Source organism: Enterobacter cloacae complex sp. SHL021 (genome assembly GCF_049237765.1).
Taxonomy (GTDB): domain Bacteria; phylum Pseudomonadota; class Gammaproteobacteria; order Enterobacterales; family Enterobacteriaceae; genus Enterobacter; species Enterobacter cloacae.
In genome coordinates this window covers 170,474-224,731 of record NZ_JBMKJG010000008.1, presented here as the reverse complement: position 1 = coordinate 224,731, position 54,258 = coordinate 170,474, and the positions used below count along the sequence as shown (strand labels likewise).

General features: G+C 54.8%; 54 protein-coding genes and 2 pseudogenes (1 of these 56 running past the window's edge). 21 read left to right on the top strand and 35 right to left on the bottom strand.

Annotated elements, in window-relative coordinates; all coding sequences use genetic code 11:
* Positions 1 to 78 (top strand): IS1 family transposase (locus tag ACOTZF_RS10675; RefSeq protein WP_001401901.1); only part of this gene is annotated, 78 nt, incomplete at its 5' end.
* Between the two features lie 16 nt (positions 79 to 94).
* Here the strand turns inward: ACOTZF_RS10675 and ACOTZF_RS10670 are convergent.
* The 9 genes and pseudogenes from ACOTZF_RS10670 to sad all read right to left on the bottom strand — a co-directional run.
* Positions 95 to 814: pseudogene (locus tag ACOTZF_RS10670) on the bottom strand (tagaturonate reductase); the annotation flags it as partial.
* A gap of 117 nt (positions 815 to 931) precedes the next feature.
* A complete protein-coding gene (locus ACOTZF_RS10665) occupies positions 932 to 1,459 on the bottom strand; it encodes a GNAT family N-acetyltransferase (protein ID WP_129251686.1) in 528 nt (175 codons plus the stop codon).
* An 82-nt stretch (positions 1,460 to 1,541) separates the two neighbouring features.
* The gene (locus ACOTZF_RS10660; protein ID WP_348563156.1) at positions 1,542 to 2,507 is read right to left on the bottom strand and encodes a sensor domain-containing diguanylate cyclase; all 966 of its coding nucleotides are present in this window, start codon (positions 2,505 to 2,507) and stop codon (positions 1,542 to 1,544) included.
* Between the two features lie 53 nt (positions 2,508 to 2,560).
* Positions 2,561 to 3,553: a sensor domain-containing diguanylate cyclase gene (locus ACOTZF_RS10655; protein ID WP_061772235.1), complete on the bottom strand. Its 993-nt coding sequence runs from the start codon at positions 3,551 to 3,553 to the stop codon at positions 2,561 to 2,563.
* Between the two features lie 176 nt (positions 3,554 to 3,729).
* The gene (locus ACOTZF_RS10650) at positions 3,730 to 5,169 is read right to left on the bottom strand and encodes a GGDEF domain-containing protein (protein ID WP_129251684.1); all 1,440 of its coding nucleotides are present in this window, start codon (positions 5,167 to 5,169) and stop codon (positions 3,730 to 3,732) included.
* A gap of 112 nt (positions 5,170 to 5,281) precedes the next feature.
* On the bottom strand, positions 5,282 to 5,638 hold the full coding sequence (locus tag ACOTZF_RS10645; RefSeq protein ID WP_013096609.1) for a DUF4186 domain-containing protein: 357 nt from the start codon (positions 5,636 to 5,638) through the stop codon (positions 5,282 to 5,284).
* Positions 5,638 to 6,564: a glutaminase B gene (gene glsB / locus ACOTZF_RS10640; RefSeq protein WP_129317615.1), complete on the bottom strand. Its 927-nt coding sequence runs from the start codon at positions 6,562 to 6,564 to the stop codon at positions 5,638 to 5,640. Before glsB ends, ACOTZF_RS10645 begins: the two co-directional genes overlap by 1 nt.
* Before the next feature lie 64 nt (positions 6,565 to 6,628).
* Positions 6,629 to 8,218 carry a methyl-accepting chemotaxis protein gene (locus ACOTZF_RS10635; protein ID WP_129251683.1) on the bottom strand — a complete coding sequence of 530 codons (1,590 nt, stop codon included), beginning with the start codon at positions 8,216 to 8,218 and terminating at the stop codon, positions 6,629 to 6,631.
* Between the two features lie 117 nt (positions 8,219 to 8,335).
* The gene (gene sad, locus ACOTZF_RS10630) at positions 8,336 to 9,724 is read right to left on the bottom strand and encodes a succinate-semialdehyde dehydrogenase (protein ID WP_129317614.1); all 1,389 of its coding nucleotides are present in this window, start codon (positions 9,722 to 9,724) and stop codon (positions 8,336 to 8,338) included.
* Between the two features lie 99 nt (positions 9,725 to 9,823).
* Between sad and ptrR the strand changes: the two genes are divergently transcribed.
* Complete coding sequence (gene ptrR / locus ACOTZF_RS10625) at positions 9,824 to 10,702, top strand: putrescine utilization regulator PtrR (RefSeq protein WP_013096613.1); 879 nt, start codon at positions 9,824 to 9,826, stop codon at positions 10,700 to 10,702.
* Here the strand turns inward: ptrR and ACOTZF_RS10620 are convergent.
* The 4 genes from ACOTZF_RS10620 to dtnK all read right to left on the bottom strand — a co-directional run bounded on the left by ACOTZF_RS10620 (position 10,656) and on the right by dtnK (position 14,180).
* Positions 10,656 to 11,138 carry a GNAT family N-acetyltransferase gene (locus tag ACOTZF_RS10620; protein ID WP_013096614.1) on the bottom strand — a complete coding sequence of 161 codons (483 nt, stop codon included), beginning with the start codon at positions 11,136 to 11,138 and terminating at the stop codon, positions 10,656 to 10,658. The two genes, ptrR and ACOTZF_RS10620, sit on opposite strands and share 47 nt — an antisense overlap.
* Before the next feature lie 82 nt (positions 11,139 to 11,220).
* Positions 11,221 to 11,982, bottom strand: coding sequence for a DeoR/GlpR family DNA-binding transcription regulator (locus tag ACOTZF_RS10615; protein WP_013096615.1), 762 nt, complete (start codon positions 11,980 to 11,982; stop codon positions 11,221 to 11,223).
* 1 nt (position 11,983) lies between these two features.
* Positions 11,984 to 12,970, bottom strand: a complete 987-nt coding sequence (locus ACOTZF_RS10610; RefSeq protein ID WP_129251680.1) for a D-threonate 4-phosphate dehydrogenase — start codon at positions 12,968 to 12,970, stop codon at positions 11,984 to 11,986.
* Positions 12,963 to 14,180 carry a D-threonate kinase gene (gene dtnK, locus ACOTZF_RS10605; RefSeq protein WP_129251679.1) on the bottom strand — a complete coding sequence of 406 codons (1,218 nt, stop codon included), beginning with the start codon at positions 14,178 to 14,180 and terminating at the stop codon, positions 12,963 to 12,965. The genes ACOTZF_RS10610 and dtnK overlap by 8 nt, the downstream gene beginning before the upstream one ends.
* A 151-nt stretch (positions 14,181 to 14,331) precedes the next feature.
* On the opposite strand from dtnK, the pseudogene ACOTZF_RS10600 reads away from it, so the two are divergent.
* The 6 genes and pseudogenes from ACOTZF_RS10600 to ACOTZF_RS10575 form a co-directional block, all read left to right on the top strand.
* Positions 14,332 to 14,892, top strand: a pseudogene (locus tag ACOTZF_RS10600) (iron-containing alcohol dehydrogenase); the annotation flags it as partial.
* Positions 14,893 to 14,906: 14 nt separating this feature from the next.
* Positions 14,907 to 15,791 (top strand): dihydrodipicolinate synthase family protein, encoded by an 885-nt coding sequence (locus ACOTZF_RS10595; RefSeq protein WP_048972138.1) that lies wholly within the window; start codon positions 14,907 to 14,909, stop codon positions 15,789 to 15,791.
* Positions 15,792 to 15,867: 76 nt separating this feature from the next.
* A complete protein-coding gene (locus tag ACOTZF_RS10590; protein WP_013096620.1) occupies positions 15,868 to 17,280 on the top strand; it encodes a sodium:solute symporter family protein in 1,413 nt (470 codons plus the stop codon).
* 1 nt (position 17,281) lies between these two features.
* Entirely contained in the window at positions 17,282 to 18,445 is a 1,164-nt protein-coding gene (locus ACOTZF_RS10585) for a sialidase family protein (protein ID WP_129251677.1), read from the top strand.
* Complete coding sequence (locus ACOTZF_RS10580; protein ID WP_045902952.1) at positions 18,442 to 18,912, top strand: YhcH/YjgK/YiaL family protein; 471 nt, start codon at positions 18,442 to 18,444, stop codon at positions 18,910 to 18,912. Before ACOTZF_RS10585 ends, ACOTZF_RS10580 begins: the two co-directional genes overlap by 4 nt.
* 1 nt (position 18,913) lies before the next feature.
* On the top strand, positions 18,914 to 19,591 hold the full coding sequence (locus tag ACOTZF_RS10575) for an SDR family NAD(P)-dependent oxidoreductase (RefSeq protein WP_095427392.1): 678 nt from the start codon (positions 18,914 to 18,916) through the stop codon (positions 19,589 to 19,591).
* On the opposite strand, the gene ACOTZF_RS10570 is transcribed toward ACOTZF_RS10575, so the two are convergent.
* Positions 19,588 to 20,379 (bottom strand): PhzF family phenazine biosynthesis protein, encoded by a 792-nt coding sequence (locus tag ACOTZF_RS10570; protein ID WP_020688618.1) that lies wholly within the window; start codon positions 20,377 to 20,379, stop codon positions 19,588 to 19,590. The genes ACOTZF_RS10575 and ACOTZF_RS10570 overlap by 4 nt on opposite strands.
* Before the next feature lie 27 nt (positions 20,380 to 20,406).
* Positions 20,407 to 21,195, bottom strand: coding sequence for a PhzF family phenazine biosynthesis protein (locus ACOTZF_RS10565; protein ID WP_047024804.1), 789 nt, complete (start codon positions 21,193 to 21,195; stop codon positions 20,407 to 20,409).
* A gap of 175 nt (positions 21,196 to 21,370) precedes the next feature.
* Here ACOTZF_RS10565 and ACOTZF_RS10560 point away from each other — a divergent pair, with 175 nt between their 5' ends.
* Entirely contained in the window at positions 21,371 to 22,567 is a 1,197-nt protein-coding gene (locus tag ACOTZF_RS10560; RefSeq protein ID WP_029883786.1) for a sugar transporter, read from the top strand.
* 81 nt (positions 22,568 to 22,648) lie between these two features.
* Here ACOTZF_RS10560 and ACOTZF_RS10555 read toward each other — a convergent pair whose 3' ends face one another.
* The 4 genes from ACOTZF_RS10555 to ACOTZF_RS10540 form a co-directional block, all read right to left on the bottom strand.
* Positions 22,649 to 23,491 carry a lysozyme inhibitor LprI family protein gene (locus ACOTZF_RS10555; protein WP_100168766.1) on the bottom strand — a complete coding sequence of 281 codons (843 nt, stop codon included), beginning with the start codon at positions 23,489 to 23,491 and terminating at the stop codon, positions 22,649 to 22,651.
* Positions 23,492 to 23,676: 185 nt separating this feature from the next.
* Positions 23,677 to 24,342, bottom strand: coding sequence for a MarC family NAAT transporter (locus ACOTZF_RS10550; RefSeq protein WP_013096626.1), 666 nt, complete (start codon positions 24,340 to 24,342; stop codon positions 23,677 to 23,679).
* Between the two features lie 83 nt (positions 24,343 to 24,425).
* A complete protein-coding gene (locus ACOTZF_RS10545) occupies positions 24,426 to 25,508 on the bottom strand; it encodes an anaerobic sulfatase maturase (RefSeq protein WP_129317612.1) in 1,083 nt (360 codons plus the stop codon).
* 93 nt (positions 25,509 to 25,601) lie between these two features.
* A complete protein-coding gene (locus tag ACOTZF_RS10540; protein WP_129251675.1) occupies positions 25,602 to 27,011 on the bottom strand; it encodes an aryl-sulfate sulfotransferase in 1,410 nt (469 codons plus the stop codon).
* A 447-nt stretch (positions 27,012 to 27,458) separates the two neighbouring features.
* On the opposite strand from ACOTZF_RS10540, the gene ACOTZF_RS10535 reads away from it, so the two are divergent.
* The 6 genes from ACOTZF_RS10535 (at position 27,459) to marB (ending at position 31,902) form a co-directional block, all read left to right on the top strand.
* Positions 27,459 to 28,802, top strand: a complete 1,344-nt coding sequence (locus ACOTZF_RS10535) for a PTS sugar transporter subunit IIC (RefSeq protein WP_129251674.1) — start codon at positions 27,459 to 27,461, stop codon at positions 28,800 to 28,802.
* 23 nt (positions 28,803 to 28,825) lie between these two features.
* Entirely contained in the window at positions 28,826 to 29,149 is a 324-nt protein-coding gene (locus tag ACOTZF_RS10530) for a PTS sugar transporter subunit IIB (RefSeq protein WP_038980660.1), read from the top strand.
* Positions 29,150 to 29,158: 9 nt separating this feature from the next.
* A complete protein-coding gene (locus tag ACOTZF_RS10525; RefSeq protein ID WP_129251673.1) occupies positions 29,159 to 30,655 on the top strand; it encodes a sulfatase in 1,497 nt (498 codons plus the stop codon).
* A 160-nt stretch (positions 30,656 to 30,815) separates the two neighbouring features.
* Positions 30,816 to 31,250, top strand: coding sequence for a multiple antibiotic resistance transcriptional regulator MarR (gene marR / locus ACOTZF_RS10520; protein WP_129317611.1), 435 nt, complete (start codon positions 30,816 to 30,818; stop codon positions 31,248 to 31,250).
* 20 nt (positions 31,251 to 31,270) lie between these two features.
* The gene (marA, locus tag ACOTZF_RS10515; protein WP_008502237.1) at positions 31,271 to 31,651 is read left to right on the top strand and encodes an MDR efflux pump AcrAB transcriptional activator MarA; all 381 of its coding nucleotides are present in this window, start codon (positions 31,271 to 31,273) and stop codon (positions 31,649 to 31,651) included.
* Positions 31,652 to 31,683: 32 nt separating this feature from the next.
* Positions 31,684 to 31,902: a multiple antibiotic resistance protein MarB gene (gene marB, locus ACOTZF_RS10510; protein ID WP_013096628.1), complete on the top strand. Its 219-nt coding sequence runs from the start codon at positions 31,684 to 31,686 to the stop codon at positions 31,900 to 31,902.
* Between the two features lie 37 nt (positions 31,903 to 31,939).
* Here the strand turns inward: marB and eamA are convergent, their stop codons facing one another.
* Positions 31,940 to 32,839 (bottom strand): O-acetylserine/cysteine exporter, encoded by a 900-nt coding sequence (gene eamA / locus ACOTZF_RS10505; protein WP_013096629.1) that lies wholly within the window; start codon positions 32,837 to 32,839, stop codon positions 31,940 to 31,942.
* A gap of 194 nt (positions 32,840 to 33,033) precedes the next feature.
* Between eamA and ydeE the strand changes: the two genes are divergently transcribed.
* Positions 33,034 to 34,251, top strand: coding sequence for an efflux MFS transporter YdeE (ydeE, locus tag ACOTZF_RS10500; RefSeq protein ID WP_048972147.1), 1,218 nt, complete (start codon positions 33,034 to 33,036; stop codon positions 34,249 to 34,251).
* 46 nt (positions 34,252 to 34,297) lie between these two features.
* On the opposite strand, the gene zinT is transcribed toward ydeE, so the two are convergent.
* The 8 genes from zinT to ACOTZF_RS10460 form a co-directional block, all read right to left on the bottom strand.
* Positions 34,298 to 34,936 (bottom strand): metal-binding protein ZinT, encoded by a 639-nt coding sequence (gene zinT / locus ACOTZF_RS10495; RefSeq protein WP_129251671.1) that lies wholly within the window; start codon positions 34,934 to 34,936, stop codon positions 34,298 to 34,300.
* A gap of 53 nt (positions 34,937 to 34,989) precedes the next feature.
* Positions 34,990 to 35,688, bottom strand: a complete 699-nt coding sequence (urtE, locus tag ACOTZF_RS10490) for an urea ABC transporter ATP-binding subunit UrtE (protein ID WP_129251670.1) — start codon at positions 35,686 to 35,688, stop codon at positions 34,990 to 34,992.
* Positions 35,689 to 35,697: 9 nt separating this feature from the next.
* On the bottom strand, positions 35,698 to 36,495 hold the full coding sequence (urtD, locus tag ACOTZF_RS10485) for an urea ABC transporter ATP-binding protein UrtD (RefSeq protein ID WP_013096633.1): 798 nt from the start codon (positions 36,493 to 36,495) through the stop codon (positions 35,698 to 35,700).
* Positions 36,495 to 37,568 carry an urea ABC transporter permease subunit UrtC gene (urtC, locus tag ACOTZF_RS10480; protein WP_040020854.1) on the bottom strand — a complete coding sequence of 358 codons (1,074 nt, stop codon included), beginning with the start codon at positions 37,566 to 37,568 and terminating at the stop codon, positions 36,495 to 36,497. Before urtC ends, urtD begins: the two co-directional genes overlap by 1 nt.
* The gene (gene urtB / locus ACOTZF_RS10475; protein WP_129317610.1) at positions 37,568 to 39,142 is read right to left on the bottom strand and encodes an urea ABC transporter permease subunit UrtB; all 1,575 of its coding nucleotides are present in this window, start codon (positions 39,140 to 39,142) and stop codon (positions 37,568 to 37,570) included. Before urtB ends, urtC begins: the two co-directional genes overlap by 1 nt.
* A 24-nt stretch (positions 39,143 to 39,166) precedes the next feature.
* Positions 39,167 to 40,438 carry an urea ABC transporter substrate-binding protein gene (gene urtA, locus ACOTZF_RS10470; protein WP_040020850.1) on the bottom strand — a complete coding sequence of 424 codons (1,272 nt, stop codon included), beginning with the start codon at positions 40,436 to 40,438 and terminating at the stop codon, positions 39,167 to 39,169.
* Between the two features lie 200 nt (positions 40,439 to 40,638).
* A complete protein-coding gene (locus ACOTZF_RS10465) occupies positions 40,639 to 41,742 on the bottom strand; it encodes a cobalamin-independent methionine synthase II family protein (RefSeq protein ID WP_013096637.1) in 1,104 nt (367 codons plus the stop codon).
* Positions 41,743 to 41,898: 156 nt separating this feature from the next.
* Positions 41,899 to 42,312, bottom strand: a complete 414-nt coding sequence (locus ACOTZF_RS10460) for a rhodanese-like domain-containing protein (RefSeq protein ID WP_129251668.1) — start codon at positions 42,310 to 42,312, stop codon at positions 41,899 to 41,901.
* Between the two features lie 73 nt (positions 42,313 to 42,385).
* Here ACOTZF_RS10460 and ftrA point away from each other — a divergent pair, with 73 nt between their 5' ends.
* Positions 42,386 to 43,387, top strand: coding sequence for a transcriptional regulator FtrA (gene ftrA / locus ACOTZF_RS10455; protein WP_108453254.1), 1,002 nt, complete (start codon positions 42,386 to 42,388; stop codon positions 43,385 to 43,387).
* Between the two features lie 158 nt (positions 43,388 to 43,545).
* Here ftrA and ACOTZF_RS10450 read toward each other — a convergent pair whose 3' ends face one another.
* Positions 43,546 to 43,908: a hypothetical protein gene (locus ACOTZF_RS10450; RefSeq protein WP_023619540.1), complete on the bottom strand. Its 363-nt coding sequence runs from the start codon at positions 43,906 to 43,908 to the stop codon at positions 43,546 to 43,548.
* Positions 43,909 to 44,158: 250 nt separating this feature from the next.
* Here ACOTZF_RS10450 and ACOTZF_RS10445 point away from each other — a divergent pair, with 250 nt between their 5' ends.
* A complete protein-coding gene (locus tag ACOTZF_RS10445; RefSeq protein ID WP_129251667.1) occupies positions 44,159 to 44,389 on the top strand; it encodes a DUF2554 family protein in 231 nt (76 codons plus the stop codon).
* Here the strand turns inward: ACOTZF_RS10445 and ACOTZF_RS10440 are convergent, their stop codons facing one another.
* The gene (locus tag ACOTZF_RS10440) at positions 44,390 to 46,354 is read right to left on the bottom strand and encodes a peptidase U32 family protein (RefSeq protein ID WP_129317609.1); all 1,965 of its coding nucleotides are present in this window, start codon (positions 46,352 to 46,354) and stop codon (positions 44,390 to 44,392) included.
* Between the two features lie 80 nt (positions 46,355 to 46,434).
* Positions 46,435 to 46,962 carry a helix-turn-helix domain-containing protein gene (locus ACOTZF_RS10435; RefSeq protein ID WP_038419400.1) on the bottom strand — a complete coding sequence of 176 codons (528 nt, stop codon included), beginning with the start codon at positions 46,960 to 46,962 and terminating at the stop codon, positions 46,435 to 46,437.
* On the opposite strand from ACOTZF_RS10435, the gene ACOTZF_RS10430 reads away from it, so the two are divergent.
* A complete protein-coding gene (locus tag ACOTZF_RS10430) occupies positions 46,859 to 48,220 on the top strand; it encodes a benzoate/H(+) symporter BenE family transporter (RefSeq protein ID WP_306768560.1) in 1,362 nt (453 codons plus the stop codon). The genes ACOTZF_RS10435 and ACOTZF_RS10430 overlap by 104 nt on opposite strands.
* Here the strand turns inward: ACOTZF_RS10430 and ACOTZF_RS10425 are convergent.
* The gene (locus ACOTZF_RS10425) at positions 48,200 to 49,072 is read right to left on the bottom strand and encodes a helix-turn-helix transcriptional regulator (RefSeq protein ID WP_047351779.1); all 873 of its coding nucleotides are present in this window, start codon (positions 49,070 to 49,072) and stop codon (positions 48,200 to 48,202) included. The two genes, ACOTZF_RS10430 and ACOTZF_RS10425, sit on opposite strands and share 21 nt — an antisense overlap.
* Before the next feature lie 175 nt (positions 49,073 to 49,247).
* On the opposite strand from ACOTZF_RS10425, the gene ACOTZF_RS10420 reads away from it, so the two are divergent.
* A complete protein-coding gene (locus ACOTZF_RS10420) occupies positions 49,248 to 50,144 on the top strand; it encodes a DMT family transporter (RefSeq protein ID WP_129317607.1) in 897 nt (298 codons plus the stop codon).
* Between the two features lie 32 nt (positions 50,145 to 50,176).
* Here the strand turns inward: ACOTZF_RS10420 and ACOTZF_RS10415 are convergent, their stop codons facing one another.
* Positions 50,177 to 50,851 carry a DUF3313 domain-containing protein gene (locus ACOTZF_RS10415; RefSeq protein ID WP_129251665.1) on the bottom strand — a complete coding sequence of 225 codons (675 nt, stop codon included), beginning with the start codon at positions 50,849 to 50,851 and terminating at the stop codon, positions 50,177 to 50,179.
* A 134-nt stretch (positions 50,852 to 50,985) separates the two neighbouring features.
* Positions 50,986 to 52,581 carry an ABC transporter substrate-binding protein gene (locus tag ACOTZF_RS10410; RefSeq protein WP_129251874.1) on the bottom strand — a complete coding sequence of 532 codons (1,596 nt, stop codon included), beginning with the start codon at positions 52,579 to 52,581 and terminating at the stop codon, positions 50,986 to 50,988.
* A 110-nt stretch (positions 52,582 to 52,691) separates the two neighbouring features.
* Between ACOTZF_RS10410 and pepT the strand changes: the two genes are divergently transcribed.
* Positions 52,692 to 53,921 (top strand): peptidase T, encoded by a 1,230-nt coding sequence (gene pepT / locus ACOTZF_RS10405; protein WP_040020834.1) that lies wholly within the window; start codon positions 52,692 to 52,694, stop codon positions 53,919 to 53,921.
* Here pepT and tehB read toward each other — a convergent pair.
* Positions 53,918 to 54,258, bottom strand: the 3' portion of a protein-coding gene (gene tehB, locus ACOTZF_RS10400; RefSeq protein WP_013096650.1) for a tellurite resistance methyltransferase TehB. 253 nt of this gene lie beyond the right edge of the window; only the last 341 of its 594 coding nucleotides appear in the window; its start codon lies beyond the right edge, outside the window; it ends in the stop codon at positions 53,918 to 53,920. The two genes, pepT and tehB, sit on opposite strands and share 4 nt — an antisense overlap.

Below are 54,258 nucleotides of genomic sequence, written 5' to 3'. Positions count from 1 at the left end.
TCGCTGTCGTTCTCAAAATCGGTGGAGCTGCATGACAAAGTCATCGGGCATTATCTGAACATAAAACACTATCAATAAGTTGGAGTCATTACCCGGTATCCAGGAACGCATCGTGATAGCTAAGCCCGACTTCCAGCGTCGCCGCTTCGTCGCGCGGATACCCCGTTACAATGCGGTCAACTAACGTGGAGCAGAAGCTGTTATGCGCATTCAGCCACTGAATAAATTCCGCTGGCAGTGCCCATGCCTGTGCATAGCGCAACACCAGTTCGCGCAGCGCTTCGCCGTTATAGTCTATTAGCTCGCACGGAATGATGATCCAGCCTTTGTCCGCTGCGCCGTTAAAATGGCTGAAGCGCTCAAACAGCAGCCGCGTCAGCTTCGCTGGATAGCTCACCGCTGGCGCATCTTCGAAACGATCGCCCGCGTGCCAGCTAATCCCCGCCTCGGTGGTGTTGGAGAAGACAAAACGCATCTCCGGATTGTGCGCCAGTTTCAGAAATTCATCGTACTGGCTGTAGACGCTGATCTCCCGATTCACCGAGCGGATAAGACGCGCTTCGCTGACCGCCTCGCCCTGCTCATTCAGACCACGAATGATCGTGGTATACAGGCCATCCTGAGTGCTTAATGACGGCGGGAAGTCGCTTTGAATTGGGCGTACGACCACGACACCGGCATTGAGATCGGTATGTTCGTTTAACAGGTCGATTTGCCAGTCGACAAACGCACGCAGGAAATTGCCCTCGCCAAACTGAATGATTCGTTCGGGGTAGAGAGCACCGGGGAAATCACGACGGTTAAGTGTGTTCACAATGGGGTCCTTTTATGATTAGTCGTACAACCTGATTAAATTGGTATGATAACTTACCAAAGGTTTTCGACCAGAACCCCGCTTTTGATCAATTCATCACGTCATTGAGGGAAATAATCACAAGAACTTATAGAAGACCGATGTGGCGGTCATCGCGCCATCCGGCATTAGCGCATAACGCGGGATCTCCCCCACTTTTTGCCAGCCAGCGCGCTGGTAGAAGGTCTCCGCTCCGCTGCCGGTTGAGGTATCCAGCAGCAGCACCGAGATGTCTCTTGCTCTGGCCTGCACTTCCAGCTCCTCCATTAGCGCCATCGCGACACCTTTACGACGCGCTTTTTCATGCACCAGCAGCTTTGCCACATCGGCACGATGCGGCTGGTTTTCCGGCTGATCGGTAATGAGCTGCACGGTGCCAATCACGCCATCCTGAGAATCGATGCAGGCCAGCACAACGCGTTCGTCACGCCCTACGCTCCCGGCAATATCCTGCCAGTAAGCACGAGCTTTATCGGTACTGAATGGCAACATAAAACTGACGGAAGCGCCGCCCCTGACACAGTTTTCAAGGATATCGGCCAGCGCATCGAGGTGGGTGAGAATATCGTCCCGGGTGAGGGTTTTGATCTGCAGTGAGGTATTCATGGGTTTTCCTTACGTTGAATACGCTCACTGTGCATTTAACATTTATGTAACGCAATCACATCAGACATAGGCTTTTGTTATGTCATGTTGCGCGCTTGCGCTGCTGCTTCATGGCATACATTTTTTCATCCGCGTCTTTCATCCACTGCTGCAGATCGTTGCCGTTATGATCGAACTCGCTCAGCCCCCAGGAAAAACGGAGTGACCAGGGATGCAGCCTGCGCGCATTGTACTGTTCGACCTGCTCGGCCAGATACTGCATGGCAATCCAGGCCCCCTGCTCGTCGGTATCGGCAAACAGCACGGCAAACTCATCGCCGCCAAAGCGAACCAGCAAATCCGCTTCACGGAAAGAGGTGCGCATCAGTTCCGCCATCACTTTCAGCGCGTTGTCGCCCTCTTCATGTCCGTAGCGATCGTTAATCTCTTTGAAGCGATCCAGATCCAGCCAGCCCAGAGTTAACGGCTCCGCCCGACGTCTGGCTACGGAGAGCGTGAACCGGAGCAGCTGGTTAAAGCCCCGACGGTTAAACAGACCGGTTAATTCATCGGTTGTCGCCGCGCTGACGGCAGCAAACTCGTCTTCCGCCAGCGCGCTCAGGTCGCCCAGCACGGCAAGATCGGCTGCGGAAAATTCACGAGGAGAATAATCAATCAGGCACAGCGATCCCACGCTCGCCCCGTCACGTAAACGCAGTGGAAAACCGGCATAGAACCTTACGCCAGGCTCACCGGCCACCAGCGGGTTATCGGCAAATCGATCGTCCTGACGCATATCGGCAACCACCAGCGGCGCTTCGCTGAGGATCGTATGGCCGCAAAACGAGATATTACGCGGAACGGTGTCAGGCGCCTGACCATCGGCCGACTTCACAATCAGCGAGTGTTCATCAATAAGATTGACCATCGCCAGGGGAACCTGGAAGAAGCGTTTTGCCAGACGTGTCAGTCGGTCAAACGCCGGGGAACTGTCGATCTCAAGCAGGCCTGACTCGCGCAGCGAGTTCAGACGTTCCATTTCATTTTCTGGGGTTGCAGGTGTTTTCATAACGTCTCCTGACGCAAAGCGTTACTCAAAGCGTAGCCTAAACAGAGACATTGTCAGTGCGCGAATATTCTGTTCTTACCGTCCCGCTTGGCGCGGTACAGGGCGTTGTCCGCGGCCTGTAGCCAGTCGGTTACGCTTATCATTTCTCGCGTGGCACAGGCGATACCGATGCTGAGCGTGCAATGCACCGTCTCCTGAGCCACCTCCTTTTTCATTGCAGCCGCATCCATAATGCGTCTGGCGACAACTTGCGCCTCTTCAAGGGTGGTATCCGGCAGCAACACCACAAATTCATCGCCGCCAAGGCGTGCGGGGGTATCGTTCGGGCGTGTCGACAAATGCAGTATTTGCGAGACGGCCGCCAGCAATGCATCCCCAACCTTATGACCAAAACGATCGTTAACGTCTTTAAAATTGTCGATATCGATGAACATCAGGGCCGATTCCCGGCACGTCTGGCGCAGTTTATTCAGTTCGTGGTCAATCCGCTTTTCGAGCAGCCGTCGGTTCGCGATATCCAGTAGCGGATCCATCATCGCGATCCGCTCAAGCTCCCGGCTCTTGATCCGCAGGCGCAGCGCAATGCTGTCCGTTAATATGCTCAGTGCCAGCAGATAAATTGCAATCAGCGGCAGCGTGGCAAACATGGTGCGCTGCGAAACGTACATATCCACCGCCATTCCCTGCGTCAGCCAGGTCACCAGAAAAACGCCCAGCATGGTGATGGCCGCCTTTCTCATCAGCGTAACGCCCCCTGCCGAGAGCCGGTCGGTCAGCATGATGGTGGCAATGACCACCGACGGCAGCGGATTAACTGCCATCATGGCGATCCAGAATCCCCCCGCCCCGGCGTCCAGCACCAGATTCTGATGCTCAGTCACCAGCGGCATGGCCGAATTTCGCGCCCGATACCAGGCAAGCGTAGGCCAGATAAACGCGTTCAACGCCAGCAAACACATCAGCCAGATTGAACGATTCTGTTCAATCAGCACGGAGAGGATGGGAACAAAACAGAGAAACGTGCCGAGAATACGCATCAGATACATACGTTTGACAAACCGGCTTCCTGGTACACGAGGGGTTCTACTGAGTTTGTCAGCTGCATTCATTCTGCGAATTTTCCGATAGCTTTCTTACGGTATCTTATTGACGTTAAAAATACCTAGCAAGCAATTTATCTGCTATTCGTTATGATTCATCCCCGGCAGAATGCAGGCTGCGCTCAGGTTTCACTCTCCGGGGTCGGGGTAATGGGATCGTCTGACACACGCGCACTGGTGCGATTTCTCCCCGCTTTTTTGGAACGATAGAGATGATCGTCTGCTTCGGCCATCAGCCTGTTGAATACTTCGGTCAACTGCCACGACGCCGCCTTCCCGCTCCCGAGACCAATACTCACGGTCAGATAGAGCGTTTGCTGGCGCCAGGTAAACGGATGAGCGGCAATGGTGAGTCTGATACGTTCCGCCAGCGCAAAGCCGTGCTGCGCGTCACCGGTGTTCACCACAACCGCGAACTCTTCTCCGCCCATACGCGCCACCATACCGTCGTCTCCGACAACCTGCTGAACCTCGCGGGCAAACGCGGCCAGCACGCGGTCGCCACACTCATGCCCATAGTTATCATTGATGCTTTTGAAGTAATCGATATCCAGCAGCATCACGGACAGAAAACGTGTCTGCCGCTGCGCCTCTTCCCGCTTTAACGCCTCATAGAGCCCGGAGCGTGAATAAACGTGGGTCAGAAAATCATAATCCGCGCGCAATGACACCTGACGGATGAGCGAATTAATGGCCGCCATACTGACGGAGACCATAACCGGACAGATCGCCATGGTGGCAATCCCCAGCCGTGCGGAGAACATCATCGGGGTAGAGAGCGGCGTGCCCACGGCGATATTGATAATGGAGTTAGCGACCAGAACGATCTCCAGACCGCCGGTCAGAAACGTCAGCAGACAGGTCGCGGGCAAGGAGTAGCGGACCGCACACCAGATCAGCGCCGGCAGCGGAAAGGCAAGGCTTCCCGCCCCGCCAATCACCACCGATGCCATCACCGAGACAATCAGCGCAATGACCGGTAAAAGTTGCTCCAGACGCAGCTTGAATGCCCGCGTCGGCATACTGACCGTGAGCATGCAGGGTAAAATGAGCACGCCGGTTGAGAACTGCTCGCTGAACCAGTCGGCAAACAGCGGCCAGAAGGTATGGCTGTCGATCCCCACCGACCCGGTCGCGCCGAGCAGCGCACATAATAAGGCGGCGATCAGACAATAATTGAACAGCCGCAGCGCATTAATGGGATCGGGGGTTTTCTTCATCAACCGTTTATCACGCACCACCAGCAATGCGACAACGACGATAAAGACCATATTCGACAGGTTGATGACCACCGAGGCCATTCCCCAGTTGGTGGTGACCGCGTCGTACATCAGCATGGCGACATACGACACCGCGTAGTTATGCAGGCGATTGAGATAGGTATAACGGGCAAAGACGCCCGCCATCACGCCATTCAGCGGCCAGAACAGCGACAAGGCTTCGACCAGACGTAATTCCGCACCGATAAAGTAGAATAAGGTGGTGAGAATAAAGATACCCGCCGCATTACGCAGCGGCGATTCAGGGCGAAAAAGCGTGAAGGCAGCGGGGTCTGAACGCATTAAATATCATTCCATATAATAACTTATGGCAACTAACTGTCCCGTCACCACGCGGGGGATCTCATAGCGTGCATCTATAACACAATTACAACAGGATCAGCACCCATCAACATCAGGCGTTCATCTGCAACACCAGCCAGTGGTGGATCACGCCGACGATATAGTGCTGTTGCTGCGCGGTGAGCTGAACACCTTGCGGAATGTTGTGCCATTTCGCCAGACAGCCGCGACAGCAGGTGGCGGTCGCGTGCTGGGCAATAAACACCGGATGGCCGCGCATGGGGGTCTGTTTACCGTCGTTAACGGGGTGCGCGGGGGCAAGACGCTTCGCAATAAAGTCGGCAGCATGCTGGTCAATGGTATCGGCACCTTTGTCCCAGCAGTACTGTCGTTCTTTTGTGCCTAAGCGAAAGCGCGACCGAAAGGTCGATCGCGCCAGACGAGAAAAAAGAGGATCCAGGTCAGACATCAGTAAACGGAACGTCCCAGGCGTTGGGTCAGTTTCTCCAGAACCGCCACACCGGCCAGTGAATTACCCGTCTCATCCAGCTCCGGGCTCCAGACAGCAATAGCCATCTCATGCGGTACAATGGCAACCACCCCACCCCCGACGCCCGACTTGGCCGGAAGACCGACGCGCCAGGCAAATTCGCCCGCGTTCTGATACATCCCGCTTGTCGCCATCAGGGCATTGACCTGACGCGCCTGCATAGGTGAAACCACCTCCTGATCGAGATGCGGTGCGTGCCCCTGGTGAGCAAGGAACAGGAAGGTCTGCGCCAGCTCCACGCAGCTCATTTTCAGCGCGCAGTAGTGGAAATAGTTTTGCAGTACGGTCGCCACATCATTATGGAAATTGCCGAACGATTTCATCAACCAGGCAATGGCGGCGTTACGCGCAGAGTGCTCGAACTCCGAACGGGCGACCACTGAATCATAAGCAATATCGTCAACGCCTGAGAGCTGGCGAACAATTTCAAGCATGCGCTGGCGTGGCGCGCTAAGACGGCTTTGCAGCATATCGCAGACCACCAGCGCCCCCGCGTTGATAAAGGGGTTACGCGGTTTACCCTGTTCAATCTCAAGCTGTAGCAGAGAGTTAAACGGCTGCCCGGAGGGATCTTTACCCACCCGTTGCCAGATCTCCTCTTCCTCGTACTGTCGCATGGCCGCAACCAGACTTAGCACTTTCGAAATAGACTGGATGGAATAACGTTCCGTGGCGTCACCGGCCTGGTAACGCTGACCGTCTATCGTACAAATTGCAATTCCCAGCTTATTCCCGCTGACCGAGGCAAGGGCCGGAATATAGTCGGCAACCTTTCCTTTTCCAAGTAACGGACGAACCTGCGCCAGAATCTCGTCCAGCATCTCATTATGGATGACCGCAGCCACTCTCTTTGCTCCTTGCCCTCAGGCTAAAACGGGCTGCGAGTATAACAGACGCTTATGTGTTGCGTCAGGCACTGAGACGAAAACGCGAAACCGCCTGCAATAAAAGATCCGACTGTTTGTGCAGGCGCTCAGAGGCATCGGACGCGTCAGATACAAGGCTGTCGGTCTGTCGCGACACCTGATTCAGCGCCTGAAGCTGGCGCGTCATCTGATGAATACTCTCCCCCTGACTCAGCGTGGCCGCGGAGATCTCATTCAGCAAACTGCTTAATGTTCCCACCAGGCCCGTGACCTGCTGCAGGTTATCTTCCAGACGGTTAACGGCCCGTGACCCGTCTTCGATCCCCTGAAGGGAACGGTTGATAAGCTCCTGAATGGTCTGCGTAGAATGGCTGCTCTTCCTCGCCAGCAGCCCCACTTCACGAGCGACAACGGCAAACCCGCGCCCCTGGTTTCCCGCGTGAGCCGCTTCAATTGCCGCATTCAGTGCCAGAATGTTGGTCTGAAACGCGACGCTGTCGATCATGGCCACGATCCCCCGCATCTCTGAGGATCGGTCGACGATCGCCTGCATCGACGCATTGACGGTCGACATCATCTGATCCCCTCCCGCCGCGGCCTGGCGCGCCTCATCCGCCCGCGAGCTGGCAAGCTTCGCATAGCCCGTGTTGCCTTCTACGTGGGTTTCCAGGGTCGCGATATGCGCCGTCACGTCTTCCAGCTCTTTGGCCTGACGTGCCGACTGGTGATACAGCTTTTGATTGCCCTGCGCCAGTGCGCCAATGTTTTCCACCATGGCGGTGGTCGCATCGCTGACCTGGGTCACCAGCTGCTGTAGCCCGTTCTGCATGGTGGCAATACTGTCGCTGAGCTGGGCAATTTCACGGTTAAAACGCGTCACGTCAGGAGGGGTACCGGAGAGATCGCCCGCGGCCAGCCGGTTGATATGCGCAATCAAGCGCCGCAACGGGGTAATCACCCACCGGGACATCCCGAACCAGACGGCAACCGCAATAGCGAGCAACAGAACAGGCGCAAGCAGAAACAGCGTTTGCAAACCGGAGAGCTGCGCAATCAACGACTGACGCCCTTTGAGCGCCTGCTTCTCGCTTGCTTGCTGATAGCGGGCATAGTTGTCATTAAAGTCGGTCTGAAACGCCTGCGCTGGCACGGCAAAAAACGCATCGATGGTGTTGGTTTTCACCAGCCCTTCCGCCTGCTCTTTTATCGCGCCGTAAAAAAGCTGATAGCTGTTAACCAGGGCGTCATCTTTTGGCGGATTAAGCGCCAGCCAGGCATTCCACGCCTGCTGCGAAACGGCCAGCGCCTTTTGCGCGTCGTCCATCAGGCTGTGCCAGCTGCCCTCGGAGCCGGTCTCTTTATCCTGCATAAACCAGACGCCGGAGCGGTTAAGCAGATCGCTTGCGGCCAGCAGGGAAACGCGAGCCAGATCCAGCTTGCTCTGCTGCTGGTACGCCAGCAGGTTTTGCTGCTCGTTGCGTTGCGCTTCCTTAAGGGAGGCATTGAGCAGGAACGACGAGGAGAGTTGCAGGGCGGAAAAGAGGCCGATAATACAAAAGATACCGGTCAGCAGGCCAAACTGGCGGGGAATAATGCGCTGCGCAATACGACGATAAATTTGCGTTAGGTTCATAATTTTCTTCAGTAACAAGACGTTAGACGCGTGCGAGTCTACGAAACGAAAATGACAGAACCATTGCAGAGAAATGACAGAGGCCCTCGTCGTCAGGGCCTCTGTAAGGATGGCGGGTTACACTCTGTTCTTCCACACCGTCTGCACGTTACAAAACTCGTGCAAACCAAAGTGGGAAAGCTCGCGACCAAAACCACTTTTTTTCACGCCGCCAAAGGCCACGCGCGCATCGCTGGCGCTAAAGCCATTGATAAACACCCCGCCGCACTCCAGCTCGCGGGCGAATTTTCCGGCCAGCGCTTCGTTGGCGGTAAACACCGTGGCAGAGAGACCAAAGTCGCTGTCGTTGGCAAGCTGCAGGGCATGTTCCGCATCCTTCGCCAGCGTAATCGCCGCAACCGGACCAAACAGCTCCTGACGGAAGGCGGTCATTGTCGGGGTGACATGGCTCAGCACGGTTGGCGCGTAATAGTTGCCCTCCCCGCTGATTTTCTCGCCGCCCAGCAGCAGGGTGGCCCCTTCCGCGAGCGTGGCCTGCACCTGCTGATGCAGTTCGTCACGCAGATCGAAACGCGCCATAGGGCCAATATCATTCTCTTCCCGATCCGGTGCTCCCATCTTCAGCGCCGTAACCGCCGCAACAAAACGCCGGGTAAAGTCATCGGCAATACCCTCTTCGATAATAAAGCGCTTTGCCGCCGCGCAAACCTGCCCGGTGTTCTGATAACGTCCCGTGACGGCCGCACGAACGGCCAGATCCAGATCGGCATCATTCAGCACGATAAACGGATCGGAGCCGCCCAGCTCCAGAACGCATTTTTTCAGCGCCGCTCCCGCCTGAGCCCCTATCGCCGCACCTGCACGCACGCTACCGGTGACGGTGACCGCTGCAATACGACGATCGTTGATCGCCTGGCTCACGCCATCATTGGTCGCATTCACCCAGCCAAAGACGCCTTGCGCAATACCGGCATCAGCAAAGATTTGCCCAATCAGCGCAGCAGAACCCAGGACGTTCGGTGCGTGTTTGAGCAGATAGCTGTTACCTGCCAGCAGGATCGGCACCGCACCGCGCAGTACCTGCCAGAGCGGGAAGTTCCACGGCATCACCGCAAGAATCGGCCCCAGCGGACGGTATTCAATGACCGCGTTTTGGTTTTCCACTAGCGTGGGCTCCGCACGCAGCATCGCCGGGCCATGTTCCGCATACCAGTCGCACAGACCCGCAGATTTGGCCACTTCCGCCCGCGCCTGCACAATCGGCTTGCCCATTTCCCGGGAGATCATTTGCGCCATCTCTTCCCCACGCTGGCGCAGTGCTGCCCCCAGGTCGCGCAGTTTTTGTGCCCGGTGAGAGACGCTTTCCCCTCGCCACTGGCGAAAACCGGCATCAGCCAGAGCGATTGCCTGTTCGAGCTCTTCGGATGTGGCCCAGGGATATGCGGCCAGCGTCTCGCCTGTCGCCGGGTTAACAGAGAGGGCATGCGTAGCAGATGAATAAGTCATGATGTTCTCCACGTAATATCGGTTGATTGATTGTGGCCCACTCTGCTATTTCTTAAAAATGAATAATACTAACCACCTTATTCACGAATCGAGAATGCTATGGATTTAACTCAGCTTGAAATGTTTAACGCCGTTGCCCTGACCGGCAGCATTACCCAGGCGGCGCAGAAGGTGCATCGCGTTCCGTCTAACCTCACCACCCGCATCCGCCAGCTTGAGGCCGATCTCGGCGTTGAGTTGTTTATCCGGGAGAGCCAGCGTTTGCGCTTATCTCCCGCCGGGCACAACTTTCTGCGCTACAGCAAGCAGATCCTGGCGCTGGTTGACGAGGCGCGGATGGTCGTCGCCGGTGATGAGCCGCAGGGGTTATTTGCCCTCGGCGCCCTGGAGAGCACCGCCGCCGTGCGGATCCCGGAAAGTCTGGCGGCGTTTAACCAGCGCTATCCGCGCATTCAGTTCGCGCTCTCTACCGGCCCGTCCGGAACGATGATTGACGGCGTTCTGGAAGGCACCTTAAGCGCGGCGTTTGTCGACGGGCCACTTTCACACCCGGAGCTGGAAGGCATGCCGGTTTACCGGGAAGAGATGATGCTGGTCACCCCCGCCGGACATGCGGAGGTGACGCGCGCCGCGCAGGTAAGCGGCAGCGACGTCTACGCGTTTCGCGCGAACTGTTCGTATCGACGTCATCTGGAAAGCTGGTTTCACGCAGACCGCGCCACGCCCGGGCGGATCCATGAGATGGAGTCGTATCACGGTATGCTCGCCTGCGTGATTGCAGGGGCGGGTATTGCGTTAATGCCCCGCTCCATGCTGGAGAGCATGCCGGGGCATCATCAGGTAGAGGCGTGGCCGCTGGCGGAGAACTGGCGCTGGCTGACCACCTGGCTGGTGTGGCGTCGTGGGGCGATGACCCGCCAGCTCGAAGCGTTTATAGCGCTGCTAAACGAACGTCGACAACCAGAGCCTTCTCCATAAACAGGCTCAGCGGATCGTCGACATACGGCGCAAACGCCGGACGGCGTTCATATCCGCACTGTTCATACAGGCGAATGGCGGCGTGTTGCTTGATCCCTGTCTCCAGGCGCACGGTGTGGCAGTGACGACTCAGGGCTTCATCCTCAAGGGCAGCAAGCAGCTTCTCGCCCAGATGTTGCCCGCGATGGGTCGGATCGATATAGACCCGTTTCATCTCCCCGGTACCGTCGCCATTAAGCACCACGGCGCCACATCCAACGGCCTGCAGTTGCGGGTCGCGAATGATCATCAGGATAAGCGAGGCTTCAGGCAGCGCAGCCAGATCGAGCAGATGATTGCTTTCAGCGGGATAGAGTTCGCTCTGATAACGGTCAAGCGCCGCGATCAGCTTGAGGATGTCCGGATGACGGGCAGATTCAGAGGTAATGGAATACATGGCAGGCTCCTTGCTTTTTTTGTGAGGCCAGGCTTCAACATAGCGTCTGCCATCTGTTCGGGCTTCATAGTTTTAACTTATGTCATGACGCCAGCGTCAGGCGGGTCTCAAGCTGTTCCAGCTGGTTCCGGGCCGCTTCATCCAGCCTGCTGTCGGTGACGATATCCGTCAGGGTGTTCAGGTGCACCACATTAAACAGCGACCAGGCACCGTACTTAGAGCTGTCTGCCAGCAGCACCCGGCGTTTTGCATTGGCTATTAAATCCCGCTTCAGCGCGGCCTTCTCTTCCGTAGGCGACGTGATACCGCGGGTAATATCCCAGCCATTACAGCTGACGAACGCCACATCAGGCCAGACATTCTGCAACAGCCGACGCCCGTGCTCACCAATACAGGACTGGCTCGAATCATCGATACGGCCGCCAATGATCGTCACTTCAATCTGTTTAAACTCAGAGAGAAACAGCGCAATGTGCAGATCGCTGGTGATGACGCGAAGCGGCAGATGCGTGAGCTGACGCGCGAGTTCAATCATTGTGGTACCGGCGTCCAGCACAATGGCATCCCCCGCTTTCACAAAGCTCGCGGCCGCGCTGGCAATGGCATGTTTTTCTGCCAGACTGCGCTGCATTTTTTCGGACGTGGTCGGCTGGGAAGGAATAAACCGGTTAAGAGTAACGCCGCCGTGGGTTCGGCTGATGACGCCCTCCTGGTCAAGCTTAATCAGGTCGCGGCGGATCGTCGCCGGTGAGGCATCGGTGATCGCCACCAGCTGATCCACCGTGACCAGGTTGTGCCCTTTGAGGTAATCCATTATCTGCTCTAACCGGTTATATCCCTTCATATTATTCCCGTGTAATTTGCATAGCCAACTGAATAGACACCGTCATGCTCTCCGACCTGGCTTTACCGGTCCATGCTATATCGAACGCGGTTCCGTGGTCTGCAGAGGTGCGGATAAACGGCAATCCGGCGGTGATATTCACCCCGTCGTAAAAGCCGAGCAATTTTAGCGGAATATGCCCCTGATCGTGATACATCGCAACGACCATGTCATACATTCCTTCGTGGCATTGCATAAATACCGTATCCGGCGGGCACGGTCCGGTGACGTTGACCCCCTGCGCCTTCATCGCCGCAACGGCCGGGCCAACAATCGTGATCTCTTCATCGCCAAACAGGCCATTTTCTCCCGCATGCGGGTTCACGCCCGCAACCGCAATACGAGGTGCGCTAAAGCCCACCCGTTTCAGGAAGGTATCCGCAATGCCGATGACGGTTTTTACCCGATCCTGATTGAGCGTATCAAGGAATTTACGCAGCGCAATATGGGTCGTGATATGAACGACCTTCAGCCGATCGGTGTACAGCACCATAGCGTAGTCTTTGCTGTGCGTCAGATGGGCCAGCAGCTCGGTATGCCCGGGGTAGTGATGTCCGGCAAGATGCAGCGCTTCTTTATTCAGTGGCGCCGTGGCAACCGCTTTTACGTCCCCCGCCATCGCCAGTTCCGTCGCGCGCTTCACGCAGCGAAAGGCTAAATCCCCCGCCTGAGCCTGGACCACGCCGGGCTTCAGGGCATCAGGGTCGGCCAGCGGTTCGTCCAGCACGTTAATCACGTTGGGGGCGAAACGGGCCTCGCTGACCTGCCTGATGATATGGATGTCAGCCTGTCCCACGATCCCATCATCCAGCACCCGCCTGAGCGTGCGGGCACAGCCCACCACGACAACCGGGGCTCCCGTTAATTCGCTCCCGGTGAGGGATTTGATAATGATCTCCGGGCCAATGCCCGCCGGGTCACCCATGGTTACAGCAATAATGTTAGTCACTCAGTCTCTCCTCGATAAAATGCAACACCTCAAGCAGCGTCTCTTCTTTTCCGAAGCCCCCTGCTTTGGTCATTACCGGCTGGTGCCAGGCACAACCCAGAAATTTGCCGTAAGGGACGCATCCTGCGACGCGCCCTGTAATTTCAAATCCTTGCGCATCAAGCGCGCTGGCGACGGCCATTGCCACATCGCCGCCCGAGACATACAACGCATCCGGCGGACATGCCGTCAGTGCCTCTCGGGTAATCTTCCCCAGGAAGGCGCAGATCGTTTCACCCAGTTCGGTCCGGGTCATTTGATACTGCGCGCAAAGCCGTTTAACCTGATGTCGCGCCTCATGGTCCGGGCAGGTATGAACGATGCAGTGACGGCCCGCCTTCAGGGCCTGCGTGATGCGCATGAGCGCGCTCGCCGTCTCCCCCTTCAGCACATCATTAACATCAATAAACACCGACGAAACCGCAGGCTCTGCAGCGGCCAGCGCAATCTGACGCTGAGCGATCTCACTCATTGACCCCACCACCGCCAGCAGTTGCTGACGCTTCACGGGGGCGAGATGGCGTGCCAGCGCATCACATAACCCGGCAGACCCGACCAGCAGCGGCGTCTGCGGGCAGGTCAGCGCGGCGGCAATAATGGCGTCCAGATCCTCGTCACACTGGGCATCGACGATGAGCCACTCCGTTCCCTGCGCCAGTTCGGCTGCCAGCGTGTTTACCGTAACGGATTGACAACTCACGTCGGTAAACAGGTCAGCAATCGTGGCAGACGGGACGGGCGTTTTCGGATCGCTGGCGAATTCGGTTTCATCCACCGGAATGCCGTTCACCAGACACCTGCCGTGGCGTGTGATCCGCCCTGCCGCGGGATACGCCGGCGCCACAATCACCTGCCGTTTGCCGCTTACTGCCTTAAGGACGCCTGTTTCTGCCCCTACATTGCCGCGCAGCGTGGAATCAATCTTTTTGATGAGCCAGTGCGCAGCCGCAATATCCGCCCCCAGTACGGCCACTTTTTCGGCCGCCTCTGCTGCCCGCAGCGCACGGGAATCGGTATTAATAACCAGTGCATCCACCGGCTGGGTAAAGGGGGTGTGGAATGCCACGCTGACCTTCTTACCTCTCAGCGCCAGGCTAACACCCGCATCGTTTGCACCGGTAAAGTCATCTGCAACGACAACGACGTCTTTGAACAGGTTGTTCTCTTTCATTCCCACTCCGGGCTCGTTTTTCCTGCTAATGATTATATTCAATCACAATTGATTATATGTGAGCAAGATCAAGTTAATCAGTTTGCGAATAAATTATAAATTTAGCCACACGATGACCATGAAGCGTCTTAATTGAGCGAATTCAATCAGCTTCACCGCCACGGTCGCCAACCCGGTCAGCGATAACGCGGCGTTGACCGGGCTCGCTAAGCTGCTGAAGAACATTGAAACGGCCTGCGCTGAGCCGGGCAACCTGCTGGCAAAGCTGGAAATGCTGTGGGCCTCTTATTACGGCGGGGTCGCGATTGCGCATGCCGGCACACACCTGGTTCACGCCCTGTCTTATCCGCTTGGCGGGAAATATCACCTGCCGCACGGCGTGGCCAACGCCATTCTTCTGGCGCCCTGCATGAGGGTGGTTCGTCCCCACTGCGTGACAAAATTTGCGCAGGTGTGGGATCTCGTGCCAGGCGCGGACAGCAGCCTGTCCGATAACGAAAAATCTCACGCGCTGGTGGAGTACTTTGCCGCGCTGGTTCGTCGGCTCAACCTGCCGGACAACCTTGAGTCCCTGGGCGTGCCGCGCGAAGACATCGCTTCCCTGAGCGATGCCGCCCTGAACGTTAAACGGTTAATGAACAATGCCCCCTGTCAGGTGAATCACGACGAGGTACAGGCGATTTACCGGACACTGTTTCCTGAACATGCATAGTCAAGGAGTAAGAAATGCGTAACAACATTAAGGGCGTGCTGACGGCCATCGTCACCCCCTTTGACGCCGAAGGTGAACTCAACCTTCCCGGCTTAACGCGGCAGGTCGCCCGGCAACTGGACGCCGGAAACGGCATTTTTTGCGGCGGAACCAACGGCGAGTTCTTTGTCCTGAACGAAGCGGAAAAAATCGCGGTCACCCGGACCTGTGTGGAAACCGTCGCCGGACGCGCGCCCGTCGTGGCGCATATTGGCGAAATCTCCACCCGCGACACCATCCGGCTGGGAAAACAGATCGCCGCGCTGGGTGTGGATGCGGTTTCCGTCATCACCCCTTACTTCGTGCCGCTGAAACAGTCTGAGCTCATCGCACACTACACCGCCGTCGCTGACGCGCTAACCGTACCGGTCTTTCTGTACAACATTCCGGCGCGGACCGGCAACACCCTTGAGCCCGCCACGGTACGGGCGCTGGCCGAACACCCCAACATTTCAGGTATTAAAGACAGTGCCGGGAGCTATGAAAGCCTGCGCGGTTTCCTCAACGCGGTAAGCGACATTGACGGGTTCGACGTGCTGAACGGACCAGATTCACTGATCCATCAGGGCTTCGTCGAGGGATGTTCAGCCTGTATTTCCGGGCTGGCAAACGTGGCGCCAGCGGCGATCAACGCCATCTGGTCACGCTTTAACGCGGGTGATGTTGAAGGTTCCCGGCAGGCGCAGGAGCGCGTCACCCGGCTCCGCACCGAGCTGTACAGCGTGGCGTTTTCCCCTGCCGCTGTTAAAAAGGCCCTGCAAATCATGGGCGAGGATGTCGGAGAGAGTCGCTATGCCGTGGCGTTTAGCGAGCAGCAGTGCCAACAGATTCGCCAGATAGTGACAACGTCACTTAGCTAAACGGCGTTGGTTTCGTCAATAAGAATACCGGGTACCTGAGGTGCCCAGGATTCACTCGCCCTGAAGAGAGGCAAAGATGAATAATTTTACCGCTGAAGATACCCTGATCATTGTGGGCATAGTCATTGCCTACATCCTGTTCACCACCTGGCTGACCTTCCGGATCCGCAGTAAAAACTCCGGGGACTTTATGGAAGGCTCCCGCGCGATGCCGGCGTTTATTGTCGGGATCCTGCTGATGTCTGAGTATATCGGCGCTAAATCCACCATCGGCACCGCGCAGGCGGCGTTTGAGGACGGGTTTGCTGCGTCATGGTCCGTCATCGGGGCCGCGATTGGCTTCCCGCTTTTTGGCCTGTTGCTGGTAAAACGCATATACAACACCGGGAAAATCACCATCTCGGGTGCGATTGCTGAAAAATACGGTAACAGCACCAAAAACATTATCTCCCTCATCATGATCTACGCCCTGCTGCTGGTGAATGTGGGGAATTACGTCAGCGGCGCAGCAGCCATTTCTACCGTACTGAAAGTCAATCTGCCCGTTGCCGCCTTTATTACGGCTATCGTCAGCACCTTCTATTTCGCCTTTGGCGGCATGAAGGGCGTGGCGTGGGTTACCGTGCTGCACAGTGCGCTGAAATACTTCGGCATCCTGGCCATCATGGGTTTTGCGTTATCCAAAACCGGCGGTTTCACGCCGATGATCGAAAACATGCCGGACTTCTACTGGACCTGGGATGGCAACATCGGCGCGTCGACCATTTTCGCGTGGCTTATCGGCACCATTGGCTCCATCTTCTGCACTCAGTTTGTGATCCAGGCCATCTCCTCCACCAAAGATGTTAAATCGGCTAAACGCTCCACCTGGGTCGCGTTCTTCTTCTGCCTGCCGATCGCGCTGGCCATTGCGGTGATTGGCGTGGCGGCAAAATACCTGCATCCGGAGATCGACAGCCTGTATGCGATGCCGATTTTCCTGCAGGATATGAACCCGTGGCTGGCCGGTCTGGTCACCACCTCTCTGGTGGCGTCCATCTTCGTCAGCGTCAGTACCGTGGCGCTCGCCATTGCCTCCCTGGTGGTCAAAGATTTCTACGTGCCGATGCGCAACCCGACACCCGAGCAGGAGTTTAAAGCTACCCGCTGGATCTCCCTGCTGATTGGTTTCCTGCCGCTGATTTTTGTTCTGCTGGTGCCTGAAGTCCTGAAGCTGTCGTTCTTTACCCGTGCCATTCGTCTGTCGATTTCCGTCGTGGCGGTCATCGCATTCTACGCCCCGTTCTTCCGCAGTACCCGCGGAGCCAATGCTGGGCTGATCGGCGCCTGCGTCGTGACCTCTGTCTGGTATCTGCTGGGCGATCCGTTTGGCATTAACAATATGTACATCGCCCTGCTGACCCCTGCGGTCATCATGGTCATCGACCGTCTCATTCCGGGAAAGGCACAGGGTAAAGCGCCAACCCCCGTTGAAAACAATGGAGTCTGATATGTCTGTAACCGTAACCCGCGACGGGATTATTCGCCCACAACAGGATACGCGCGTGGAGGCGGCCATGCTGCCTTCCGCCTGCCCACAAAACCACGCGGCAAATCTGCTGCCACTGCCGGATGGTTCGCTGATGTGCGTCTGGTTTGGCGGTACCCAGGAGGGTATTGCGGATATCTCCGTGTGGGGTTCGCGCCTGTCACCGGGAAGCCAGCAGTGGAGTGAGGCAGAAAAACTGTCGGATGATGCCACGCGCTCCGAACAGAACCCGGTTCTGTTCCTGGCACCCGATAACGTGCTGTGGCTGTTGTGGACCGCGCAAATTTCCGGCAACCAGGACACCGCTATTGTGCGCTATCGCCAGTCCCGGGATCTGGGTAAAACCTGGGGGGACATCGCGACCCTGCTCGATAAACCCGGCACCTTTATTCGTCAGCCGATTGTCGTGCTGGAGAACGGGAACTGGCTGCTGCCGGTGTTTTACTGCCGCACCCGGCCGGATGAGAAATGGGTCGGTAACGATGACATCAGCGCGGTGAAAATCTCCGAAGACGGGGGCAAAACCTGGCGTGATGTCGAGGTGCCGGACAGCCTGGGCTGCGTCCATATGAATATCACCCCGCTGCGCAATGGCACCCTGGTTGCCCTGTTCCGCAGCCGCTGGGCGGATAACATTTATTACAGCCAGTCAACGGACAACGGCGAAAGCTGGTCCGTGCCGGAACCCACGGTATTACCTAACAACAACTCCTCTATCCAGGTGACAACGCTTGCCAGTGGCGAGCTGGCGCTGGTGTTTAACCTCATGAGCGCCGCCGGGGCGCAGGAGCGTCGCACCTCGCTGTACGATGAAATTGACGATGGCGATGGCCGTAAAGAGCCGGTTGTGACCCACGGTCGAACCGCCTTCTGGGGTGCCCCGCGTGCGCCGATGACCGTCGCCATTTCGCCGGACGGAGGCAAAAGCTGGCCGTGGCAACGGCATCTGGACGAGGGAGATGGCTACTGCATGACTAACAACTCTCTGGAGAAACTGAACCGTGAGTTTTCCTATCCGAGCATTAAGCAGAGCCCGGATGGCAGCCTGCATATCGCCTACACCTACTTTCGACAGGCCATAAAATACGTGCGGGTGACGCCAGAGTGGGTCAAGGAGTCAGCATGATTATTGGACATCTCGACGCCCTGCCGCTGGCAGGGTTACCGCCGGTGTTGTATGCCCTGCTGTCCCGCCCGGACTGCACGCTGCAGGCGCTTAGCGAACGCGATGACGGCCGCTGGCAGCCGGACAATGCCCCCTGGTTTTGCCAGATTGGTCCGGCGCAGACGCAGCCGCGCGCGGAGCGGCATACGGAGTACCATCACCAGTGGGCGGATATTCAGGTTGTGCTGGCGGGAGAAGAACTCATCTATGCCGGCGCGCGCCCTGTTGGCATGCCGGATGACGAAGAGCGTAAAGCGGACCTGTTCATTGCCAGCTCATCGGCACACAGCGTCGGGATCCGCCTTGGCGCGGGTGACTTTGCGGTCTTTTCTCCCGGAGAACCACACCAGGCGCTGTGCGCCAGCGGCGCGCCGATGACCGTGCGCAAAGCGGTGTTTAAAGTTCCTCGTTCAATGCTGGAGGTCTGACATGCGTCACGCCGTCGTGACCGGAGCCAGCTCCGGAATTGGTGAGGCCATCGTTAAGCGTTTACTGGCGGAAGGCTGGCAGGTCACCGGACTCAGCCGCCGCGCCGTGATGCCGGATACCCCTGGCTTTACGGGGTTACGCGTGGATATCACCGACCCTGAGGCGCTGAACAGCGCCCTGCACGCCATCGCGACACCGCAGGCGGTGATCCACGCCGCCGGGATGATGGCCGCCGCCCCACTGGGGCAACTGGAAAGCAGGGTTGGCGCGTCACTGTGGCAACTGCACGTTCAGGCCTGCGAAGCCCTGTTTAACCATTTCGCGCCCGCTATGGCCGCCGGTGGACGATTTGTGGCGATTGGCAGCAGAACCTCCCGCGGGGCGGCAGGTCGTTCACAGTATGTTGCCACCAAGGCGGCGATGACTGGGATGGTCAGAAGCTGGGCGGCGGAACTGGCCCCGCGTGGGATCACCGCGAACGTGGTCGCGCCGGGCGCCACCCAAACGCCGATGCTTAGCGCACCGGGGCGAGAAAGTTCACCGCCTACCTGTCCGCCCATCGGCCGTCTTATCACGCCAGAAGAGGTCGCGGGACTGGTGAATTTCTTGCTCAGCGATGAAGCCGCCGCCATCACGGGCCAGGAGATGGTGATATGCGGCGGCGCCTCGCTCAGCTAGCGCAGGAAGATACGCCCTTTCAGATAGAGCGTCGCCTGGCCGCCAATCAGCACACGGTCGCCCTTCAGTTCGCAGCGCAGATCCCCGCCACGGTATGAAACCTGGCGGGCGTTCATCGACGTTTTGCCCAGCTTCTCGCTCCAGTACGGTATCAGCATGCTGTGCGTGGATCCGGTGACCGGATCTTCCGGTACCCCTTCGCCCGGGCAGAAGAAGCGGCTGACGAAGTCATACTCCTCTCCTGGTGCCGTCACGCAGACCATTTTCCCGAGCGGTGCCATCGCTGCAATATCCGGGGTTAAGGCCTCTACCTGTTGCTGGCTCTCCAGTACCACCATGTAATCCCGTCCGACGCGGACCTCTTTAGCCTGGGCTATCCCCAGCGCGCTGAACAGGCCCGGAGGGGGATTGTCGACCACCTCGGTCGACCACGCAGGGAAATTGAGCGTCAGCCAGTCGCCGCTGCGTTTCACCGTCAACTCACCCACGAAGCGCGTGGTGAAGGTGATTTCGGTATGCGGATAATCGAGGTATTCGAAAATCACGTGGGACGCTGCCAGCGTCGCGTGGCCGCAGAGGTTGATTTCATGCAGCGTGGTAAACCAGCGCAGCTCGAACCCGGTGTCGGTGCGTACGAAAAACGCCGTCTCAGACTGGTTATGCTGTTGCGCCATTTTGAGCAGCGTCTCATCCGAAAGCCACTCCTCCAGCGGGCATACCGCCGCTGCATTGCCGCCAAACGCCCTGTCGCTGAAGGCATCCACCAGATAAAAATCAATTTCCTGCATTGTCTTTTCCTCTGTTGTTATAGGTATCTAGCGCAGAAAAACTGTGCCTTTCAAATAGCATGACGCCTGTCCGCTCATCAGCACGCGCGAGCCTTTTAGCTCGCACCGGACGTCGCCGCCCCGCGCGGAAACCTGACGGGCAAACATCGTCGTTTTACCCAATTTTTCGCTCCAGTAAGGAATGAGCATGGTATGTGCAGAGCCGGTCACCGGATCTTCCCAGACGGCAACGCCGGGGGAGAAAAAGCGGCTGACGAAATCGTAATCCCCGTCGCCTCGCGCCGTAACGGCAACCTTATGTTCGCCAGGCGTCATGGCTGAAATTGTCGGTGCGAGTGCTTCAACCTGCTGGCGATCTTCCAGCACCACCACCCATGCGCGGCCTTTGCGGGCTTCAACGTAGCGGCGGATACCGAGCGCCGCGAGCATCTCCGGCGGGGGCGTCTCTTCATGCGTTGGACATGCCGGGAAATCCAGCGTCAGCCACTCCCCCTCCCGGCTCACCGTCAGGCGGCCAGAGGCCGTTTCGAAGTGGATCCGCGAGTCAGGATAGTCCAGCTCATTGAACAGAACGTACGCCGCAGCAAGCGTGGCGTGACCGCAAAGATTAACTTCGGCCAGCGTGGTAAACCAGCGTAGCTCAATGCCCCCTTTCGTACAGACGAAAAATGCGGTTTCCGACTGATTATGCTGTTGCGCCATTTTCAGTAACGTTTCGTCCGGCAGCCACGCCTTGAGCGGGCAAACGGCAGCCGGATTTCCGCCAAATGACACATTGCTAAACGCATCGACCAGATAAAAATCAATCTCCTGCACTGTCTTACCGCCTGTTTTTGTTGGAGTGTTCTTTTATATTCAATGAAAACCCTGCCTCCGGCTACCGCTTTCATAAGGTAAATATTGAGATCTGCATCACATAATGGTTGAGTTTTCGCCGTGCAAGGCTTTAAGATCGTCTCCTCTTCTTTTGCAACGAATCTCCGACATCCCTATGACAACGAACACAGTTTCCCGCAGGGTTGCGTGGCTACGCGTGGTCACGCTGGCTATTGCCGCGTTTATTTTCAACACCACAGAATTTGTTCCGGTTGGGCTGTTGTCTGACATCGCAGAGAGTTTCCAGATGGAAACGGCGCAGGTGGGCATTATGTTGACCATTTACGCCTGGGTGGTGGCGTTGATGTCGCTGCCGTTTATGCTGCTGACCAGCCAGATGGAGCGGCGTAAGCTACTGATCGGGCTGTTTGCGTTGTTTATCGCCAGCCACGTGCTGTCGTTCCTGGCGTGGAATTTTACGGTGCTGGTGTTAAGCCGCGTCGGGATCGCCTTTGCGCATGCCGTTTTCTGGTCGATTACCGCGTCGCTGGCTATCCGACTGGCACCGGCGGGGAAACGCGCCCAGGCGCTGAGCCTGATTGCCACCGGGACCGCGCTGGCGATGGTGCTGGGCCTGCCGATTGGCCGTATTGTGGGGCAATACTTCGGCTGGCGTACCACGTTCTTCGCCATTGGCATGGGAGCGCTGGTTACCCTGGTGTGTCTGGTGAAACTGCTGCCGAAGCTGCCAAGCGAACATTCCGGCTCGCTGAAAAGCCTGCCGCTGTTGATGCGTCGCCCGGCGCTGCTGAGCATTTATCTGCTTACCGTTATTGTAGTCACCGCCCACTATACGGCTTACAGCTATATCGAGCCGTTCGTTCAGGTGGTGGCCGGCTTTAGCGGCAATTTTGCCACCCTTCTCCTGCTGCTCCTGGGCGGGGCGGGCATTATTGGCAGTATTCTTTTCGGCAAGCTTGGCAATCAGCACGCTTCAGCGCTGGTGAGCAGCGCCATCGGTTTGCTGCTGGCGTGTCTGCTGCTGCTGATGCCCGCCGCGGGCAGTGAAAGCCAGCTGGCAATCCTCAGCCTGTTCTGGGGTGTGGCGATCATGATTATCGGTCTCGGGATGCAGGTGAAAGTGCTGGCCCTCGCGCCGGATGCCACAGACGTGGCGATGTCGCTGTTCTCGGGCATTTTTAACCTGGGCATTGGCGCGGGTGCGCTGGTGGGCAATCAGGTGATTCTGCACGTGTCCATGTCGGCGATTGGCTATCTGGGGGCCATTCCGGCACTGGTGGCGCTTATCTGGTCGGTGCTGATCTTCCGTAAATGGCCGGTGGCGCTGGAGGAACAGGGGCAGCACGGGTGACGTCTGTTTGTGCCGGGTGGCGGCTACGCCTTACCCGGCCTACGAGACCAATTGGACTGTGAAATTAAATTGCGTTCTGCATTAATATTCCGCTTCTTCACTGCCACCCAAATAATAGTATCTGTCGTCGGTCATTTTGGTCTGGCAAGTATAGATGTCGGTTCTGACAGAGAGCGGCGTTTGTTCTGATGATGCGTCGCTAATTTTCCCGCATTTTTTTGCTTTTTCGTTAATCCAGGCATTTTGTTCTTTTTTCATAGAGGTTTTAACAGAAGCAGGAAGTTGCTTCCAGAGGTCGTTCAGACGTTGATCGCTATCAGCAAAAATATATTTGGCATTATTTAATTTACTGATGAGTTCGTCCTTCTCGAGGTCGTTTTTATTCATAATAAGAATTGTTACCCCAGCCAATGATTCAGAAACATAATCCCTGTTTCCGTATTCATATGAAACAGAAATATCTTTACCGTTATCGGCCAGGGACATTGAATAGACAAATTTGTCCCACTGAACGCTGTTGTTAAGAATTTTACCATCGCCGTTAGTTATCCCTCCCAGTTGGTTCGGATGGGATCCAATGTAGCTCATGATATCTGCTGGCACGGTGAGTGAAACTTTAGCATTACAGCTAAGTATCGCTTTATTATCTTGATTGGTTTTTGTGGTGACGTTTTCTAAAACAAGCCCGATCTCATTCACTTTAGCAATGTAATCCTTAAGCGGTTTGCCATAGAATTTCGAAGGTGAAGAGATATATGTTTTCTGTAGTTTACTAACCGCATCATTTCTGATTTTCGACTGCGTAGCAGAAATCGCGTCTTCACGACCGCATTTAAAATCAGGTGTTGAATCGAACAGACCAGCGTTGGCATTTAATGCAAGAAACAAAGGACTTAAAGCAATAAGAGACGTTTTAGCACGCATATCCATATATCCTGAAAAGAAATGAGTGCAGTACGTTACTTTAAGTGGTAACACGCGGCAAGCAAGGCAGCGTTTTTTTAACTCAGAAATAAGTAAAAGAAATAATTTTCAGAATTGATTTATATTCACATGAATTATCGATATAGGCGTAGACCGGGTAAGCGCAGCGCCACCCGGCAATGACCTCAGTGGTAAGTCTTAATAATCTCCAGCACGCCGTTAATAATAAACTGCACGCCCATACATACCAGCAAGAACCCCATCAGACGGGAAATCGCCTCGATACCGCCTTTGCCGACCCAGCGCATAATTGCCCCGGAACTGCGCAATGATGCCCACACAATAATGCCGATCAGTGCAAATATCAGCGGTGGCGCAACGGTCACAACCCAATCCGGAAACGTAGTGCCGTCACGTACCGTTGAGGCAGAACTGATGATCATCGCAATGGTCCCTGGCCCTGCCGTGCTCGGCATGGCTAGCGGTACAAAGGCGATATTCGCACTCGGTTCGGTCTCCAGCTCTTCGGATTTGCTCTTCGCTTCAGGCGATTCATGCGCTTTTTGCGCCGGAAACAGCATGCGGAAACCGATAAAGGCCACAATCAGCCCCCCGGCGATACGCAGACCCGGGATGGAGATCCCGAAGGTATTCATCACCAGCTGACCGGCGTAGTAAGCCACCATCATGATGGCGAACACATACACTGAGGCCATCATCGACTGATGATTGCGCTCTGCGCTGTTCATATTCCCTGCCAGCCCGAGGAAAAGCGCTACCGTCGTTAACGGGTTGGCCAACGGCAGTAATACCACCAGCCCAAGACCAATTGCTTTTATCAAATCCAACATAGTGCGTCGTTGTCCTTATCCTTTTTCAACTCCAGAATTATAGGGTGAAACGACGCGTTTCAGCCATCAGCACATCGTAAGGATTATTGTCGCTTCAGATGGCGCATTAGCTCTGAGGGTGAGCGTTGCTGTTGGATCAAATTGCGCATCGCCTGCATATAAGGGGCTGAATAACGGAAAAAATCCTGATAACCGCTGCATAGCACGCTTTTCCCCTCCTCGCGATGCCGTGGGCAGTCACCGTGACAAAAAGCACGCACCGAACAACGATGACATTCTTCTGCCAGGGTGGTTAACTTTTGTCTGCCAAAAGCGACAGCATCCTTATCGCTATTGAGCGCAGACAGCGGCTTACGATGAATATTGCCCAACAAATGGGCAGGTTCAACAAAGTGATCGCACTGGTAAACATCGCCATTCGCTTCCAGAGCAAAAGCATGTCCACACGTTTGTGAAAGTGCACACAGCTGGGATGGATACCCTCTCCAGACTCCCAGTGTTGAATCAAAGAGTTGTACAAAAACCTGGCCAATATCTTCCTGAACCCAGATATCAAAAACCCGCTTCAAAAAATGCCCCCATTCAGGGCCGAAAATGGCCTGCGGGTTCTCTTTATCAACCAGTGGAATAAACTGGAGAAACGGCGTCCCCAGACTGCGCAAGAATCTATACACCCGCTCCGGGTGTCGACAGTTACATCGATTGACCACGGTCAGAATATTGAATGAAACACGGTGGCAACGCAGCCTTTTGATTGCCGCCATCACCTTATGATACGTCCCTCTACCCTGACGGTTTACCCGCAACGCATTATGTAAATCCTCAGGTCCATCCAGCGAGATTCCCACCAGCCAGTGATGCTGCTGAAAGAAACGACACCAGTTATCGGTAAGCAACATCCCATTGGTTTGAAAGGCATTTGTAATACGTTTGCCGTCGCCATGACGTCGCTGTAATTCCACCACCAAGCGAAAGAAATCCAGACCACACAGGGTTGGCTCCCCTCCCTGCCAGGCAAAATGAACATCTGGCCCGGTCTGTGCATTGATGTACTGTTTAATAAAGCATTCTAACGTCGCTTCACTCATTACTGGACGCGGTGGTTTAGCAATATAAAAGCAATACTGACAATCAAGATTACAACGTGAGCTGGCTGGTTTGGTCATAACCTGACATCCCAACATTTAACGACTCCCTGTAAAATGTTATGCATTTTAAAAGGCTTACCCCATGCACAGGCATGGGTAAGCCTGCGACACTCAGATAAGCGAGCATAATTCTTCGTGGCTAAATATCCTGCCACGATAGCCTAAACCTGTATCAATGTTATAAATCGAAACGCCGGTATTGTTATCCGTATCAAAAACAAAAAATGACTGCTCAGCACCAAAATAAACGTTGTAGTAATCATTACCGGTATCGAAAACAGAAGATGTTAATTCGCTGCGTTGCCCCTCAAATGAGAATTGGTCTAATCTTTGAACGCTAAATTCGTTTAGATCAACTGCAAAAACAGTAGGCAGAGAATCGAGTGCCGCAGAGGTGTAGGTAACGGGCTCTGATTCAATGATTCTGACCAGTTCATTGCCTTGCTCATCAGCACATGAGTTATTGTTGAACATGGAAATTACGAACTTATTTTCTCCTCGAAAAGCCTCATATTTCTTATTAGCTGTCAAAAACACAGCGTGTTCTCCATTTGTGTATTTAAACTGTTCTTCATTAATGACCTTGAGGTTAATTTCGCTATCGAGGACCGGAAAGGCGGGGTTATCGATAATCCATTCGGGATCGCCCGACTCAATATTAAGTCCCAGTATCGTACAACTTGAACGAGAATTAACAATCAACTGATTAGTTTCAGGAACATATTCAAGGCTATTAAAATGAACATCGTTGGTGTCTGTATTATCGAGCACCGTCGCTCCGGCAAACACCTTAGAATAATCTCGTTGCCAGAGTAATGTACCACTGGCAAGGTCATATTTAAATATTATAGACTCTAGCTTATGCTCATCATCCCAGTTATCCAGAATTGACCCAAGGATAAAGAGATTACCCTTGTTATCCGTCGTGATATCATGATGGAAGCCATAACCTTCAGGGGCAACAAGCGTCTGAGTTATTTTTCCCGCAAGATTAATGCGATACAGATTAGGCGCAAATGCATGCTTATCAGGATCATATGTTTCACTGGCGCGCGCAGACCAGAGCGAACCATCAATGATTTTTAAATTTCCATACATCCAGGGAAACAATCCTGTAATACGCAAATCGCCATTAATATCATAGCCATTCCAGGAACTTGTAACAAACCAGCCCGAACCCAGAGTATTTTTCGCCATTACCTCATCAAAAATATTTACCGTCAGTTTCAGCGGAACATTACCATAATCCATTTCGCTTGTATCAATCGTTAACGAGACCGTTTCGCTCTCTCCCGTTTCGGTAGTGACCGTTAATTTCACATTGTTAATATAGTCTGCATATAAACCGACAATGATAATTTCAGGTGAAACGTGATATTCTTCATTGCTGTAGCTAAAATCTGCATTAGCCGTTTTTCCAAAAACAGTATAGTTATAGCGAACAGCAGTTGAAATATCGGTCCTCAGTAATGCACTCAGCATATTTTGCCCATAAGGGTTTACTATTATCTCATATTCCATGACTGTTAACTCCTTATCACATTAAATAATAAAAAATGAATATGTACCCTATACCGCTACATTAGGAGATGTTGTGAGCAAACACGCAAAAAAGAACACATTTAAATGCACAATAACCAAGCCATTAAACATACAACAACCATATGTTTCAGCCGCTTTTATGATCGTTATCAATTGATTTTTGATATGTGAAAACCACTATAAATTCGCGCGTACAATAAAATTTAAACAACAAATCTCATGCGCTGATTAATAATCACAAAAAATATACTCATTATTTTTGCAAATTAAATCACATAAAATCAAAAACGATCTTCAAATGAGTTTTTATGATTACTAGAGTGATTATGTTTTCATCGGATGAGTGTCGCGGGTTTCAAAAGTGGCTGCTCTGCAAAATAATATTTTTAACGTGTATCGCCTTGCGCAGATTGAGCAGACGATATAATGGAGGCTAACCCGACTATGTTTTCAGACGTGATTAACGTAATACAATCTTTTCTCACTGAACCTGCTATTTTGATCGGGCTCCTTGTGGGTCTCGGCTATATTTTAGATAAAAAACCGCCGATCAAAATCATTACCGGCATGATCAGTGCCATGGTGGGGTTGATGATGGTGCTTTTTGGCGGGTTTCAGTTTTCAGCAACGTTTAAACCCGTCGCAGAAGCCGTGAGTCAATCGTATGGCATTCATGGCTATTTAATGGATTCCTATGCCATGAAAGCGGCAACCCAAATTGCCCTTGGGGATAATTTTGGCTTTGTGGGGTATGTTTTCGTACTGGCTTTTTTTACAAACCTTCTTCTCGTTTTATTTGGCCGTTACACCCATGTTAAGGGGATATTCTTAACCGGAAATACCGGGGTTTCACACTCTCAGGCGGTACTCTGGCTTATCGTATTTTGGCTCGGTCTGGGCTGGGTCCCCTCCATCATTATCGCTGGTGTGTTGACGGGTTTGTTCTGGGCTTTTGCGACGACCCTGATTGTGAAACCGGTGGCAAAAATAACTAACAATGCCGGTTTTACCATTGCCCACAACCAGATGCTTGGTATTTGGTTTTTCTCGTTATTTGCGCATAAGTTTGGCGATCCAGAAAAACATGACGCCGAGAATCTCAAACTTCCGGGCTGGCTGGCTATTTTTAACCATAACGTGACTGCAATTGCGATTGTCATGACCCTTTTTGTTGGCGGTTTCCTGCTGTCAACGGGTATTGAAAACGTACAGATCATGGCGAAAGGTAAACCCTGGTATATTTATATTATCAACCTTGGCCTTCAGTTCTCTATGTATATGGTGATCCTGCTGCAAGGCGTGAGAATGATGGTCGGTGAGATCAATGCCTCCTTTAAAGGTTGGCAGGATCGTTTTATACCGAATGCAATCCCCGCCGTGGATGTTGCTGCATTGCTTCCTTTCTCTCCGAATGCTGCAACATTGGGTTTTATATTTTGTACCTTTGGCACAATTTTCGCGATGGGCGTTTTGCTGTTCACGCAGAGTCCCATCATGGTACTACCGGGTTTTGTTCCGCTATTTTTCTCAGGCGGCCCTATTGGTGTATTAGCAAACCGCATGGGGGGATACCGCTCCGTAATAATCAGCACCTTCCTGCTTGGCATAATTCAGACATTTGGCACCGTATGGGCTATTCCGCTGACGGGTTTAGCAGCGGAAGGCGTTGGCTGGACAGGTATTTTCGACTGGGCAACCTTATGGCCAGCTATCTGTGAAATTCTGAAATATATCGCACTCACATTCAACCTTGGCCCCTATGCGGCCTAACCCCCTCCTGAAAGGACGTGTATATGAAAAGTAAAATCAACATTCTGTTCGTGTGTGGCTATGGCGTTGGCAGTAGTGTCATGTTGCAAATCGTCGTTAAAAAAGCTCTGGCTAACTGTCATTTTGAATACGAAATGAAACATACAGCGGCGGGTGAGGTCGGCGGCTATGCAGAATGGGCAGATATTTATGCTATTTCTAAAAAACTGGTGGATGTTGTAAGTCTTGATCCATCAGAAGGCCAATATCTTATTCCGATTGAAAATATTATGGATGGTGAAACCATAGGTAAACAAATTACCGAAGTCATTGAAAAGCACTTTCCCCATCTCATCAAGGCCAGTTAAAGGATCAACATGAAAGCGATCATTCTGCTTTTCGATAGTCTTAACAAACATTATCTTCCCCCTTATGGCGATCCGGTAACCCAGGCACCTAATTTTCAGCGTCTGGCTGAGCACTGCGCAATGTTCAACAACAGCTACGTTGGCAGTATGCCCTGTATGCCTGCTCGCCGTGAGTTGCATACCGGACGTTATAATTTTCTCCACCGGGAGTGGGGACCGCTGGAGCCCTTTGACGATTCTCTGCCTGAACTGCTTAAAGAAGCGGGAATTTATACACACTTAATCAGCGATCATCTTCATTACTGGGAAGACGGTGGCGGTAACTATCACAATCGTTACAGCTCATGGGAGATTGTTCGCGGTCAGGAAGGCGATCACTGGAAAGGCTGTGTCGGCGACCCCGCCATACCTGACGTTTTGCGCGTTCCTCAGAAACAGACCGGCGGTGGTGTTTCAGGCCTGTGGCGTCACGACTGGGCTAATCGGGAGTATATTCAGCAGGAAGCAGATTTCCCGCAAACACGGGTCTTTGATGCGGGCTGCGATTTCATCGAGAAAAACCAACATCAGGATAACTGGTTACTTCAAATCGAAACCTTCGATCCTCACGAACCGTTTCATAGCCCCGATGAGTACCTGGCACTTTATCAGGATGAATGGACTGGTCCGCATTACGACTGGCCGCGGGGTAAAGTTGAGGAGAGTCCAGAAGCCGTTCAGCATATCAGATGCCAGTACCGTGCCCTGCTTTCTATGTGCGACCGCAACCTGGGGCGCCTGCTTGATATGATGGATAAATGCGATCTCTGGCATGACACACTGTTGATTGTGGGTACCGATCACGGTTTCCTGCTGGGAGAACACGGCTGGTGGGCGAAGAATCAGATGCCGTATTATAACGAAGTGGCAAACAATCCTCTGTTTATCTGGGATCCACGCATCCGGCAACAGGCCGTTGAACGCGATGCGCTGGTACAAATGATCGACTGGGCACCCACTGTGCTGGATTATTTCAATCTCCCCATCCCTGAAGATATGCAGGGTTTACCTCTTGCAGAGACAGTCGATACTGATAAACCAGTACGAGAAGCCGCGTTGTTTGGCGTCTTTAGCGGTCATGTGAACGTAACTGATGGCCGCTATGTGTATATGCGAGCGGCCGTGCCTGGCCTGGAAGATCGAATTGCCAACTACACCCTGATGCCAGCTAAGATGAACACCCGTTACAATATAGAAGAACTCAGGCACCTTTCTCTTGCCGCCCCCTTCAGCTTCACGAAGGGATTGCAAACGCTGCGGATCCCGGCAAAAGAAAAATACAAAGGTGTTAACCAAAGCGGAAATTTGTTGTTCGATCTACAGACCGACCCGCAGCAAGAGTCACCCCTGGACGATCCCACGACGGAAGCGCGAATGATAGCCTTGCTCATTCGTCTGCTTATTGAAAACGACGCGCCTGCTGAGCAGTTTGAGCGGCTTGGTCTACCCTATCCTGCAGATGTATAACCTCCCTCGTTGACTGGCATCCAGGGGTGTCAGTCAACTCCTCCGCAACATGAATGAAACGTTTTAGCAATTCGTGGCATCCGCAGATCCATTCAGTTGACTTATACTTGCCTGAGCAATAATATCTGCCGTGATTAAACTACTTGCCAGGGCAACCATTGTGAAAAGCACCAATGATATCTTCAACGACGTTGTTCCGCTGGGTCGTCTTATTCATCTGGTTAATCAGAAAAAAGACCGCCTGCTGAATGACTATCTGTCGCCGCTGGATATCACCGCAACGCAGTTTAAAGTGCTGTGCTCCATTCGCTGCCAGGTGTGTATCACCCCGGTTGAGTTAAAAAAGGTGCTCTCTGTCGATCTGGGCGCGCTGACCCGCATGCTGGATCGTCTCGTCTGTAAAGGATGGATAGAACGAAGCCCTAACCCGAATGACAAGCGCGGCGTCCTGGTGACACTCACCAGCGACGGTGCGGATATGTGTGAACAATGTCATCAATTAGTAGGACAAACACTGCATCAGGAACTAACAAAAAACTTAACGGCAGAGGAAGTGGCAACGCTTGAGCTTTTGCTTAAGAAAATACTGCCGTAAACAGAAAAAGAGGTATGACGATGTCCAGACGCAATACTGACGCTATCACTATTCATAGCATTTTGGACTGGATCGAAGATAACCTGGAATCGCCGCTCTCCCTTGAAAAAGTGTCAGAGCGTTCAGGTTACTCCAAATGGCACCTGCAACGGATGTTTAAAAAAGAGACCGGTCATTCATTAGGTCAATATATTCGCAGCCGCAAGCTGACGGAAATTGCCCAAAAACTGAAAGAAAGTAATGAACCGATCCTTTATCTGGCGGAGCGATACGGGTTTGAATCGCAACAGACCCTGACGCGTACGTTTAAGAACTACTTCGACGTGCCGCCTCATAAGTATCGTATCACCAGCGTGCCGGGTGAATCCCGATACCTTTATCCGCTAAAACATTGTAGTTAATCATCGCCTGTAAAGACGTAACCGAGGAAATCATGAACGTTACCGCCTCCGCCGCCCTCGCCTTGCTGGTGCTCTTTTCCAGCCAGACCTTCGCGGAGCAACCCCCTCGTGCAACGCAGCAAAATAATCATGACACGATGATTTTGCCGTCAGCACATAGCCAGTCCCCTTATGATTTCAACCACATGGGGTCTGGTAGCGACAAATCCGACGAATTAGGCGTGCCTTATTATAATCAGCACGGCTTCTGATTCGTTTTGCCCCGCCGATGCGGGGCTTTTTTCTGCCCTAATTCCGCACTCGCGCCGCCCGACGCACGCGTAAGCCAAACACGTTGATATACAGCCCGGCCATGATCAGCACCGCGCCGAGCAGCTGTAATGCACTAAGCTTTTCGTCCAGCAAAATTGCAGCGCTCGCCAGCCCGACAACCGGCACCAGCAGCGATAACGGCGCCACGCGCCAGGTTTCGTAGCGCCCCAGCAGAGAACCCCAGATCCCGTACCCGATAATGGTGGCGACAAACGCCAGGTAGACCAGTGAAAGAATAGTGGTGAGATCGATCTCAACCAGACTCGTCAGCATCACCGCCGGGCCATCAAAAATCAGCGAGGCCACCATAAACGGCACAATCGGGATCAGCGCGCTCCAGACCACCAGCGACATGACCTGCGGGCGTGTTTCATGCTGCATGATCAGCTTGTTGAAAATATTGCCGCAGGCCCAGCTCAACCCCGCTGCCAGCGTCAGCATAAAGCCCAGCAACGCCACGTGCTGGCCGTTCAGGCTGGCCTCAATCAGCACCAGCACGCCAAACACGGCCAGAGTGATCCCCGCCAGCTGTTTGCCCTGTAAACGCTCGCCAAAAACAAACGCACCAAGAATGATGGTGAAGAACGCCTGCGCCTGCAGCACCAGCGAGGCAAGACCGGCAGGCATACCAAACTTAATGGCGCAGAACAGAAACGCAAACTGGCCAAAGCTGATGGTCAGGCCATAACCCAGCAGCAGCGTTAGCGGGATTTTCGGGCGGGCAACAAAAAACAGTGCCGGGAAGGCGACCAGCATAAAGCGCAAACCGGCCAACATCAGCGGGGGCATGTTATGCAATCCCACTTTGATGACCACAAAATTAAGTCCCCATACGATGACCACCAGCAGTGCCAGCAATCCGTCTTTACGCGTCATACCCTGCCCCTGAATTATTAATAATTTGTTAACACTTCAAGGTAACAGAAAAAAGTGCGTCGCGAGAAGATCATTAATTCTGGCAGGCAGTTGAAGCACTTACGGATAAATTGGGCGCTATACAAGCCTCTTATGTCGTGATACTCCTTTTAGGACACACTATAAAAAAGCATAAGCATTTGTCGGGCAGGAATATGAAACCATCTCTCAGGCGCTCAACCGCAGCGCTGCTGGCATCGTCATTGTTATTAACCATCGGTCGTGGCGCTACGCTGCCGTTTATGACTATTTATCTCACGCGCGTGTTTAACATGAGCGTCGAGAATATTGGTTATGCCCTGACCATTGCCTTGACCATCGGCGTGGTATTCAGCCTGGGATTTGGCATTCTGGCCGATAAGTTCGATAAAAAGCGCTACATGCTGATCGCGATTGTGGCGTTTATCGCCGGTTTTGTGGCGATCCCGCTGGTCAATAACGTCACCCTGGTGGTGCTGTTCTTTTCGTTAATCAACTGTGCCTATTCTGTGTTCTCGACGGTGCTGAAAGCCTGGTTCTCCGACGTGCTGACCTCCAGTGAAAAAGCCCGCGTTTTTTCGCTGAACTACAGTTTTTTGAACATCGGCTGGACGATCGGGCCGCCTCTTGGCACGTTTCTGGTGATGTACAGCCTGCAGCTGCCGTTCTGGCTGGCCGCGTTCTGTGCCGCTCTGCCGCTGGGGTTTATCCACTTCTTTGTGCAAAAAAGCATTGCGTTAGATGCCGCGGAGCAGAAGACAACGTGGCAGCCGTCTGTTTTGCTGAAAGACCGCGCGCTGTTCTGGTATACGCTCTCTGGCCTGCTCGCGTCATACGTCGGCGGGTCGTTCGCGAGCTGTATTTCGCAGTATGTTCTGGCTGCACATGCAGACAGTGATTTCGCCGAAAAGGTGGTCGCCGTGGTTCTGCCCGTCAATGCCGCAGTGGTGGTGACGCTGCAGTACGCACTCGGACGCAAAATCTCTGCCAGTAATATTCGCCCGTTGATGACAGCCGCCACCCTGTTTTTTATCGTGGGGTTGGGTGGCTTTATGATCTCCGGAGAAAACCTGATTTACTGGGGCATCGCCGCCGCCATCTTTACGCTGGGTGAGATTATTTATGCACCGGGTGAATATATGCTGATCGACAACATCGCCCCGCCGGGTATGAAAGCAAGCTACTTCTCCGCTCAGGCGCTGGGCTGGCTCGGCGCGGCGGCCAACCCGATGATCACCGGCATCATCCTGACCCATTTGCCGCACTGGTCGCTGTTTATGATTATGATGGCGGCTATCGTCATTGCCTGGCTGATGATCCTGCGTGGAATGAGCGTGAAGCGTGAAGATTGCGTGTCGGGTAGCGCTGCGCTTACCCGACCTACAAAACCCTGATCGCAGGCCGGGTAAGGCGTAGCCGCCACCCGGCAACAGCAACAGCCTAGTGGTGCAGCATCTCCTCCACCACCTGCTCTTTGTACATCTCGTTTGGATAATAGGTCGGCCAGTTATCCATCTCTTTCAGCAGTGCCTCGTGGGAGGTATTGCCCATAAAGATGTGGAAGTGGGATGAGGCTTTTGGCGCAATGGTGTGGTCGCTGAACTGAACAAACTTCGGTGCCTTGCTGCCCGCGTCCTTACACTCAAACAGATAGCGAACACCTTTTTTGCCTGACGCGTAGGTCAGAATTTTGTACCCGCTGTAATCATACTGACAGCGGCTGACCTCTTTACCTTTATGGAATTCCATGACGTTATTTTCGATGCCGATAGCCTCCACATCGGTGGCGTACCCCGTGCGGTAATAGGCTTTGATCTCGTCGAACGTTTTATTGTCCTTCTGCGCCTTCTTTCTGAAGACCGGATCCAGCGAGCCATCCAGCAGGAAGGGATAAACGGACTGCCAGGTGCCGTCCCAGTCCGACAGTTTCCGATCCTTAACGTCTTTGTCCGCAAACACGCCGTTTGCCGCCTTTTGCTCCGCTTCGGCCATCTGGTGACCGTGTGAGTGGGCAAACAGCTGGCCGCTGACCAGCAGCGCCCCCAGAGTCATCGCAAATTTTCCAATATGTGCAGCCACAACAGTATCCTCACTCCGTTTTTATAAGAATGAAGATGTTATATTATAACATTTCAGATCGCAACCTGTCCGCGAACGCCCTCCTGCTCCATGTTTTCTCCCCGTCCTCGCTGGATAATGGTGCCGCGAGACATGAGCAGATAGCTGTCTGCCAGCGCTGCCGCAAAGTCATAAAACTGCTCCACAAGCAGGATCGCCATGTCCCCCCGGTCTGCAAGCTGGCGGATCACGTGGCCAATCTCTTTAATCACCGAGGGCTGAATGCCTTCGGTGGGTTCATCGAGGATCAGCAACTGCGGACGGCTCGCCAGGGCGCGACCTATCGCCAGCTGCTGCTGTTGTCCGCCAGAGAGATCGCCTCCGCGTCGATGCTTCATCTCTTTTAATACCGGGAAAAGCTGCCAGATTTCCTCCGGGACATGTTTTGCTTCGCGGGCTGAGAAGCGCGAGAGCCCCATGAGCAGATTCTCTTCCACGGTTAAGCGCGGGAAAATCTCACGTCCCTGCGGTACATACGCCACGCCAGACTGCACCCGCTGGTGCGGCTTGCTGTGGGTGATCTTTTTCCCCAGCCAGATAACCTCACCCGTTTTCGCCGGGATCAGCCCCATCAGACACTTCAGCAGCGTGGTTTTACCCACGCCATTGCGCCCCAGCAGGCAGGTCACTTCGCCGGTGATGGCCTCAAAGCTCACGCCGCGCAGAATATGGCTTCCACCGTAGTATTGATTCAGTTCGTTAACCTGTAACATCAAGGCTCCTTAGCGTCCCAGATAGACTTCAATTACCTGCTCGTTGGCCTGTACCTCGCGCAGCGAGCCTTCTGCCAGCACCTGTCCCTGATGCAGTACGGTCACGCGATCGGCAATGGTTTCAACAAACCCCATGTCATGTTCAACCACCATCAACGAGTGCTTGCCTGCCAGGGTCCGGAAAAGCTCGGCGGTGTACTCGGTCTCCGCGTCCGTCATCCCGGCGGCGGGTTCGTCCAGCAACAGCAGATGCGGATCCTGGACCAGCAGCATTCCGATCTCGAGGAACTGTTTCTGCCCGTGCGAAAGCAGTCCGGCGCGGCGGTCGCGTTCACCGGCGAGCCGCAGCAGGACCAGCATCTCATCAATACGATCGCGCTGTTCGCCGTTGAGTTTGGCCCGCAGGCTTGCCCAGACGGACTTGTCGGTTTTCATGGCGATCTCAAGGTTTTCCCATACCGTCAAAGCCTCAAATACCGTCGGTTTCTGAAACTTGCGGCCAATCCCCTGGCGCGCAATGGCGGCGGGCTCAAGCTGGGTCAGATCTACCGACTGGTCATAAACGGCTTTGCCGCTTTTTGGCCGCGTTTTGCCGGTGATGACGTCCATCAGCGTGGTTTTTCCCGCGCCGTTTGGGCCAATCACGCAGCGCAACTCCCCCACGCCGATGTTCAGCGTGAGATCCGTCAGCGCCTGAAACCCATCGAAGTTAACGTTGATCTTATCCAGTTGCAGCACCGGGTCCGTCTGCTCGCGATAGCGATCCCCGGGCAACTGGCGAGTGAATAATCCTTCGGCTGGCTGCATTATTTCTCTCCCTTGCGAAACAGGCCGTAGACGCCGCGCGGTAAAAACAGCGTAACCGCGATAAAAATCAGCCCGAGAAACAGCTGCCAGTATTCCGGCATTGCGACGGTGAAGAAACTCTTCGCGCCGTTCACCAGCGCCGCGCCAATGACCGGGCCAACCAGCGTGCCGCGGCCGCCCAGCGCCACCCAGATGGCGGCCTCAATGGAGTTGGTCGGCGACATTTCACCGGGGTTAATAATCCCGACCTGCGGCACATAGAGCGCTCCCGCCAGGCCACACAGCATGGCGGAAAGCGTCCATACCAGCAGCTTAAATCCCTTCGGATCGTAGCCGCAAAACGTCAGGCGGTTTTCAGCGTCGCGCACGGCGGTGAGAATACGGCCAAACTTGCTTCTGGCGAGGGCAATGCCGATGCCAAGCGTGAGGAGCAGCAACATGACGGTCGCCAGAAACAGCGCGATACGGGTCGTGGTCGCGGTGATGGAGAACCCCAGCAACGTGGTAAAACCGGTAAAACCGTTATTGCCACCAAACCCGGTTTCGTTGCGAAAGAACAGCAACATTCCCGCGTAAGTCAGGGCCTGCGTCATGATCGAGAAATAAACCCCTTTGATTTTTGAGCGAAAGGCAAACCAGCCAAACACCAGCGCCAGCAGCCCCGGCACCATCACAATCAGTACCAGCGTCCAGGCAAAGTGCTGGGTTCCCCACCAGAACCACGGCAGTTCACTCCAGGAGAGAAACGACATAAATGCGGGCAGCCCATCGCCCGCGGCCTCGCGCATCAGGTACATCCCCATGGCGTATCCGCCCAAGGCGAAGAAGATCCCGTGGCCCAGCGAGAGCATACCGGCATATCCCCATACCAGATCGAGCGCCACCGCAACGATGGCGTAGCACAGGATTTTGCCGAGCAGCGTCAGCATCCAGGTCGACAGCGCCAGCGGATGGGTGGCGGGCAACATCGCAAAGAACGGCAATATCAGCAAACACGCCACCAGCAGGCTGCCTGCAATCTGCGTTGTGCGTGGCGCTTTTCGCGCCAGTTTTAAGGTAAGTGGCTGGCTCATCAGTCAGTGACCCTCCCTTTCAGCGCAAACAATCCCTGCGGACGTTTCTGAATAAACAGAATAATGGCCACCAGAATGACGATTTTGCCCAGCACGGCCCCCATCTGCGGCTCAAGAATTTTGTTGAAGATCCCAAGGCCAAACGCCGCCGCCACGCTCCCCGCCAGCTGTCCGACGCCACCAAGAACCACCACCAGGAAGGAGTCGATAATGTAACCCTGGCCCAGTTCCGGCCCGACGTTGCCCAGCTGGGAGAGCGCCACGCCGCCTAAACCGGCAATGCCGGAGCCCAGACCAAACGCCAGCATATCGACACGTCCGGTCGGCACCCCGCAACAGGCCGCCATGCTGCGGTTTTGCGTTACCGCACGCACGTTCAGGCCGAGACGGGTTTTATTCAGGACCAGCCAGGTGAAGAACAGCACCATTAGCACAAAGCCCAATACCACAATGCGGTTCCACGGTAGCGTCAGGTTGGCAAACACCTGCACCCCGCCGGACAGCCAGGCCGGGTTTGCCACCTCCAGGTTTTGTGCGCCAAACGTCATGCGTACCAGCTGAATCAGCATCAGGCTGATACCCCAGGTGGCGAGTAATGTCTCCAGCGGACGACCGTAGAGATGGCGGATCACGGTGCGTTCAAGGATCATCCCGATGCCTGCGGTCAGGCAGAAGGCGACAGGCAGCGCGACGACCGGATACAGCGCCAGCCACTGAGGCGTGACGCTGGCCATGATCTGCTGAACCATCCACGTGGCGTACGCCCCAAGCATCAGCATCTCGCCGTGCGCCATGTTGATGACACCCAGCAGCCCATAGGTAATTGCCAGTCCCAGCGCCGCCAGCAGCAGGACCGAGCCCAGCGACAGCCCCATAAACGCCTGCCCGAGGAGATCGCCCCACATCAGACGGTGCTGGATTTGGCTCAGGCTCTCCCCGGCGGCGGCACGTACGCGGGGATCCGGTTCGGTTTGCGTCTGGGTATATGGCGTGAGTCGGGATGGCACGTCCGGGTCGTCAGATTGCCCGAGTCGTTCAATAGCCTGAAGACGCACGTCAGCCTGTGGGCTGGCGAGCTGGAGATTAGCCAGCGCCAGCAGCAGCGACTGGCGCGCCACATCGTCCGTTTCACTGCTTACCCGCGTTTGCAGGAGGCCGATCATTTCCGGCTGCGCATCCCGCTGTAACTGGCGCGCGGCGGCACGCCGCTGCGTGACGTTGTCACTGATAAGTTGATGCGTAGCGTTGGCCGTGGCGGCCAGTACCCGCAGACGGTTGGTCAGGCGTACGGCTTTGGTTTGCCCTTCTGCAGCAGGGGAATCTCCCAGCGCCACCATCTCGCCATTGCGTCGCGCAAAGGCATGTTTCTGGCTATCGGCAAACAGATTTTCGTTTTGCAGCGCCTGCAGTAACGGCAGTCTTGCGGCATCCGGCGCGAGAGCCCAGCGGGTCAGCATATCCGCCTGCTGGCTGCGGCTGGCGGCAACAAATTGATCGGCATCCGATGCCTGCGCCATCCCTGGCAGCAGTCCGGTAAGCCATACAATAGCGATCATCATGCGCATGGCGTTCATGACTTTTCTCCCTGCAGTAATGGCTTAGTTGCTGGCGGTCTTCATCGGCTGATCGGGCTTTTTATCATTCCCGGCGATGAACGGGCTCCACGGCTGGGCGCGTAACGGCTCTTCCGTCTGCCAGACCACGTTAAACTGACCGTTACCTTCGATTTCACCGATCATGACCGGCTTATGCAGGTGATGGTTGGTGGCATCCATGGTGAGCGTAAAGCCGGAGGGTGCCTTAAAGGACTGTCCGGCCATGGCCGCGCGCACTTTATCCACGTCGGTGGTGCCTGCTTTCTCTACCGCCTGCGCCCACATGTGGATCCCAACATAGGTGGCTTCCATCGGGTCGTTGGTGACTACGGTATCGGCGTTAGGCAGCTTATGGGCTTTGGCATAGGCTTTATAGTCCGCCACGAAGGCCTTGTTGGTCGGGTTATCGACGGACTCGAAGTAGTTCCACGCGGCCAGGTTGCCGACCAGCGGTTTGGTGTCAATCCCGCGCAGCTCCTCTTCGCCAACGGAGAACGCCACCACCGGGACATCGGTTGCTTTCAGCCCCTGGTTAGCCAGTTCTTTATAGAACGGGACGTTAGAATCACCGTTGATGGTGGAGACCACCGCGGTTTTACCACCTGCGGAGAATTTCTTGATGTTGGCGACGATGGTCTGGTAGTCACTATGCCCGAACGGGGTGTAGACCTCTTCGATATCTTTGTCTTCCACGCCTTTGGAGTGCAGGAAGGCGCGCAGGATCTTGTTGGTGGTTCGCGGGTAGACATAATCCGTGCCCAACAGGAAGAAGCGTTTAGCGCTACCGCCGTCTTCGCTCATCAGGTACTCCACCGCCGGAATGGCCTGCTGGTTTGGCGCCGCACCGGTATAGAAGACGTTCGGCGACATCTCTTCGCCTTCGTATTGCACCGGATAGAACAGCAGACCGTTCAGCTCCTCAAATACCGGCAGTACGGATTTACGAGACACCGAGGTCCAGCAGCCAAACACCACGGCCACTTTATCCTGGCTCAGCAGCTGACGCGCTTTTTCGGCAAACAGCGGCCAGTTAGAGGCCGGGTCAACCACCACTGGCTCCAGTTTTTTACCCAGCACCCCGCCTTTGGCGTTGATCTCGTCAATCGTCATCAGGGCGACATCTTTCAGCGGCGTTTCTGAGATCGCCATCGTGCCGGAGAGCGAATGCATAATCCCCACTTTGATGGTATCGGCCGCCTGTGCGCCAAAACTCATCCCCATAGCAACGACTGACGCAGACAACGCGAAGGCTTTTAATAATGTACGACGGTGCATATTTTCACTCCTGAAAAAGAACGCTGTGCGAAGACGTCCGTTACGGCATGGACGCGGAAAAATGTCTCAGCGAAACAGGAGCAAAAAGGATGCCAGGATGAATAACGTGCTATTGCAGGATGTGTAACGCGGGATGTAAAGAGAACGACTCAGAATGGTACAGCGCTGCACTTTTATAATGCAGCGCTGTGACGACGGGATTACCAGACTTCGCTGGCGATCTGCGTGACCAGACGCACTTTGTCCCACTGCTGGGCTTCACTCAGGGTGTTGCCCTCTTCGGTGGAGGCAAAACCGCACTGCGGGCTGAGGCAGATCTGCTCTTTCGCCACGTATCTGGCCGCCTCCTCCAGGCGCGCCTTCACCCCTTCAGGGTTTTCCAGCTCGCCATTTTTGGTGGTGATCAGCCCAAGTACCACCTGCTGCTTGCCCGGGCGGACAAAGCGCAGCGGCGCGAAATCACCGCTACGGTCATTGTCGTACTCCAGGAAGAAGGCATCGACGTTCACCGTGCCGAACAGCACCTGGGCCACCGGCTCATAGCCGCCTTCGGAAATCCAGGTGGAGCGGAAGTTACCGCGACAGACATGCAGACCGATGGTCAAATCGTCTGGTTTTCCTTCCAGCGCCTTGTTCAGCACGCGGGCATAGGTACGCGCCAGCTCATCGGCATCTTCCCCGCGCTCGCGGATCTGACGACGCTGGTCATCCGAACAGAGGTAGGCCCAGACGGTATCATCCAGCTGCAGGTAGCGACAGCCTGCATCATAAAAGGCCCGGATGGCGTCGCGCCAGGTGGTGGCCAGATCGTCAAAATAGTCATTCAGATCAGGATAGACAGTCGCATCGATGTCTTTGCGACCGCCACGGAAGTGCAGCACGCTCGGGCTGGGAATGGTCATTTTTGGCTGCGCGTTGCCGCTGATGCTTTTCAGATAGCGGAAGTCTTCCAGCATCGGATGATCGCCAAAGCCCAGCTTGCCGGTGACGCGCACGCCGTGCGCTTTGGTCTGCACGCCGTTGAACTGAATGCCCTGCTGTGAATCGTAACGCTCAACCCCCTGCAGACCATCGAAGAAATCGAAGTGCCACCAGGCGCGACGGAACTCACCGTCGGTGACCACGTGCAGGCCGCAGGCACACTGCTGTTCGACCACCTGGCGGATCGCGTCATCTTCCACCGCGCGAAGCTGCCCGGCATCAATCTCACCGCGGGCAAACTGCTGGCGAGCCTGTTTGATGGCATCCGGGCGTAAAAAACTGCCGACTACATCGGCGCGGTATGGTGCGTGCTGTCGCTGCATGGAAATCTCCTCTGTCTGCCGGCGATAATTGCCAGCAGTGATAATTCATCTCTTGAAGTTTTAGACTTCTGGATGTCTAAATGTCCAAAAAAGATGACATACCTGCTGTATCCCGGCAAACGAGAAAATTTCACGACAGTTGAAATTTATTCATGTTCACAACGCGGCAGCGGTTTCGCTACTGGCAAACGCGTACTGTTCGTCCTCCCAGCCGGTGATGCCGCCAATCATGATTTTCACGGGCAGTCCGAGACGCGCCAGCTTCAGTGCGGCTCTGTCCGCGCCGTTACAGTGCGGCCCCGCGCAGTACACCACAAACAGCGTATTGGCCGGCCACTGCGCCATGCGCGCCTCAGTGATCTGGCTCCAGGGCATATGTATCGCGCCGGGCACATGACGACGGGCAAACTGCTCAGGTTTCCCGACAACATGCAGCAACACAAAGTCCTGCTCGTTATTCGTCAGCGCATGGTGCACATCGGCACAGTCTGTTTCGACGCTCAGGCGACGCAGAAAATGGGTAACGGCTTCCTGCGGCTCGGCAGCCGGAAATTCAGTAACATAACTCATGATCCTTCCTCATCTTTGGCGTTTGTGTTAACACTACTCTATCCAGAAATTGATCACGTGAATGCGTCCGCTTATGCCAGAAAACAGCAAAAAGATGACAAACTTAAGACAGGTTTCCCGCCCGCAGGTGGTGGTACTGGCCTATGACGGTTTGTGTACCTTTGAATTTGGCGTGGCGGTGGAAATCTTCGGTTTGCCACGTCCCGAGCTGGGCGACGAATGGTATCGTTTTGCGGTGGCGGGCATTGATGACGGTGAGCTTCGGGCAACCGGTGGGATCCGCATCCTGACCGACGGGGGGCTTGATTTGCTGGAATCGGCAGACCTGATCGTTGTGCCGGGCTGGCGAGGGATGGATGCGCCTGTTCCCGCGGCGCTCTCCGAGGCCTTACGCCGGGCCAATGCGCGCGGTTGCCAGCTGCTTTCTATCTGTTCCGGGGTGTTTGTTCTGGCCGCGTCGGGTCTGCTGAACGGGCGTAAAGCCACCACCCACTGGCGCTATATTGAGGCGCTGAAAGCCCGTTATCCGGCGATCGGCGTGGTCGAGGATGTGTTGTATCAGGATGAAGGCGATATTCTGACCTCTGCAGGAAGCGCGGCAGGCATCGATCTCTGTTTGCACGTGGTGCGACGGGATTACGGTATGGAAACCGCCAACAGCGTCGCGCGCCGTCTGGTGATCCCTCCCCACCGGGATGGCTCCCAGCCGCAGCAGTTGAGTCGCCCGGTGGCACAGCTGCGGGAGAGCCAGCGTCTGGGACAGTTGTTCGACTTCCTGCACAATCACCTGAGCGTTTCTCACAGCGTGGATTCGCTGGCGCGTCGCGTCGGCATGAGCCAGCGCACCTTTCTGCGCCGCTTTCAGGCTGCCACAGGCACCACGCCTGCGCGCTGGCTGCTTAATGAACGACTGTTACGGGCAAAAGATTATCTTGAGAGCAGCCGTCTCAGCATCGACAGCATTGCTGAACAAACCGGATTTGGACAGGCAGCGACCCTGCGTCACCATTTCCGCCAGCAGTTCGCGCTTTCCCCTGCCCAGTACCGTAAACAGTTTGCCCGCCCGCCACGCTGATGGCCGGTTCGCAGGCAAAAAAAAACCGCCATAATCTGGCGGTAAATGCTTGCATGGATAGATTTGTATTTTCATGTCTACGTCCCGACACTCCATGCCGGGCAGCGGATCAATAACAACCTAACATGCCTGAACTCAACGAAAGCTAAACAGAGCCATTAACCCGCTTTGGTATTAATTTGCAGGTAGCGCATCAGGCCCTGTTCCGCGCTCTGTTTTGCATCATCGTTAATCGCTTCCAGATAGAATGGACGCGAGACGCCATACGGTGCTTTATCTGCTGAGAAAACAGCAAACTGAAATGTTTTACTTTTCGACGGATTGGTACACCCTAATTCCCAACGCTCGTCATCAATTTGCTTGCTATTACACGCCACACGTCCGTAGTCGCTGGTTAAATAAGAACCGACCCGAGCTTCCGCTGACTGAATATAATCCGGTTCGCCACTCCAGTTAACGTTCATACCTACAACAGCCCCAACGGCAACCACCAGAAGCGCTATTGACATGACTTTTTTCATTGAATCAGATCCATTCCTTTGTCAGAGAAATCTTATTATATAAGATTAATCCTTAAACCTCTGCCATATTTTGATACCAAATTTTAGGGTATGACAAAGATAATTCTTTTTTAGGAAAAATCTCACTACGCGCAAAATATATCCTGTTCGCGCAACATGACATATTCTTTGCGCTAATTTGAAAATGCCAATAATAACCCTACGAAACTACGTTCATGCTAGCGTGGCATTTTTATTGAAGGGGAAGTCCATGTTCAAAAAGGGGTTAACGCTTATGATACTGGTCTGCGCCCTGTTTTCCGGCGAGCTGATGGCGGGACACAATGGCCATGAATATTTGTGGGTTAAGAATGTTGATCATCAACTTCGGCACGAGGCAGACAGTGATGAATTACGCAGCGCAGCGGAGGAATCAGCAGAGGGTTTGCGCGAACATCACCTGTGGCAAAAATCGCGCAAACCGGGTACTCACTTTCGTTAATTAATTACCCTTACGTTTCGGCAGGGTTTTCATCAGTTCGTCGGGGCTCACGGAGGCAACAATACTGCCCGGTGGCGGCATTTTGAAAATATGGTTTTTCATTTTGCCAATAACGTGCATTTCACACGGACGACAATCAAATTTGAGGGTCAGCACCTCGTCGCCATTCACCAGCTGCATTGGCGTAGCTTTCCAGCTCTTAATATTGCCTTTCGCCTGTTTCGGGCAAAGATTAAAGGCAAAACGCAGACAATGTTTGGTGATCATCACCGGCACATCACCCTTCTCTTCGTGCGCCTCATAGGCAGCATCAATTAACTGCACGCCGTGGCGATGATAAAACTCGCGCGCTTTATGGTTATACACGTTCGCCAGGAACGATAAATGCGACTCGGGGTAAACGGGCGCTGGCACGGTTTCCGCCTTGCGGCTGCCGCGCGGATAATTCGCCAGTCGCGCCTCATCCAGCATCTCTGCCGTTTCCCGGCGGAACTGGTTCAGCAGACTATTTGGCACGAACAGCGCATCCGGCAGATTTACCGCAATGTTGCGCGCATAGTAAATGGTCTGTCCCAGCTTCGCCACGCCATCCTTCAGGCTATTGAGGGCTTTTTCTGCATTGTTCGCCACCTCAAACAGACCGTCGAGAGTATGCGTGACGCTGATGCCGTCTTCACAGGTCATGGTCAGGATCAGCTGCTCTTCCCAGCCACCTAACTCGATATCCACCGCAATGCGACGCTCGCTGGAGGTTTTCAGCAGCGCCTTCTGCCAGTTGTGGTCAAGGTTACGGTTCAGCGCGGCGTTAGGACGTGCTTTATAGAGATCGGCAGGCATCTCGTTTGGCCAGACGCGATAGCGGCTTTCACCGGTCTTTTCCACCGTATTAGCACGGAAGCCCACGACTTCACGTTTGATCATCACGTTCAGACCATCCCCGTTCGCCAGCGGTTCGGTCACCGACACGTCGAGATAATCTTTGGCGACCTTCAGCACCTCACCCACCGGTAAACCGATAAACTTCGGTGAATCAAACGCGCCAATATCGCCTTTACGGGCATTGACGAAGTAGTCCGTGCTGCCGCGGTGGAAGGTTTTATCCGTCGACGGAATAAAGAAATGCTCGGTGCGACCGGCAGACGCGCGCGCCAGGTCACCGCGATCTTCAATAATGGCGTCCAGCATCTGACGATAATGGGCGGTAATGTTCTTCACGTAGCTCATGTCTTTGTAGCGACCTTCAATCTTGAAGGAACGTACACCGGCATCAATCAGCGCGCCCAGGTTGGCGGTTTGATCGTTGTCCTTCATGGACAGCAGGTGTTTTTCGAACGCGACCACGCGGCCCTGATCGTCTTTCAGGGTATACGGCAGACGGCAGGCCTGAGAGCAGTCACCGCGGTTGGCGCTGCGGCCAGTCTGCGCGTGGGAGATATTGCACTGCCCGGAATACGCCACGCACAGCGCACCGTGGATAAAGAACTCAATGGTGGCATCCGTCGCCTGGTGAATATCGCGGATTTGATTCAGGTTCAGCTCGCGCGCCAGCACGATCTGGGAAAAGCCCGCATCGGAGAGAAACTTCGCCTTCTCCACGGTGCGAATATCGCACTGGGTACTGGCGTGCAGTTCAATTGGCGGAATATCCAGTTCCAGCACGCCCATGTCCTGAACAATCAGGGCATCCACGCCGGTCTGGTAGAGATCGGTGATCAGACGTTGCGCAGGCTCCAGTTCATCATCATGCAGAATGGTGTTCAGGGTCACGAACACTTTCGCCCCAAAACGGTGGGCGAACGGCACCAGCTCGGCAATATCGCTCAGGCTGTTGCTGGCGTTATGGCGGGCACCGAAGCCAGGACCGCCAATGTAGACGGCATCAGCCCCATGAAGGATCGCTTCACGGGCGATGGCGGCATCGCGGGCCGGGCTTAATAGTTCAAGATGATGGGATTGCAGGCGCATACTTCGTCGTTATCCGTTATGGTCAAAATGGCGGCTATTGTAGTCAGAAGTATGCATCAGCGAAACAGTTTTGCGAGCCTTTAGCGGGGATAATGAATCAGGGAGTGAAAATGCACCGGTCGGCTGCTGCTGTTGCGGTAGGCATGCGGTTTATCCCCGGCAAAACGCACGCCCTGATCGGGGTAAAGGGTTCGCCATTCGCCGTCAATTTTCATCTCCAGTTCACCGCTTATCACCACCACGTGTTCAATCACCCCCGCCTCGTGCGGCGTGGATTCACTCAGTGCGCCGGGCGCCAGGGTGATGGAGAAATGATCGAACTTCAGCGTCTCATCCCACGGGAACAGCGGTTTCACCACCATCGCCTGCTGCTGCGGGTCGAACACCGCCTGCCGATCTGCCTCCGGCGTGATAAACGCCGAGAACGGGACGTTTAGCCCCGTGGCAATTTTCCACAGCGTCGACACCGTTGGGCTGGATTCATTACGCTCGATCTGTCCCAGCATGGCTTTTGACACCCCCGTCTCTTCTGCCAGCTTTGACAGGCTCCAGCCGCGCGCCTGGCGCTGCGTCTTGAGTGTTGTAGCAAGATGTTGTGTGATTTCCATGTTTCCTCCCGAGGGGGTAAGCATACCACTTGTACGCTATAACGCACAGTGCTACCTTATTGCGGACGTTATAACGCACAACGGAGATATTATGCGCCAGTCAGCCCCTCTTTTTCCCGCCATTCTTGCCGGATTTGTTGCCGTTCTGGTCGGTTATGCCAGCTCGGCCGCCATCATCTGGCAGGCTGCTGCCGCGGCAGGTGCCAGCGCACAGCAGATCGCCGGCTGGATGACCGCGCTGGGGTTCGGCATGGGGATCAGTACGCTCGCCCTGTCATGGTGGTATAAAGCCCCGGTGCTCACCGCCTGGTCAACCCCCGGCGCGGCGCTGCTGGCTACCAGTCTGCACGGGATAACGCTTGCAGAAACCATCGGCATTTTCATTTTCGCCAATGGGCTGATCTTACTGTGCGGCCTGACCGGACTCTTCGCCCGCCTGATGAAACTCATTCCCCATTCGCTTGCCGCCGCGATGCTGGCAGGCGTATTGCTGCGCTTTGGCCTGCAGACGTTCAGTCACCTTGACGGCCATTTTCTGCTGTGCGGCAGCATGATTGCGGCATGGCTGGTCGCCAAAGCGCTGGCACCACGCTACGCCATTGTGGCGACTCTGATAACAGGGAGCGTGGTGGCCTGGGCGGGCGGTGACGTTGTCACAAACCGACTCACCCTTTCCCTCGTCATGCCACAGTTTATTGCACCGGCGTTTAACCTCACCAGCCTGGTCAGTATCGGCTTGCCCTTTTTCCTCGTGACCATGGCGTCGCAAAATGCGCCCGGTGTCGCCACGATGAAAGCGTCGGGCTATCCACTGGCGGTATCTCCGCTGATGATCGCGACCGGCGGGCTGGCGCTGCTGCTTTCGCCCTTCGGCGTCTACTCCATCTGCATTGCAGCCATTACCGCAGCCATTTGCCAGAGCCCGGATGCGCATCCGGATGCCAGTAAACGCTGGCTGGCAGCGATGGCGGCAGGCGGTTTTTATCTGCTGGCGGGCGTATTCGGGGGATCCCTTACCGGGCTGATGGCGGCCCTGCCGCCGAGCTGGATCCAGACGCTGGCAGGCCTGGCGCTGCTGGGCACCATCAGCGGGAATTTGTATCAGGCATTGCATAACGAAACGGAGCGTGACGCGGCGATTGTCACGTTTCTAATGACCGCCAGCGGCGTGACGCTGCTCGGGATTGGCTCTGCATTCTGGGGGCTGGTGCTGGGAGGCGTGTGCTTCGCCGTTTTATCACGTCTTCGCCGCGCGTAGCTGTGAAGGCGTCATCCCCATCACGCTGCGAAAGCGGTTGCTGAAGTGGCTGGCGGAGTTAAATCCACAGGCGAGTGCAATATCCGTCAGCGGCGTCGCCGTATGCTGCACCAGCGTTTTGGCTTTCTCCATGCGGCGCTGCATCACGTACTGGTGCGGTGCCAGCCCCGTCGACTGGCGGAACATGCGGGCAAAATGGTACTCACTGAGCGCGGCCTGCGCCGCCAGTTCAGCCAGCGTGAGCGGTTGAGCAAGGTTCTCTTCGATAAAGGCCAGCACATTGCGCAGTACAAACGGCGATAGCCCGCCGGTGACCACCGGCAGTTTCCACTGCACATTCGAATAGTTCTGCAGCAGATGGGTCAGCAGCAGCGTCGAGGCCGTGCTGAGCGTCAGCTGGTTGGCTTTTTGCTGCCAGTCACAGCCGAGCAAAAACTGACGATAGAGCGCAGTGATTTTTGCATCGCTGCCAAAGATTTTTTCATCCAGCGTCAACGACAGCGGGCGTTTGTCCCAGATTTTTTCACCCACATCGCGCAGATGGTCATCGGTGCAGTAGAGGTGGACAAACGACAGGTCATCGCGAATATCCCACGTCGATTCACTCTCTTTCGGCATCAGACAAAAACGATCCGGCCCGCCGCCGTTTTTCCAGCCGCCCGGCGTTTTTTGATAGCTCTCATAACCGTCCGCCACGTACAGGCTCAGGGTGTGATGATTGCTTTTTACGGTGATCGTGTCGCGCTTGTTGTACCACGCCGCCAGCTGGATACCGGAATTGAGCGCAACGGTTTCCCGCAGCACGGCGTTCTGTTGGCGTAGCGTTTCAAAGGTATCGTAAGCGTGTGACATAACCGTTAGCGCGTCTGTGAATCAGAATGTCAGTCTAAGAATTGTTGCTTCACGTTGCCAGACCCCGGAACAGAAAAAAGCGCAAGATTTTGCAAGTCCGTCGCAGGACGGTGAAAGCCTGTCAACGCCCTCGTCGCCATACTGTGGGTTTCCGTGGTTTGAGAAGAGAGACAACATGAACGCATTTTTATACGGACTGGTGGTGGTTATCTGGGGAACCACCTGGATTGCAATTTTCCTGCAGCAGGGTCCTGTGGCGGCCCCGGTGTCCATTTTCTGGCGTTTTGCGCTGGCCAGCGCCACGATGATGGTGGTGCTAATGGCGCTTGGTCGCCTGCGTAAACTGGCGCTGCGGGATCATCTGTTCTGCGTACTGCAAGGATGCTGCGTGTTTTGCTTCAACTTCTGGTGCTTTTACACGGCAGCGGCGCATATTAACACTGGCCTGGAGTCGGTGATATTTTCCATGGCGGTGCTCTATAACGCCATCAACAGTTTTATTTTCTTCGGGCAACGCCCACCCGCGCGTTTCTGGACAGCGGCCGCCCTGGGTCTGGTGGGGATCATCACCCTCTTCTGGGACGATCTGCTGGCCAGCGGCTGGAGCGTATCGCTGCTGACGGGCATTGGCCTTTCCGCACTCGGGACCTACGGCTTCTCGCTGGGCAACATGATCAGCATGCGGCATCAGCGCAGAGGGCTAGAGACGATGACCACCAACGCGTGGGCGATGCTCTACGGCACGCTGGTGATGGGCTGCATCGCGCTGTTCAGAGGCGACAGCTTCGCGCCGCAATGGACGATGAGCTACATGGGGGCGCTGGTCTATCTGGCCCTGTTTGGTTCGGTGATTGCCTTTGGTGCCTACTTCACCCTGGTCGGACGCATTGGTCCGGGCAAAGCGGCCTACAGTACCCTGCTCTTCCCGCTGGTGGCGCTGTCCATCTCCACCGTGTATGAAGGCTACGTCTGGCACATTAACGGCATTATCGGGTTACTGCTGATTCTGGGCGGGAATATGGTGATGTTTACCAGACCGGAAACTTGGTTCAGACGCCTGCGTACGGCATAAAAAAACGGCCTGCGCTTGCAGGCCGTATATGATTATTTCGCTGTTTTATGCACATCAAACATGGTGGCGTCCGTCGCCATGTCATCAACAACCTGCTTCAGCGTCGCGAAGGTCATTGGTGAATTTTCGTTGTTCAGCTCTTTACCTTCACCTTTACGAACAACCTTGATTACCGGTTTGTTCGTCGCCGCATCAATCAACTCACCCTCGAAATAGAGATGGGTATCCATGGTGCGATGGCCGGTTGCCATCTGCGTACCTGCCACCACCAGCGCAACAGGCACCACTTCATAGAACTGCAGACCTTCTTTCTGCGAGCTCACCCCAGTGATCGCCCCGCGGAAAATCAGGCTGTGTTTGCCCGGCGTCGTCACAATTGGCTTGCGTTGGCCAATCGCGGTTTTCATTTTGTTATTGGTGTAATTTAACAGCTCATCAAGCGTACGTTGACCAATCTGGGTGGTCGGTTTAGGTGCCGGATAATAGGTAATCGGCGTCCAGATGATACTGTCGTAATTTGCTTCGTTATAAGAAGGATCGACCCAACGCAGGGTTGGTTTACCCGTTGCGGATGTCGTTTGCTGCAAGCCTGAGTAATCTTTCAAAAAGCCGGAGTATTGTTCAGGCGCGGCGACCTTGGATGAACACCCCGCCAGCGCCAACAGACCAGAAAGCACTGCAACTTTAAAAAAAGTGTGAGTACGCATGATGATTTTCCATGTTATCTGCAAGTATGCATTTGAAGTTATAGCAAAAGTCAGGCGGGTTTGTTGTGACAAAAAATGATGCCGGGAGCACAATTTGCGAAAAGTCTGCCCGCCATGCGACGGGCAGTGGAAAATCATGGTTTGATATCAACCTGCCAGAAGATATGTTTGCCAAACGGGTCGATTTCGTATCCCGTAACTTCCTTACGAACCGGTTCAAAAATCGTGGAATGGGCGATCATCACCGCGGGCATCTGATCGTGCATCAACTGCTGAGCCTGCTTATACAGCGCCACGCGTTTGTCATGATCGGTTATCGATTTTGCCTCGGCGATGATGTCATCAAACGGCTTGTAGCACCATTTGGCCGAGTTTGAACCGCCGTTCGCCGAGGTGCAGGTAAAGAGTGGACCAAAGAAGTTGTCCGGATCGCCGGTCGCCGTGGTCCAGCCCATCAGCGCGGCCTGATGTTCGCCGCCCTTCACTCGCTTCAGGTACTCGCCCCATTCGTAGGTAACGATTTTGGTCTGTACGCCCACCTTCGCCCAGTCCGCCTGAATCATCTCCGCCATGCGTTTCGCATTCGGGTTATAGGGGCGCTGCACCGGCATCGCCCATAAATCGATGCTGATACCGTTGGCAAAACCGGCCTCTTTTAACAGCGCTTTGGCTTTTTCGGGATCGTATTCGTAATCCTTCAGCTCGCTGTCGGCCCCCCATACCCCCGGCGGCAGCAGGTTCTTCGCCGCCGTGCCAGTGCCGTGGAACACGGCGTCAATAATGGCCGGTTTGTTGATGGCCATCGCCAGCGCCTGGCGCACTTTCACATTATCCAGCGGAGGCTTCTGGGTATTGAACGCCAGGAAGCCGGTATTCAGCCCCGCCTTGCTCATGAGATTGATATCCTTGTTCGCCTTCATCCGCGGCAGATCGGCCGGGTTCGGGAACGGCATCACCTGACATTCGTTTTTCTCGATTTTGGCAAAACGGACCGACGCATCCGGCGTAATGGTAAACACCAGCCGATCCAGCTTCGATTTCCCCTGCCAGTAGTCCGGGAAGGCGGTGAACAGGATGCGGGAGTCTTTCTGGTATTGCGCCAGCTTAAAGGGGCCGGTACCGATGGGCTCCATGTCCACCTTCTCCGGCGTGCCCGCCTTGAGCATCGCGTCGGCATATTCCGCCGAAAGAATGGAGGCAAAATACCACGCCAGATCGGCGACAAATGGCGCTTCCGGGTGCGCCAGGGTAAAGCGCACGGTATGGTCATCCACTTTATCAATCGCGGTGATTAAACTGCCAAACTCCAGACTTTCAAAGTTGGAATAGCTGCCGTTAGAGACGTTATGGTAAGGGTGATTCGCATCCTTCTGGCGCATAAACGAGAAAATCACATCATCGGCATTAAAGTCGCGCGTTGGCGTAAAGGACTTATTGCTCTGGAATTTCACCCCTTTGCGCAGATGGAAGGTATAGACCTTGCCATCATCGCTCACCTCCCAGCGCTCTGCGAGGCTCGGCACCAGCTCCGTGGTGCCAGGTTTGAAATCGACCAGCCGGTTATAGACCGGCACCGCGCTGGCGTCCACGCTGGTACCCGAGGTATATAACTGAGGATTAAAATTTTCCGGAGACCCTTCGGAGCAATACACCAGCGTTTTCGCGGCTACGGTGGAACTGATCGTGAGCGCAGCGAGTGCCAGGGTTAACGTTGTGAGTTTGCTTTTCATCATTTATTCCTGTCTTTTAATTCGACGGCTAATTAATTCTTTTGCCATTTCATAAATAACATTAAAGTGAGGGAGCAAACACCCGAAAAATAAATAAGGAAGAAAACACTATGGGCTCGCCGCTTTCCAGACAATTAACGCAACGCTTTTTCCGTTATCTCGCCATCACCAGCCAGAGCGATGCAAAAGTCAGCACTCTCCCTTCCACTCCGGGCCAGCATGAGATGGCGCGGGAACTGGCGAAAGAGCTGACACAGCTGGGCTTAGACGACATTGTCATCGATGAATTTGCCACGGTCACCGCGGTAAAAAAAGGCAATGTGCCCGGCGCGCCGCGGATTGGATTTATTACCCATATTGATACCGTTGACGTGGGATTATCACCGGATATTCATCCACAAATATTAACCTTCACTGGTGAAGACCTCTGTCTGAATAAAGAGAAAGAGATCTGGCTTCGCGTCAATGAGCACCCGGAAATTCTGGCCTATCCCGGCGAAGAGATTATTTTCAGCGATGGAACCAGCGTATTAGGCGCAGATAATAAAGCCGCCGTGACCGTGGTGATGACCCTGCTGGAAAACCTGACGTCGGCGCATCAGCATGGGGATATCGTGGTTGCGTTTGTGCCGGATGAGGAGATTGGCCTGAAGGGGGCAAAAGCGCTGGATCTGAAGCGCTTCGACGTTGATTTTGCCTGGACGATTGACTGCTGCGAGCTGGGTGAAATTGTCTATGAAAACTTTAACGCGGCGGCGGCAGAAATCCGTTTTACCGGCGTCACCGCGCACCCCATGTCTGCCAAAGGCGTGCTGGTGAACCCGCTGCTGATGGCGACGGATTTTATTAACCATTTTGACCGCCAGCAAACCCCAGAGTGCACCGAGGGGCGTGAGGGCTATATCTGGTTCAACGGCATTCAGGCCGGGCAAAACGAGGCCGTACTGAGAGCGAATATCCGCGACTTCGATCAGGCAAGCTTTGCCGCCCGTAAGCAGCAGATTGCCGACGTCGCGGCGCTGATTGCCGCCCGACACCCCACCGCAAAGGTGGAGTACCAGATTGAGGATACCTACAGCAATATCAGCAATGCGATTGGGGAAGATCGCCGGGCCATTGACCTGATGTTTGCGGCAATGGAATCCCTTGGCATCACCCCCAAACCTACCCCGATGCGCGGCGGAACAGACGGCGCGGCGCTTTCAGCCAAAGGGTTGTTGACCCCGAACTTCTTCACCGGCGCGCACAATTTCCACTCACGGTTTGAGTTTCTGCCGCTGTCGTCGTTCGAGGCCTCTTACCACACAGCCCTGCAACTCTGTCTGCTGGCCGCCCGTTAAGCGGGTTTACGCGCTAGCAGGGTCGCGAAGCGCAGCTTGATGCGGTTGCCGTTCTCGTCGGTGCGATGCAGTTCGCCGGGATCTTCGTTGTACTTAAGCAGATCCCAGCCTTCGTAATAGTGGCTCAGTTCGCCGGTTTTGAATGCAAACGGGAAGCCGACGGTACAAGGGTAATCCGCGGTATCCATGGCGGCCACAATCAGGTTGTAACCGCCCGGTTTCGTGCAGCGCTGCATATTGGCGATCAAACCAGGGATGGTTTTCGCTTCAAGGAACATCAGCACCACGGTGGAGAGAATGAAATCGTATTCCCCGTCAAAGCTCAGGCTGTTCAGAT

Coding starts and splice junctions, on each gene's coding strand:
- ACOTZF_RS10615 (WP_013096615.1), bottom strand. CDS start 11,982: ATGAAGGGATATAACCGGTTAGAGCAGATAATGGATTACCTCAAAGGG.
- dtnK (WP_129251679.1), bottom strand. CDS start 14,180: ATGAAAGAGAACAACCTGTTCAAAGACGTCGTTGTCGTTGCAGATGAC.
- ACOTZF_RS10540 (WP_129251675.1), bottom strand. CDS start 27,011: ATGGAATATGAGATAATAGTAAACCCTTATGGGCAAAATATGCTGAGT.
- ACOTZF_RS10575 (WP_095427392.1), top strand. CDS start 18,914: ATGCGTCACGCCGTCGTGACCGGAGCCAGCTCCGGAATTGGTGAGGCC.
- ACOTZF_RS10590 (WP_013096620.1), top strand. CDS start 15,868: ATGAATAATTTTACCGCTGAAGATACCCTGATCATTGTGGGCATAGTC.
- ACOTZF_RS10650 (WP_129251684.1), bottom strand. CDS start 5,169: ATGCGTTCAGACCCCGCTGCCTTCACGCTTTTTCGCCCTGAATCGCCG.
- urtA (WP_040020850.1), bottom strand. CDS start 40,438: ATGCACCGTCGTACATTATTAAAAGCCTTCGCGTTGTCTGCGTCAGTC.
- ACOTZF_RS10665 (WP_129251686.1), bottom strand. CDS start 1,459: ATGAATACCTCACTGCAGATCAAAACCCTCACCCGGGACGATATTCTC.
- ACOTZF_RS10570 (WP_020688618.1), bottom strand. CDS start 20,379: ATGCAGGAAATTGATTTTTATCTGGTGGATGCCTTCAGCGACAGGGCG.
- ACOTZF_RS10535 (WP_129251674.1), top strand. CDS start 27,459: ATGGAGGCTAACCCGACTATGTTTTCAGACGTGATTAACGTAATACAA.
- urtC (WP_040020854.1), bottom strand. CDS start 37,568: ATGAGCCAGCCACTTACCTTAAAACTGGCGCGAAAAGCGCCACGCACA.
- ACOTZF_RS10445 (WP_129251667.1), top strand. CDS start 44,159: ATGTTCAAAAAGGGGTTAACGCTTATGATACTGGTCTGCGCCCTGTTT.
- ACOTZF_RS10435 (WP_038419400.1), bottom strand. CDS start 46,962: ATGGAAATCACACAACATCTTGCTACAACACTCAAGACGCAGCGCCAG.
- ACOTZF_RS10660 (WP_348563156.1), bottom strand. CDS start 2,507: ATGAAAACACCTGCAACCCCAGAAAATGAAATGGAACGTCTGAACTCG.
- ACOTZF_RS10460 (WP_129251668.1), bottom strand. CDS start 42,312: ATGAGTTATGTTACTGAATTTCCGGCTGCCGAGCCGCAGGAAGCCGTT.
- ACOTZF_RS10555 (WP_100168766.1), bottom strand. CDS start 23,491: ATGCGTGCTAAAACGTCTCTTATTGCTTTAAGTCCTTTGTTTCTTGCA.
- ACOTZF_RS10560 (WP_029883786.1), top strand. CDS start 21,371: ATGACAACGAACACAGTTTCCCGCAGGGTTGCGTGGCTACGCGTGGTC.
- ACOTZF_RS10545 (WP_129317612.1), bottom strand. CDS start 25,508: ATGACCAAACCAGCCAGCTCACGTTGTAATCTTGATTGTCAGTATTGC.
- marB (WP_013096628.1), top strand. CDS start 31,684: ATGAACGTTACCGCCTCCGCCGCCCTCGCCTTGCTGGTGCTCTTTTCC.
- ACOTZF_RS10465 (WP_013096637.1), bottom strand. CDS start 41,742: ATGCAGCGACAGCACGCACCATACCGCGCCGATGTAGTCGGCAGTTTT.
- ACOTZF_RS10635 (WP_129251683.1), bottom strand. CDS start 8,218: ATGAACCTAACGCAAATTTATCGTCGTATTGCGCAGCGCATTATTCCC.
- ftrA (WP_108453254.1), top strand. CDS start 42,386: ATGCCAGAAAACAGCAAAAAGATGACAAACTTAAGACAGGTTTCCCGC.
- urtD (WP_013096633.1), bottom strand. CDS start 36,495: ATGCAGCCAGCCGAAGGATTATTCACTCGCCAGTTGCCCGGGGATCGC.
- ACOTZF_RS10620 (WP_013096614.1), bottom strand. CDS start 11,138: ATGTATTCCATTACCTCTGAATCTGCCCGTCATCCGGACATCCTCAAG.
- ACOTZF_RS10585 (WP_129251677.1), top strand. CDS start 17,282: ATGTCTGTAACCGTAACCCGCGACGGGATTATTCGCCCACAACAGGAT.
- ACOTZF_RS10425 (WP_047351779.1), bottom strand. CDS start 49,072: ATGTCACACGCTTACGATACCTTTGAAACGCTACGCCAACAGAACGCC.
- ACOTZF_RS10550 (WP_013096626.1), bottom strand. CDS start 24,342: ATGTTGGATTTGATAAAAGCAATTGGTCTTGGGCTGGTGGTATTACTG.
- eamA (WP_013096629.1), bottom strand. CDS start 32,839: ATGACGCGTAAAGACGGATTGCTGGCACTGCTGGTGGTCATCGTATGG.
- ptrR (WP_013096613.1), top strand. CDS start 9,824: ATGGATTTAACTCAGCTTGAAATGTTTAACGCCGTTGCCCTGACCGGC.
- ACOTZF_RS10525 (WP_129251673.1), top strand. CDS start 29,159: ATGAAAGCGATCATTCTGCTTTTCGATAGTCTTAACAAACATTATCTT.
- ACOTZF_RS10420 (WP_129317607.1), top strand. CDS start 49,248: ATGAACGCATTTTTATACGGACTGGTGGTGGTTATCTGGGGAACCACC.
- ACOTZF_RS10450 (WP_023619540.1), bottom strand. CDS start 43,908: ATGAAAAAAGTCATGTCAATAGCGCTTCTGGTGGTTGCCGTTGGGGCT.
- marA (WP_008502237.1), top strand. CDS start 31,271: ATGTCCAGACGCAATACTGACGCTATCACTATTCATAGCATTTTGGAC.
- urtE (WP_129251670.1), bottom strand. CDS start 35,688: ATGTTACAGGTTAACGAACTGAATCAATACTACGGTGGAAGCCATATT.
- sad (WP_129317614.1), bottom strand. CDS start 9,724: ATGACTTATTCATCTGCTACGCATGCCCTCTCTGTTAACCCGGCGACA.
- ydeE (WP_048972147.1), top strand. CDS start 33,034: ATGAAACCATCTCTCAGGCGCTCAACCGCAGCGCTGCTGGCATCGTCA.
- ACOTZF_RS10530 (WP_038980660.1), top strand. CDS start 28,826: ATGAAAAGTAAAATCAACATTCTGTTCGTGTGTGGCTATGGCGTTGGC.
- ACOTZF_RS10415 (WP_129251665.1), bottom strand. CDS start 50,851: ATGCGTACTCACACTTTTTTTAAAGTTGCAGTGCTTTCTGGTCTGTTG.
- ACOTZF_RS10655 (WP_061772235.1), bottom strand. CDS start 3,553: ATGTATCTGATGCGTATTCTCGGCACGTTTCTCTGTTTTGTTCCCATC.
- ACOTZF_RS10595 (WP_048972138.1), top strand. CDS start 14,907: ATGCGTAACAACATTAAGGGCGTGCTGACGGCCATCGTCACCCCCTTT.
- pepT (WP_040020834.1), top strand. CDS start 52,692: ATGGGCTCGCCGCTTTCCAGACAATTAACGCAACGCTTTTTCCGTTAT.
- ACOTZF_RS10580 (WP_045902952.1), top strand. CDS start 18,442: ATGATTATTGGACATCTCGACGCCCTGCCGCTGGCAGGGTTACCGCCG.
- ACOTZF_RS10410 (WP_129251874.1), bottom strand. CDS start 52,581: ATGAAAAGCAAACTCACAACGTTAACCCTGGCACTCGCTGCGCTCACG.
- ACOTZF_RS10645 (WP_013096609.1), bottom strand. CDS start 5,638: ATGTCTGACCTGGATCCTCTTTTTTCTCGTCTGGCGCGATCGACCTTT.
- ACOTZF_RS10430 (WP_306768560.1), top strand. CDS start 46,859: ATGGCTTTTGACACCCCCGTCTCTTCTGCCAGCTTTGACAGGCTCCAG.
- ACOTZF_RS10440 (WP_129317609.1), bottom strand. CDS start 46,354: ATGCGCCTGCAATCCCATCATCTTGAACTATTAAGCCCGGCCCGCGAT.
- urtB (WP_129317610.1), bottom strand. CDS start 39,142: ATGAACGCCATGCGCATGATGATCGCTATTGTATGGCTTACCGGACTG.